Below are 54,991 nucleotides of genomic sequence, written 5' to 3'. Positions count from 1 at the left end.
AATTGGTTTTCCCTTGCAGGGAAATCATTTCCATAAAATCAAACGGGTTTGCAGAATTATAGATTTTTGTATAGCCCAGTTCAGTTAACCATCTGTCGGCTACAAATTCTATATACTGGCTCATTAATTTGGCGTTCATACCAATTAAAGCCACTGGTAAAGCATCGGTAATGAACATTTTTTCAATCTCTACTGCATCCTTGATAATGGTATGTACCTGCTCCTGGCTCAGTTTATTTTTCAACATACTATATAATAAACAGGCAAACTCACAGTGAGATCCTTCATCTCTCGAGATCAATTCGTTACTAAAAGTTAATCCTGGCATCAGTCCGCGCTTCTTAAGCCAGAAAATAGAACAGAAACTACCGCTAAAGAAAATACCCTCCACTGCGGCAAAGGCAACCAAACGCTCAGCAAAAGAACCATTCTCTATCCATCTTAAAGCCCATTCTGCTTTTCTTTTTACAGCCGGAACCGTTTCTATGGCATGGAATAAACGATCTTTTTCTTCCGGATCTTTAACATAAGTATCAATTAACAGTGCATAGGTTTCTGAATGGATGTTTTCCATCATGATTTGAAATCCGTAATAACAACGGGCTTCAGGTATCTGTACCTCACTCATAAAGTTAACAGCAAGGTTCTCATTTACGATACCATCACTAGCAGCAAAAAATGCTAAAATGTGAGAAATGAAATGACGTTCACCACTGTTCAGATTCTCCCAATGTTTAAGATCATCAGACAAGTCGATCTCTTCGGCTGTCCAAAAACTTGCTTCAGCTTTTTTATACATTTCCCAAATTGCCGGATACTTTATGGGTAATAAAACAAAGCGGTCTTTATTTTCTCTTAGTAGTAACTCATCTTGCTCCATATGTATAAATTTTTTAACGTTTAGAAATAGCAATTTTCAGCAAGCGTGCATGAAATGTATTTCATGATCACTTTACATTTACCTTATCGCAGCTTTATAGTGCATCGAAGCGGGCACATTCAACCAGATTTAAAAAGTTTAAATTGTTAACCTTTGTAACCTGTTAATGCCTAAATATTTATAAAATAAACGGGATGCTTTCTATTAAAGAACTCTGCTTAACAAATATAAAACTTACCTTACTGAATAACTTTTAAAGTTGTTAACATGACTCTGGCTGAGTGTTGATTTTAGCTCTTTTTAGAGTGAAGACCTGCGCAAAAAAATACTAATTAATTAATTTTAAGTGCTTAGCATTTTTTTTATGGTGTTAATAATTTTGAAAGGGCAGTTTCAGCATGTTATTTTGTCACATAAGAGATCTCTACTCTGGCATAACCTAAATTGAAAATACCGAGGGCTTTAGCTGCTGCTCTTGAAATATCTAAAGCGAATTTTTTACTGAAAGGGCCGCGGTCATTAACGCGTACTACTACCGTCTTACCATTATGTAAGTTTTTCACTTTTATGATGGTTCCAAATGGCAAGGTTCGATGTGCTGCGGTAAATTTAGAAGATCTGTACCGTTCTCCGCTTGTAGTTTTTCTACCTTCAAATTTTTTAGCATAATAAGTAGTAAAAATAGTTTGAACTACTGTATCAGGCTGTTTTGTTTGTATCTCTTGGGCATAAGTACCAAAGCTAAACAAACAAAATAAAAGTATTAACCTCATAACATGATATTGGGTAAACGAACAAATATACAAAAAAGGAGATTTGTATCTATATTTCTACTTTTTCTGTTGAGGGATAAGCAATGTGAAAAAGGTACAACCCGCATGCCGGAACAGATTGCCCAGCATTACTTCTGCTCTTACTTTCTACAATTTTCTTAACCTCATCAACTCCAATATCTCCTTTGCCTACCATAATTAAAGTTCCTACAATCGCCCTTACCATATTACGTAAAAAACGATCTGCCTTTACTGTAAAAACCAGCCCTCCATCTGTTTCCTCAAATTTTGCATGCATTAATTTGCAGTTGTTTGTAAATGTTTGCGTTTTACTTTTACTGAAACAGGAGAAATCTGTATAATCCATCAAAGCAGCAGCGGCTTCGTTCATCATGTGCAAATCTAAGGGCCACTTATACAGCCAGGATCTATTAACCTTGAAAGGATCTTTATTAAAATGGATATAATATTTATAGGTTCTTGAAACTGCATCAAAACGTGAATTGGCATCTAAGTCAACCTCAAAAATATTTCTAACTGCAATACTGAAAGGCAATAAAGCATTAATACCTGTAATTGCAGCCTGAGATTTAAACTCAGAGATTTCTTTCAGGTCAAAATGTGCAAAAAATTGTGTCGCGTGTACCCCTGTATCTGTCCGTCCGCAGCCTACGGTATTAACCTCCTGCCTAAAAAATGTACTTAAAGCTTTATCTAAACAAAATTGTACGGTAATTGCGTTAGGCTGTATTTGCCAGCCATGAAAATCAGTTCCATCATAACTGATCTCTATAAAAAACCTTTTGAGTAACACCCTGCAAAGTTAAAAGTTATTTACCTAAAAACATTTTTACACGTTAAGCTTGTTAATCAAACAGCTTATTTTGATTACTTTTGAAGAAAAAAGAAACTTTATGATACAAAGAATACAGTCTGTATGGCTTCTTATGGCCGCTATCACATTAGCATGTTTATGTTTTGCACCTCTCTTTACAGCAATAACTACTGATGCAACTTATATCGTAATGGTTAAGAGTATAGATAAACACTGGGGCAATACAACTGAAAGTACAACTAATGTTCTATTATTGACCAGCACCGCATTAGCTGCATTAATTAATCTTGTAAATATCTTTAATTATAGAAACCGTACCTTGCAAAAAAGAATTATTTTTCTGAATATTCTTTTAATTATTGTTCTTTCTTTTTGGTTTTCGCAATTAACCAAGCAGATTCCGGGTACTTTAACCAGTATTGATCTGGGCATCGGCATAGGGTTACCTTTAGTTTCCATTATCTTTAATTTCTTGGCTATCAGGGGTATTAACCACGACGAAAAACTGATCAGATCTGCTGACAGGTTAAGATAATAAATCTATAAAAAAGGAGGCCTTATTGTATATAAGGCCTCCTTTTTATTTCAATAAGATTTTACTTCATTAAATACCATAGAACTGCCAAAACTATAACAGTAACATATAATACGGCTTTCATATATTTTCTTTCATTCGTAGTATCAGTTCTAAACCTATACTTACGTTTATAATCGCTTGGTAACATAAAAACGGCTTTTTTCTAAAGATGCTAATTTTTTATAATTTCCATAACTATTCATGGTGATAAGGCTCATTTTTTAAAATAGTGAACGCCCGATACAACTGCTCTATAAAAAACAATCTTACCATTTGATGCGAGAAGGTCATATCAGACAATGAAAGACTTCCATTTGCCCGTTGGTAAATACTTTGATCAAAACCATAAGGTCCGCCAATGATAAAAACCAGATGCTGAATACTGCCAACCATTTGTTTATTTAAGTAATCGGCAAATTTTACAGAGGTATATTTTTTCCCTTTCTCATCCAATAACATTACCGTATCACTATTATTTAGTTGTTTTAAGATAAGTTCTGCTTCCTTTGTTTTTTGTTGGGCTTGCGTTAGATTTTTAGTATTCTTAATATCAGGAATAATAAACAATGAAAAGTTAATATAATGCTTTAACCGGTTTAAATATTTCTCCATACCTTCAATCAGGTATTTATCTTCTGTCTTGCCAATTGCTATTAAAGTGATTTTCATTAAAATTAATTACAAGTAACAATAAGCTCTTTTAAAAATCAAATTGCAGTTATTGTTTATCTTTATCCTAAAACAATTCAAATATATAATGTTTAAAACGCAGTCTGAAGTATTAGCCTATTATAAAGAACAGATTAATCGGTGTACACAGCAAATCTCCTTATTTAAAAAACAAATTAACAGACATTCTGTAGCACGTTTAGTTGCAATGGGTATAGAAGTACTTTTCTTTGTATTTCTGCTAAGCTCAAAAAATAATACGACTACTGTATTTTGGAGTGTAATGTTATTGTTTCCCGTTATCGGGTTTATCGTAATTGTAAAAAAACAGAATAGATTAATTAGCCAGGAAGAATATGAACAACACCTTAAATGGATTTTTGAGAACGAAGTTGATGTTCTAACTGCTCAAAGTAACGGTTATGGAAATGGGCAGGATTACAATAGTGAACATCATTCATACAGTTCAGATCTTGATATTTTTGGGCCAGGCTCATTATACCAGCTCATTAACCGTTGTGCTACCCAAAAAGGCAAAGACGAGTTAGCCAGAAGTCTGGATACAGAAAAAAACAAAAGCCAGATTGCAGAAAGGCAGGAAGCCATAGCCGAAATGTATGGTATTATTAAAAATACATTTGAATTCAGAGCAAAATTAAAAGAACATGATGGCAATAAAATCAAACTGATCAAGCAAAAACTCAATCATTCATTACAAGACCAATTACAATTTACTAAAAATATTTACCTACGCACTTATGTAAAAATCATCCCTTATCTTTCATTCGGCATTTTAATTATTGCCATCATATTTGGAGGCAAGTTCTGGTCTTTGCTAAGTCTTATCGCCATTTTAAATGCTTCGCTCATTTTCGGCTTTATGAAAAAAATCAATCAGGTTTATTTTGGTTTCAGTGGTAGTTCAGGTCTCATTAGTAATTATGCCGATGTAATTAGCTGGACGGAAGAAAAAGAATGGCAAAGCCCATATCTGGCACGATATCTCTCAAGAAAAAACAAACTAAGTATACAAATCAAAGATTTATCAAAGATCATACAGGCTTTTGATGCCCGTTTAAATATGGTAATGATTATCCTCCTGAACTACTTTTTCCTCTGGGATATAAAGTGCTGCATTGATTTACAAAAATGGTGTAACAAAGCCTCAGATAATGTTGTTGATGGACTCGAATCAATTAGCCATTGCGAAGAGATCATTGCTTTCGCTACCTTACATTTTAACCATCCCGAATGGACCTCTCCAAAAATCGAAGATGATTTTGTTTTTAAGACTGAAGCTATAGGCCATCCTCTAATTGCACCTAAAAAATGTATTAAAAATAACTACGAATTTAAAACGCAGCCCACTGTTGATATTATTACCGGTTCAAATATGGCTGGCAAAAGTACTTTTCTAAGAACAATAGGCATCAATATGATCTTAGCTTATGCGGGTGCAAATGTATGCGCAAATAAAATGCAGATCAGCATATTTAAAATATTAACCTATATGCGGATAAAAGACAATTTAAATGAGAACACTTCTACTTTTAAAGCAGAGCTTGACCGTTTAAAAATGATTTTAGCTAACGTAATAGCACATCACAATGCTTTAGTATTGATAGATGAAATGTTAAGAGGAACCAACAGCAAAGACAAATTTTCAGGTTCAAAAGTGTTTATTGAAAAAATGATTACGCTTAAAACCCCTACTCTTTTTGCTACCCACGACCTGCAGCTTTCTGAACTTGAAGATCAATATACACAATCTATACGCAATTATCATTTTGATATTCAGATTTCACATGATGAAATGGAATTTGATTATTTAATTAAAAATGGACCATGTAAAACCTTTAATGCTGCTGTATTGTTAAAACAGATCGGGTTAGATTTAAGTTAACTTTTGAAAATTTCATAAATAATTAACATCACATTAACTTAGTTATGGCAATTTGTCGGTCTAAGAATACATATGCATTCATCAGATTTTGGTCCGGATTTTATATGGGGCATAGCAACCGCTGCCACGCAAATTGAAGGCGCTGCCAACAGTTACGGTAAAGGATTATCCATTTGGGATACTTTTGCAGGAAAATTAGGCAAAATCAAAAATGGAGGAAATCCAAAAATTGCCTGTGATTTTTACCATAAATATTCTGAAGATCTGGCTCTTGTCAAATTATTGGGGTTTAAAGCATTCCGATTTTCAATAGCTTGGTCGCGTATATTGCCTTTAGGAAGAGGAAAAATCAATAAAGAAGGTTTAAAATTTTATCATGAGGTAATTGATGCCTGTCTTGCTTTAGACCTTACACCCTATATTACACTTTACCATTGGGATTTGCCAGAAGCACTTTCGAAAGAAGGAGGCTGGACCGTTTATTCCATAAATGAAGCTTTTAACGAGTTTGTAAGGCTTTGTGCTGTAGAATATGGCTACAAAGTAAAAAACTGGATTGTACTAAATGAACCTTTCGGTTATACTTCTTTAGGTTATATGCTGGGCGTGCATGCACCTGGATTAACTGGCCTCGAAAATTTTTTAAACGCGGTTAAACACACGGCAATTGCACAGGCAGAAGGAGGCAGAATCTTACGTTCAGAAATTATCAATGCAAATATTGGTACTACTTTTTCTTGCTCTAAAATAATTCCTTATACAGATAAACAGGCAGATATCATGGCTGCAGAACGGGTAAACTGTCTAATGAACAGGCTTTTTATCGAGCCAGCTTTGGGTTTGGATTTTCCTACAGCAAACTGGGATATCCTCGAAAAGTTTGCCATTAGTAATTCTATTTGGCGCTACAAAGAAAAAATGACTTTCGATTTTGATTTTATTGGTTTACAAAATTATTTCCCTTTGGTGATTAAGTACAATACGTTTGTTCCTATTGTTAATGCTTGGGAAGTAAAAGCCAAAAGCAGGCACAAACCTCATACTGCCATGGGTTGGGAAATTAACGCTGAAAGCTTTTATGATATCATTATGCAGTTTGCTTCTTATCCTGCAATAAAAAATATTATGATTACAGAAAATGGAGCTGCTTTTAATGACAAAATGATAAATAGTACAATTAATGATCAGGAACGAATCGATTATTTTAAAGCCTATTTAGCAGCTTTGTTAAAAGCAAAAAAAAACGGAGCTCCGGTAACGGGCTATTTTGCCTGGACACTTATTGATAACTTTGAATGGGCTGAAGGATATAAGGCCAAATTCGGGTTGGTTCACAATGATTTTAGAACTCAAAAAAGGACTATAAAAAACTCTGGGTACTGGTGGCAGGTTTTTTTGAAAAAGTAAAATAAAACGCTATTTTAGAACTTATGGGAGCAGATAAAATAGTCATATATAAAAATTACGAAAACCCGATCGAAGCGCAGATAACACTTACCCGTTTAAGAGATGCAGGTTTTGAGTGCTTTCTTTCAGGAGAAAATACCGCCTGGTTACGTCCGATGTTAGACAGTTCAATAAGCGGTATACAATTGCATGTATTCGAAAAGGATATACCTGAGATTAGCAGATTTTTACAGGAAGATCTCCCTTTAGAGGAGTAAATAAAAAAGGAGGCATTTTGCCTCCTTTTTTATGAAAGGATTGTTTTCTTAAAAACCAAAACCTAATGCAATACCGGTCCTGATACCTATCCCGTCAATTCCGGCTTTAAGTTCAGGCTCCGAACCACTTTTTATTTTATAATCTCCACTGTTATAAGATGGCCCGAAGAATAAATCTAAAGTAAAACCGCTACCATATACCCACTGACGGCCAATAAGCGCACCACCACCTATAGAACTGTAGGTACCCTCATCATTACCGCTTTTTACCTTATAATTTTGATACCTTAAATATGGCGCCGCATATACTCCGCTAATTGCTTTTTGTTTAAAATAAAATCTGTATTCAGGTGTAATAGCCAAGCCGGTAAACTTGACATCATCCAATTTTAAGCCTGTGTAGGCAACACCTAATTGTATAGAACTGTTGTCATCTACTTTTCTTTCATAAAAAACAGAGCCTACACCTATAAGAGCACTTAAAGGATTGATTTTAATGGTGTTTTTAGCATCTTGTGCTTTAGCGTTTGTTAACATCAATAGAGACAACGCTATTAATAATAGTTTCTTCATATAATTTTATAATTTCTGGTTAACTGGCAAAAATACTGATATTTCTAATCAACACAACAAAAAAGAGTATAAGGTGCTTTAAAATCAATAATAAGATCAATACAAAATAAAAAATCCCTCTTAGTTTAAACCAAGAGGGATTATATAGAAAAATTATTTTTTATTTTCCTGCTTTAGCAGCGGCTTCTCTTCTGATGATGTTTAAAGCCCCACCTGCTTTAAACCATTCTATTTGCTGATCATTATAACTATGATTTACTGCAATTGTATCTTCTGAACCATCAGCATGGTGCAAGACCACGCTTAAAGGTTTATTAGGCGCGAATTCTGTTAAACCAATAATGTCAATAATATCATCTTCTTTGATTTTATTATAATCGTCTTTATCAGCAAAGGTTAATGCTAACATACCTTGTTTTTTAAGGTTAGTTTCGTGAATACGGGCAAAAGATTTTACCAATACCGCACGCACACCTAAATGACGAGGCTCCATAGCTGCATGCTCACGAGATGATCCTTCTCCATAATTCTCATCACCCACCACAATAGAACCGATACCCGCAGCTTTATAAGCACGCTGTGTAGCCGGAACTGCACCATATTCTCCTGTTAGCTGGTTTTTAACGCTGTCTGTTTTATCATTAAAGAAGTTTACAGCACCAATCAACATATTATTGGAGATATTATCTAAGTGACCACGGAATTTTAACCAAGGACCGGCCATTGAAATATGGTCGGTAGTACATTTACCTTTAGCTTTGATTAATAATTTTAAACCTTTAAGGTCTGTGCCTTCCCACGGCGCAAACGGATCTAATAATTGTAAACGGTGCGAAGTTGGAGAAACCAGCACTTCTACTTTAGAGCCATCTTCTGCCGGCGCCTGATAACCTGCATCTTCTACAGCATATCCCTTTACCGGTAGTTCATCTCCAACTGGTGGATCTAATTTTACCTGCTCGCCTTTATCGTTAGTCAAAGTATCTGTAATGGGGTTAAAACCTAAATCACCAGCGATTGCCAAAGCTGCCACCAATTCAGGTGAAGTTACAAAAGCGTAAGTATTAGGATTGCCATCTGCACGTTTAGCAAAGTTACGGTTAAATGAATGTACAATTGTATTCTTCTCTTGCTTCTCAGCTCCTACGCGGTCCCACATACCGATACAAGGACCACATGCATTGGTAAAAATAGTCGCATCTAAATCCTCAAAAGTTTCTAATAATCCATCTCTGTTTGCCGTATAGCGTACTTGTTCTGAACCTGGGTTAATACCAAATTCTGCTTTTTTACCTAAGCCTTTAGCTATAGCCTGTTTAGCTACAGATGCCGCACGTGATAAGTCTTCATAAGATGAATTGGTACATGAGCCAATTAAACCCCATTCTACTTTAGATGGCCATCCGTTAGCTGCTGCAACTTCTTTCATTTTAGAAATAGGTGTAGCCAAATCAGGTGTAAACGGACCGTTCAAATAAGGTTCCAATTCATCAAGATTAATTTCTATAACCTGGTCAAAATATTGCTCCGGATTTGCGTAAACTTCAGGATCTCCTGTTAAGTGGTCTTTAATTGCATTTGCAGCATCAGCTACATCTGCACGATTGGTAGCACGAAGGTAACGTTCCATACTATCATCAAATCCAAAAGTTGATGTAGTAGCACCAATCTCTGCCCCCATGTTACAGATTGTTCCTTTACCTGTACAGCTCAGATTTTTTGCACCCTCACCAAAATATTCTACAATAGAACCAGTACCACCTTTTACAGTCAGAATACCTGCTACTTTTAAAATCACATCTTTAGCTGAGGTCCACCCATTTAATTTACCGGTTAATTTAACTCCAATCAGTTTAGGGAATTTAAGTTCCCAAGGCAAGCCAGCCATTACATCGCATGCATCTGCACCCCCAACACCAATAGCAACCATACCTAAACCTCCTGCGTTTACCGTATGACTATCTGTACCTATCATCATTCCGCCAGGGAACGCATAATTTTCTAGAACTACCTGGTGTATGATACCTGCTCCTGGTTTCCAGAAGCCAATTCCGTATTTATTAGATACCGATGATAAAAAATCAAATACTTCGGCACTCTCCGTTTTTGCTCTTGGCAAATCAATATCAGCACCTTCTTTTGCAGTAATCAAGTGATCGCAATGAACAGTAGAAGGAACTGCTACCTTAGGTCTACCAGCTTGCATGAATTGTAATAGAGCCATTTGCGCAGTTGCATCCTGCATGGCTACTCTGTCTGGGGCAAAATCTACATAATCCGTTCCTCTTACAAACGCCTTAGTAGCATTTCCGTCCCATAAGTGAGCATATAAAATTTTCTCTGCAAGTGTTAAAGGTTTACCAACTACATTACGAGCCGCATCTACACGACTGCTAAAGTTTGCATAAACCTTTTTAATCATTTCTATATCAAATGCCATTGATCGTCTTTTATTAAAAGGTTATAAAATCTTATTTCCGAGCGAATTTACAAAAAAAATAGGGCTATGAAGATAATCTTAATCTCATTATATTATTTGGAATAATTCCAAACAACTCTGATAAACGCCCTATAAACAAAATAAAGAGCTTATTCTATTTATCATTACCTGTATTAAATTGTACAAAATCGAACACTTTAGTACAAAAACGAACAGCAATGTTTATAACGGATAACATTTACATATGGTTTGAGACTTAATTAACTTTTTGGCATAGCAATAGCTCAAAAAGCAATGTTATAACGTTTCAAATTGATATCCTTTATTGATGAGTGTTTCAATAGCTTTAGGCAGCGCATATTCTAACCTGTCCCAGGCTTTCAAACTATCATGAAAAACAATGATGGATCCGTTTCTAACATTTTTAACAACGTTCTGGTAGCATTTTTCTGGTGATAGAGAAAGATCAAAATCGCCACTTAGCACATCCCACATTATGATATGGAGTTTGGGCATTTGTGATTTAAGTTGAGCTATTTGAGATTTTCTGATCCTGCCATATGGCGGACGAAATAAATTGGTTTGGGTAAACTCCTGACATTTTAAAAAATTTTCCAGGTAAACTTGGTCATCTGTTTTCCATCCTTTTAAATGATTAAAAGTATGATTACCAACAGCATGCCCTTCTAATTTTAAACGTTCATAAACATGCGGGTGCTTACTAATATTATCACCAATACAGAAAAAAGTTGCCTTAATGTTAAACCTTTTTAAGGTATTTAATACAAAATCTGTAACATTTGGTATAGGGCCATCGTCAAATGTTAAGTAGATTGTTTTTTTAGTGGTATCTTTATTCCAGACTAAACTCGAATAGTACCATTTTAAAAAGAAAGGTGGCCTGACTAAGTACATGGCATAAAAGTAAAAATTTTAGTGCTGTGCTTTAAAAATTTATGAAAACCCGAAGGTTTTATTTTACATGGTACAACAGTAATTTATGAAAAAAAACAAAAAATTTATTTATCTGACGCAATTATGTTTATTAACCGGTATGCCTTTATTTGGCTTTATCGGACAATCTAAAGCGCAGGAAGTTATTACCATTCAGCAGGCTATTGACAGTACATTAAAAAACAATTTACAGATCAAACAAGCACAGTTTAATTATGCATTAAGCGATGAAAATTTAAAACAATCCAAAAATGCCTTACTGCCTACCTTAAATGCCAATAGCGGCTTTAACAAAAACTTTGGTAGAAGTATTGACCCTTCAACAAACCAGTACATCAGTCAACAGTTTAACTCAATAAATGGAAATTTGTCTGCCGGTTTAGATTTATTTTCAGGATGGCAAAAATTAAACCAGATTAAACAGAACAAGCTGTTATTAGACGTAGATAAAACGAATGTAGATAAAGTCAAAAATGATTTAATTCTTCAGGTTGTTACAGCTTATATGCAGGTTTTATACAACAAGGACCTACTAAAAGTAGCCAAAGATCAGCTTGATGTAGCTAAACAACAATTAAACCAGCAACAGCAATTACTTGAAGTTGGAAACAAAACTTTAGCAGACATCTCTCAGGCAAAATCTCAGGTTGCAACCTCGGAGCTTAATGTTACAAATGCAGAGAACAATTTGAACATATCTTTTCTTTCATTAACTCAATTAATGGAAAAACCCGCAAGTTATACATTCGAAGTCCAGGCACCGTTAGTTGATCAGTTAGCGGTTTTAAATACTTATTCTGCAAATGAGGTATATAATACTGCCGCAAGTAATTTCCCTGATGTGAAATTAGCTTCTTTTAGAACCCTTGCAGCAGCCAAAGCAATTGATATTGCCAAAGGCTCATACTTCCCTCGTTTATCAATGGGAGGGGGTTTAGGAAGTAATTATTCAAGCAGTTTTACAACTCAGAGTTTCTCATCTCAAATCAAAGACAACTTTGGCCAATATGTAGGTCTTAGCCTTTCTGTCCCTATTTTCAATGGTTTTAACGCCCGATCAAGCGTTAGAAAAGCAAGAATAAGCTATGAAAATACACGTATACAAGAACAATTAACTAAAAACAATTTAAATAAAATAATCCATCAGGCTGTTGCAGATTTAAAAGCGGCCGAAAGTCGTTTTGCATCAACAAAGAATGCATTTGATGCGCAAAAAGACGCATTTTATGTAATAGATCAACGCTATCAGGTAGGTTTGGTAAATTCTTTAGACTACAGCACAGCATTAACCAATAAAAATAAAGCCGAAACCGATATGATACAGGCTAAATACGATTTATTGTTTAAGGCTAAGGTTATCGATTATTATTTAGGCAAACAAATAGTATTTTAACGAAACAAAATATCCATATCATTTAACATGAAATTAAAGCACATTTTGATAGCAATTGGCGCCGTACTGGTGTTATTAATTGTACTTAAAGTAACGGGTGTAATAGGCAAAGAGCAGCTTGAAAAGGTTACCGTTGATAAAGTAACAGAAAACAAAATTACTGAAACTGTTACGGCCAGCGGTAAAATACAACCTGAAACAGAAGTAAAATTAAGTTCCGAAGTATCGGGCGAGGTGATTGAGCTTTTGGTAAAAGAAGGCGATGTGGTTAAAAAAGGCCAGTTGCTCTGTAAAGTGCGCCCTGATGTATTACAATCTGGTTACGAAAGAGCAGTTGCTTCATATAATGCCCAAAAAGCCAGCGTAGCATCTGCAGAACAGCAGTTAATACAGGCTCAGGCGAATTATGACAATGCCAATGCTACCTATAAACGTAATGTAGAATTATATAATAGAAAAGTGATATCAGCTTCAGAATTTGATGCTGCAAAGGCTGCCTATTTAACCTCAAAATCATCTCTGGCCAGTGCTAAAGAAAATGTTGTAGGCACTAAATTTGGATTAGAGCAATCGGGAGCAAACGTTAAGGAAGCAGGGGCCAATTTAGCTAAAACCACTATTTACGCTCCTGTTAATGGTGTGGTTTCAAAGTTATCTATTGAACTTGGCGATCGTATATTAGGAACCGCACAAATGGCCGGAACTGAAATTATGCGTATTTCCAACCTGAGTAATATGGAAGCGAATGTAGATGTTAATGAAAATGATATTAATCGTGTAAGCATTGGCGACAGTGCTACTGTTGAGATTGATGCTTTCAGCGATAAAAAATTCAGAGGTGTAGTAACCGAAATTGCGAGCTCATCAAATGCAGTTGGTTCTGCCACAACATCTGTTGATCAAGTTACCAATTTCTCTGTAAAAGTTAGGCTTTCAGCAGATTCATATGAAAAAGTAAAAGGTGGGGCCAAAGACCTTCCCTCTCCTTTCAGACCGGGTTTGTCTGCTACTGTCGACATCGAGACTGAAAGTGTAAAAGGTTTAGCTGTCCCTATTCAGGCTGTATTTACAGGTAATGATAAATCTGAAACAAATTCTTCTTCTGGTAATAACAACAATTCTAATAACGAGAAGCAGAAAAGCAGACTAACTGATAAGAAAGTAAAACAATATGTATATCTTTTTGATGCCAAAACCAGTACTGTAAAAAAACAGGAAGTAGCTACCGGCATACAAAACGATCAGTTTATTATTGTTAAATCTGGTTTAAAAGCAAATCAGGAAATTGTATCAGGTCCTTACTCAGCTATTCAGAATAAATTAAAAGATGGGGCTAAAGTAGAAAAAACAACAAAAGACAAACTGTTTACTTCAGACAATAAAAAGTAATCTTACTTTATCTTAAATATTTAATTAATTTTGAAAAGGTTTAAATTAGCTGTTAACAAATGGTTAATTTAAACCTTTTCGCTTTTTTAAAGTTGTAATAAACAGCTTGCTTTAACCAGGCAAAGAAACAATCTGGTTAAAAGAATTAATTAAAAACATGACTAGCAAAATAGCCGTTATAGGTGGTGGCAGTTGGGCAACCGCAATTATAAAAATGCTTTCGGATAATATTTCATCAAAAGAAATTTTTTGGTGGATGCGTGACACCGAGGCAATAGCTTATATTAAAAATTTTAAGCATAATCCCAAATACTTAAGCGCAGTAGAAATCAATATTCCTTCTTCAAATGTTTCAGTTGATTTAAATTTTGTAGTTGATCATGCAGACTATATTATTCTTAATGTTCCGGCCGCTTTTTTAAAGAGTACTCTTTCTGGGTTAAGCCGAGAACAGTTAAAGGGCAAAAAAATCATTTCTGCTATTAAAGGAATGGTACCTGAATATAATCAGATCGTTGCTACTTTTTTAAACGAAAACTTTGATGTTCCGTATCATAATATCCTAGTAATTAGCGGGCCATGTCATGCAGAAGAAGTAGCCCTTGAAAAACTATCTTATCTTACCATTGCAGGAACAGACAAAAAACTTGCTGCTGTTTTCTCCGACTTTTTAAGCAATCGTTATATAAAAACGATTACATCTGATGACATATTCGGAACAGAATATGCAGCAGTACTCAAAAATATTTATGCAGTTGCCAGTGGCATTTGTCATGGTTTAGGTTATGGAGATAATTTTCAGGCCGTTTTAATTTCTAATGCCATCAGAGAGATTAAAGATTTTGTAGATGCAGTGCACCCTATTGAGAGAGATATCAAGGAATCTGCTTATTTGGGAGATCTGCTGGTAACAGCTTATTCGCAATTTAGCAGAAACCGTACTTTTGGCAATATGATTGGTAAAGGCTATACAGTTAAGTCTGCACAACTGGAAATGAATATGATTGCAGAAGGTTTTTATGCCACAAATAGCATGTACCAGATCAACAAAAATTTCGGGGTAAATATGCCTATACTCAGCGCCGTATACCGTATCCTTTACGAAAAAGAAACGCCTCAACAAAGCATAAAGCTTTTAACTGAAAAATTAAGCTAAATTGCCTGCAAACTTTTTGTTTTATAGCTTGTTATATAGGTTAAATTAAGGTTTCAACTCTAAAATCTAAGCCTATGAAAAGAAAATATTTAATGAGCGTAGCAGCCGCTCTTATTATTTGTAGCGTTTCTTCTGCCTCTTATGCGCAAGAAAAAAAACAAGAAAAGAAAAAGACAGAGGTAGGTAAGGCCTTACAAAAAACAGGTAATGCAATTGAAAAAGGTGCCACAGCCGTAGGTAACAAAACTGCTGAAGTAGCTGTAAAAGGAACAGCAAAAGTAGCAGATAAAGTATGGGATGGCAAAATGGCCCCTGATGGAAGTGATGTTTACATAGACAGTAAAAACAGAAAATATTATGTAAACAAAAAAGGTGCTAAAATTTATTTAAAATCAAGCCAGATTAAAAACAGACCTAAAAAAGATAATAATTAAAAGGAAATAAAAAAGCGAAGTTAAACTTCGCTTTTTTATTTATGATCTTCTTTTTCTGTCGTTACTGCCTTCCCTCCTGCCACTTCTCTCTTCACGTTTACGACCTGAGAAATCTCTGAAGCCAGATCCGCTGCTACCGCCTTCACGTCTGCCCCCACTGCGTCTGTCGTTTCTTCTTTCGCCTCCACCTTCTCTTCTGCGTTCAGATCCAAAACCTCCTCCGCCTCTTCTACGGTCTCCATTACCTCTGCTTGTACTTGGCTCTCCACTTACTTCAATCCTTACTTCTCTGCCATTATAGCTAACATCTTTAAAGTTGGTGAACAAGGTATCTACCTGGCTATTTTCTACTTCAACAAAAGAAAATACGCCTTTCAAGTCTATCTTACCAATGGTTTTACCACTAATTTTACCATTATTGCACACAAAGCCCAATAAATCTCCTCTGGTAAAGTCATCTACAGACCCAACGTTGATAAATAAACGGGTATAACCTCCGTTATTTTCAAAAGTTCTTGATCCGCGACTGCTTCTTTCAAATTTTTCATCTTCTCTGATATTTAAATCAGGAGCATTCTGATAATACTCTAAAAAGCGGTTAAATTCAAGCGAAGCAAATTTCTTGATTACTTCTTCTTTGGTCAAATCAGTAAATTCATCGTTGATACGAGACATGTATTTATCGATTTGCTCTTCGTTCACCTCTACATTATGTACACGATGTATCAATCCAAACAATTGCTTTTCACAAACATCAAAACCAGTTGGTAATTCAGCTTTGGTAAACTTTTTACCGATAATCTTTTCAATTTGTCTGATTTTACCAATTTCTTTTGAATTGATGATACAGATTGAAGTACCTGTTTTTCCTGCACGGGCAGTACGACCGCTTCTGTGGGTGTAACTCTCTATCTCATCAGGCAGTGCAAAGTTTATTACGTGCGTTACGTCATTAACATCAATACCTCTCGCTGCTACGTCTGTTGCGATTAAAAGCTGCATACTGCGCTCACGGAAACGTTTCATTACTTTATCCCGCTGTTGTTGAGACAAATCACCATGTAAAGCATCAGCATTATAACCGTCTTTAATTAAATGTTCGGCAACATCCTGCGTATCCATTTTGGTTTTACAAAAAACCACTCCAAAAATATCAGGATTATAATCAACAATACGTTTCAAAGCAGCATATTTATCCCGTGCTCTTACCACATAATATTCATGTTCAATATTGGCATTACCTGTATTCTTGGTACCCATAGTTAACTCCGTAGGGTTTTCCATGTAATTTTTGGCAATTCTGCGTACCTCAGGTGGCATAGTTGCAGAGAATAACCAAGTTTTTTTATCATCTGGTGTTGTTGATAAAATGCTGTTGATGTCTTCCTGGAAACCCATGTTTAACATCTCGTCAGCTTCATCTAATACCACATAATTCACGTTAGAAAAATCAATAGCTTTTCTATCAATGATATCTAACATACGTCCTGGAGTAGCAACTACAATCTGCACTCCGTTTCTGATTTCACGTAATTGCTGTACAATACTGGCTCCGCCGTATACTGCAACCACATGCGCATTGGCTAGGTTTTTAGAGAAATTTCTAATATCGTTAGCTATCTGCAAGCAAAGTTCACGCGTAGGGCATAAAATTAATGCCTGCGGTTTATTAACTTTAAAATCGATTAATTCTAACAGCGGCAATCCAAAAGCGGCTGTTTTTCCTGTTCCTGTTTGGGCCAAACCAACAAAATCGTTACTACCCTCTAACAGCACAGGAATGGCTTGTTCCTGAATCGGCGTTGGGTTTTCGAAACCTAACGCTTTAACGGCATTAACGACATCATCACTTATCCCCAATTTACTAAATGGGTTCGTCATTCTATTTTTTTGAAATTAAGGGGCAAAGGTACGGTTATTTTTCCACATTTTAGGTATAACCCGTAAATAAAACCAAGATATATTTTATTGATTATGAATTATTTAGTAAACATCCTCCCCAAAACCCCACACAATCTATTTAAATCTATTTTTTATAAAAACAAAAAACCCTTCAGGATATTTCCTGAAGGGCCTCTCATGTATAGTTAAACTGAATTACTCAGCAACAACCTCAAAAGGTACTTTAACTTTAACTTCTTTGTGTAAGTTTAAGTTAGCTACATATTCGCCTAGAGTTTTAGGCTCGGTTTCGAAAGTAATGCGACGACGATCTACTTCAAAACCTTTAGCTTTTAAAGCATCAGAAATCATAATAGTGTTTACTGCACCAAAAATCTTTCCTGTCTCACCAGCTTTAGCACCAATAGTTAATTTAATATCAGCTAATTGTGTAGCTATAGCTTCAGCATCTTTCTTCACTTTCTCTTGTTTGAAAGCTGCTTGTTTCAGGTTTTCTGCTAATACTTTTTTTGCAGATGGAGTTGCTAAAATAGCAAAACCTTGCGGGATTAAATAGTTACGACCATAACCAGGCTTTACCGTAACGATATCATCTTTCTCACCTAGTGATTTGATATCTTGTTTTAAAATAACTTCCATTGCTCAATTCCTATTTTAATTGGTCTGTAACAAAAGGTAATAAACCGATATGACGAGCACGTTTTACAGCTTGAGCCACTTTACGTTGGAACTTTAAAGAAGTACCCGTTAAGCGACGAGGTAAAATTTTACCTTGCTCATTCACAAACTTTAATAAGAAGTTTGCGTCTTTGTAATCAATATATTTGATACCGTTCTTTTTAAAACGGCAATATTTTTTTCTGTTATCGTCCACTTTTGGAGCAGTAACATATTGAATTTGTTCTTTTGCCATTATGCTGTAGCCTCCTCTTTCTTAGGTTTTTTGTTAAAGGCCCCACTACGTTTTTTCTCGTTGTAGGCAACCGCATGACGATCTAATTTTACAGTTAAGAAACGTAAAACACGTTCATCGCGTTTTAATTCTAGCTCTAACTTGCTTATTAATTCACCTTCGGTTTTGTATTCGGTAAGGTGAAAATATCCGTTAACCTTTTTGTCAATCGGATATGCTAATTTTCTCAAACCCCAATTATCTTCTGCGATAATTTCGGCTCCGCCATCAGTAAGAATGCTTTTAAATTTAGCAAGTGCTTCTTTTGCAGCATCTTCTGATAACAATGGGGTAAGAACGATAACAGTTTCGTACTGATTCATTGTTGTTATTTAATTGATTTTTAATTTATTATCCGCCATTTAAAACGGGTTGCAAATTTAGATAATAATTTTCTATTTAACAAGCACTTAAAGAAGTTTAGCACAAAAGAAGTTTTAAATCTGAAGCCACAACAAAGGAAAAACACTTGCTAAAACAAGTTTTAGAGAAAATAAATTGAGCAAATAATCTTGGTTAAACTATAAAGATAAGTTAGAAAACCTCCTACAAATTTCGAAAATTCAGCTATTTTTTTCATTCTGAGCGCTCTTGTTTTAAAGCGGCAAAGGTAGAAATATATTTGGTTCATAAAACTATTTGTTATATCTGATTGCTGTTAAAGTGAAAAACATTTCTCCTGACGCAAAAAGACAGGTTTACGCAAAAAATTTTTCCACAGATTCTTGTTATTTTTAGCTTACCACTAAATTTTCCTTATTTTCGTGCCTGATGGAAAATTTTATTGTTTCGGCTAGAAAATACAGACCAGCTACATTTGAAACCGTAGTTGGCCAACAGCATATTACTGGAACGCTAAAAAATGCCATTAAAAACAATCAACTGGCGCAGGCTTTTTTATTTTGCGGTCCTCGTGGAGTGGGGAAAACTACTTGCGCAAGGATTTTAGCCAAAACCATAAACTGTACCAATTTAACTTCTGAACAGGAAGCCTGTGGCACCTGCGAATCATGTGTTTCTTTTCAAAGCGGACATTCTTTTAATTTCCATGAACTGGATGCGGCTTCTAATAACTCGGTTGACGATATCAGGAGTTTGATAGAACAGGTACGCATACCGCCCCAGGCTGGTAAGTTTAAAACTTACATCATAGATGAGGTACATATGCTTTCTGCAAGTGCATTTAATGCTTTTCTAAAAACTTTGGAAGAACCGCCTTCCTATGCTATTTTTATTTTAGCTACTACCGAAAAACACAAGATACTTCCTACTATCTTATCTCGTTGCCAGATATTTGATTTTAACCGCATTCAGGTTGATGATATTTCAGGACATCTGGCTAAGATTGCGGGTCGTGAAAACATCAGTTTTGATAATGATGGTTTACATATCATTGCACAAAAAGCTGATGGAGGCTTACGTGATGCCCTCTCTATGTTTGATCAGATTGTAAGTTATACTAACCGCAACGTTACCTACAAATCTGTTATCGATAACCTTAATATTTTAGATTACGACTATTATTTCAAACTGACAGATTACCTTATCAAAGGCGATGTAAGCAATACCTTACTGCTGTTCAACGAGATTCTAAATAATGGTTTTGACGGAAATAATTTCATTAACGGATTAGCCAGCCATTTTAGAAACCTATTGGTAGCCAAAGACAAGCAGACCATCAGCCTGTTGGAAGTTAGCGAAACCATCAAACAAAATTACCTTGCACAAAGCAACAGCATTGAGCTGGGTTTTGTGTTAACAGCACTTAATTTGGCCAACCAATGCGATCTGAACTATAAAAACAGCAAAAATCAGCGTTTACAGGTGGAGCTTGCGCTCATCAAAATGTGCCACATTCCTTCGGTCATACAATTAGCGAATACCATTAAAGCAACTGACGAAGATCAGGATAAAAAAAAAACTTTAATTAAATCGTCGGAACCTGTTGTACATGATCTTATCACTAACACCAAACAGATAACCCCAAATCATACTGAGCAGCCCGAGCCTAAAAAAAATACAGATAATACCTCTGTCGAAAAAAGCAAAACACAGGATTTATCCAACCATATCTCTTTAAACAAAACTGTACCTGTTGAAGAGAGAGAAAAGCCTGAACCTGTGAATTATCTTTCGTCTATAGATATCAGTCACATACCCGTAAGCAATTCTATTAAGCTTAGCACAAGCACAAATACCAAAGCCACCGCATTAGTTCCTTCTTTAACAGATTTAGACCGAGCAATAAATGGACAAGAAGTAAATGAACCTCAGTATATATACGGAACAGATCGCGAACACTTTACGGAAGAGCAGTTTTATTTTTACTGGGAGCAACTGAGTATTAAGGCTAAAAATGAAGATAAGATTAACCTCTTCACTTTATTAAGCTCAAATAAGCCTTTAATTGAGGGTACCGAAATCACCATATTGGTAGAAAATCTTGCTTTGGAAAGCACTTTTCACAATGAAAAAATTGATTTATTAAACTTTCTAAGGGCCAACCTAAAAAATTTCGATCTGCAAATCCAAGCCAAAAGGATTGCAAGCAAGCAAAGCAACAGGATTTATACTAATAAAGATAAGTACAATTACATGGTCGAAAAAAATCCGCAGCTTGAAGAATTGCGCCGCAGATTTAACTTAGACCTCTTGCCTTAAGGCTATTTCTATGGGGTATCTTTTTTAGGATAACCTTCTTCATCCAGGTCATCTCTCAGGTCTTCATCTGTTCGGCCTAAAATTTTATCTTCCATATTTAAATTTACACTTTCGCCTGTTTCATCTATATGCATGGCATTCTCTTCCAGCTCATCATGTATTAAAGCATTATTATCATCATATTCATCCCCTACATAAGGATTGGCTTCATCGTAGCTTGAATCGTCATTTACCGCTCCTGTTGAAACCGTATCATAATCTAAGGGATGTCGATATGTATCATCAGTACTTTCAGTATCGTACTCAAAACTTTGCTTCTCTTCATTAAAAGCCAGATTATCTATATCCTGCGATGCGCGAAGCTCATCATGCAATTTATCTTTTGCGCCTTTGTTTGTTTTGTTCTCCATATTTCTACTCTTTCGTTTAAAACGACTTAAAGTATTCTTTTGTTTTCAAAAGATTTTAATACCGTAAGGCCGAAAGTGTACAGAGTTGGCGCAGATGATAAAATCGTTTATGAACGCCTCAACAAGCCCTTTAACTTTTCGGTATTTGTATTTATTTCCATAAATGTGCTTCTTATGGGTTTTATTAGCTTAAGACTTATTTCATTAAAAAGAAGCTATAAAAATACAAAAGTCCAGCCATTTAGAATAACCGGACTTTGACTAACGATTTAACTTCTATTAGAAATTAGCTAAAGCATTATTCAAGGTTTTGCTTGGCCGCATTGCTTGGCTAGCCAAGGCATTATTAGGATTATAATAACCTCCAATATCTTGTGGTCTTCCTTGTGCACCTATTAATTCATCATTAATTTTAGCTTCATTTGCACCGAGAGAATTAGCTAAAGTTGAGAATTTATCTGCTAATTCCTGATCTTTAGTTTGCGCAGCTAAAGCTTCTGCCCAATATAAAGCCAAATAATAATGAGAACCACGGTTATCAATCTGTCCTACTTTACGTGCCGGAGATTTATCGTTAGCCAGGAATTTTTCAGTAGCTACATCTAAGGCTTCGGCCAATACCTGAGCTTTAGGATTATTTTGCGTTTGTGCTAAATGTTCTAACGATGCTCCTAAAGCCAAGAACTCGCCCAATGAATCCCAACGCAAATAGCCTTCCTGCAAGAATTGCTCAATATGTTTAGGTGCAGACCCCCCTGCTCCGGTTTCAAACAATCCGCCACCATTCATTAAAGGAACAATAGATAACATTTTCGCCGAAGTGCCTAATTCTAAAATAGGGAATAAATCTGTTAAGTAATCACGCAACACATTACCGGTAACAGAAATAGTATCTTCACCTTTTCTGATTCTTTCTAATGAAAATTTACAAGCTTCTATTGGTGAAAGAATACGAATATCTAAATCTTTAGTATCAAAATCAGGCAAATATTTATTAACTTTTTTAATGATCTCTCTGTCATGCGCTCTATTTTCGTCTAACCAGAACACAGCTGGAGTATTTGATAAACGAGCTCTGTTAACAGCCAGTTTTACCCAGTCTTGAATTGGGGCATCTTTGGTCTGGCACATACGGAAAATATCTCCTGCCTCAACAAGTTGCTCCATTAATACATTTCCATTAGCATCTGTTACACGGATAACGCCATTGGTAACTGCCTGGAAAGTTTTATCATGTGACCCATATTCTTCAGCCTTTTGCGCCATTAAACCAACATTAGGCACAGAGCCCATTGTACGTGGATCTAAAGCTCCGTTAGCTTTGCAATCATCAATTACCGCAGTATAAACACCCGCATAACAACGGTCTGGTATAATAGCAATGGTATCTTGTTGTTTACCTTCCGCATTCCACATTTGACCCGAGGTACGGATCATAGCGGGCATAGATGCATCTACAATCACATCAGAAGGAACGTGTAAATTGGTAATTCCTTTATCAGAGTTTACCATAGCCAAAGCTGGTCCATTTGCAATTGCTGCTTCAATAGCCGATTTTACCTCAGCTTCTTGCGGTGTGCCTGCAATTTTCGCATAAACCTCGCCTAAGCCATTATTTTTATTAATCCCTAAAGATTTAAATAACTCTCCATATTTCGCAAAGACATCCGCAAAGTATACCTCTACAATAGCCCCGAAAATAATTGGGTCCGAAACTTTCATCATGGTAGCTTTAAGGTGAGCTGATAATAAAACACCCTCTGCTTTAGCTTCTTCTTTGGTTTTAGCAACAAAAGCCTTTAAGGCTGCCAAATTCATTACAGAAGAATCAATCACTTCTCCTGCCTCAAGATTTGCCAAACCTTTAAGTTCGGTAACTGTACCATTTGCTGCAACAAATTCTATTTTAAATTGGGTAGCGTTTTCAATAGTCAGAGATTTTTCTGAGCCGTAAAAATCACCTTTATCCATAGAAGCTACTTTTGTTTTTGATTGCGCAGACCAAGCTCCCATTGAATGTGGATTTGCTTTTGCATAATTCTTAACCGCTTTGGGCGCCCTACGATCTGAATTTCCTTCACGTAAAACCGGGTTAACAGCCGAACCTAAAACTTTCGCATATTTTGCTTTGATTGCTTTTTCTTCCTCGGTCTGAGCTTCATCCGGATAAGCCGGCAAGGCAAAACCCTGCGTCTGCAACTCGGCAATTGCAGCTTTTAACTGAGGTATTGAAGCCGAAATATTAGGAAGTTTAATAATATTAGCTTCTGGAGTAGTGGCTAAATTACCAAGCTCTGTTAAAGCATCTCCAATTTTCTGACTGTTATTTAAAAACTCAGGAAAGTTAGCTAAAATTCTCCCGGCCAGAGAAATATCCCTAAGTTCCACCTCTATACCGGCCGACGCTGTAAAAGCCTGTATAATAGGTAATAAAGAATAGGTAGCCAGCATTGGAGCTTCGTCTGTTTTAGTATAGAAAATTTTTGATGAATTTGACATTTCTTATTTATGATATTAAACATTAAAGAATTAGCGCTAAACTTTTAGCAGCTCATATTAAAACTCGCTAAAGATAAAATAAAGCAATTAAATTTAGGGCATATTCGTATCATAATTACAGTAAAATTAATCCAATCCTAATGCAACCTAAACACTAAATGTTTTTTTTGGCACAAAGCTTGTCAACTTATGGGAGTAAAAAAAAAATTGCCGAAATACTTAAAAAATTAACCGTTTAATAGCTCATTTACCACATTTCTTTACTAACTTAAACCCTGAAAATTTTAGCTTATGAGTAGCAACAAAGAAAATTTTACCCAAAAAATAAAAGCTTCTTATGCACCTTCCGGTGAGTTCATTTACCTAGGCGCAGGTATCCTTGACGGTGAAGTAATTGCCGAGGCAGAAATTAACCTACCCCTGCGCATGATGAACCGCCATGGATTAGTTGCCGGAGCAACCGGAACCGGAAAGACCCGTACTTTACAACTTTTAGCAGAGCAACTCTCTGATGCAGGCGTACCTGTTTTTATGTTGGATGTGAAAGGAGATTTATCGGGCTTAAATCAGGAAGGCTCTTCTAATCCTAAGCTTGAAGATCGTGCTACACAATTGAACAAACCTTTTACACCTAGCAGTTATCCCGTTGAGCTCTACTCTCTAAGTGGCAAACTTGGCGCACAGATGCGGGCAACGGTAACAGAGTTTGGCCCAATCTTATTGGCTAAAATTCTCGAGTTAAATGATACGCAAACAGGTGTGTTGGCTGTTATTTTCAAATATGCAGACGACAATCAAATGCCTGTTGTTGATTTAGGCGACCTTAAAAAACTACTTTCATATTTATCTGAAGGTGATGGAGCTGCCGAAATAAAAGCCAGTTATGGTTCTATATCGCCTGCTACGGCCAGTACGATTTTACGCAAAATCGTAGCGATTGAACAACAGGGACTGGGCACTATGTTTGGCGAGAAGTCTTTTGATATAGATGATTTATTTAATAAGGTTGATGGCAAAGGGCTGATCAGTCTGTTAAACATATCAGATGTTCAGAACCAGCCTGTTCTCTACTCAACTTTTTTATTAAGTCTTTTAGCTGAAATCTTCCAGTCGATGCCTGAAGTAGGCGATCTGGACAAACCTAAACTGGTATTTTTCTTTGATGAAGCTCATTTGTTATTTAACGGTGCTTCAAAAGCATTTTTAGATCAAGTAAACACTATTATCCGATTGATCAGATCTAAAGGTATTGGTGTATTTTTCTGCACCCAATCACCTATCGATGTTCCTGAAAGTGTTCTAGCTCAACTCGGTAATCGTGTACAGCATGCTTTACGTGCCTTTACACCAAATGATGTTGATGCGCTTAAAAAAACCGTTAATACCTATCCACATTCAGAATTCTATCAAATAGATAAAGTATTAACTTCTTTGGGTACAGGTCAGGCATTAATTACGGTATTGAACGAAAAAGGTGCACCTACCGAGGTTTCTGCGACTATGCTGGCTTCACCTAAATCTATAATGGGTCCTATGACAAATGCAGATTGTGAAAAGCTTTTCACAGCCAGCCCACTTTATAAAAAATATCAGGAAAAAATAGATCCGGTAAGTGCTTTTGAAATTTTAACAGATAAAATCAATCAAAAACAAGCAGAAGAAAATCAAATCAAAGCCCAACAAGAAGAGGCAAAACGTGAAGAACAGGAAAACAAACGTAAACCGGGCGAAAAAACATTTATCGAACAAGTCATGAATTCTACAATGACACGTCAGATAGGGCGTGAAATTGTGAGAGGAATATTTGGTATGCTTACCGGTAAAAAACCAAGAGGCTAGTTATCTTTATAAATAAACTAATTAACGAATTTTAAATTATTATATCTTTTAATGAAACCCACCTTATTAATTTTAGCTGCAGGAATGGCCAGCAGGTATGGCAGCATGAAACAAATTGATGGCTTTGGCCCTAACAATGAAACCATTATAGATTATTCTATTTACGATGCCATCAAAGCGGGCTTTGGTAAAGTTATATTCATTATTAAAGAAGAATTTGCAGATAGCTTTAAAGAACGTTTTAATGTTAAACTTAACGGGAAAATAGAAGTTGATTATGTTTTCCAGAACTTTGATCTGAAGCAATTCGGTATTAATGAAGAAATCTATAGAGAAAAACCATGGGGAACAGCCCATGCTATACTTTCAGCAAGAAATGTAATCAAAGAGCCTTTTTGTGTAATTAATGCAGATGATTTTTATGGTTATGATTCATTTAAGAAAATGATGACTTTCTTAACCACAGAAGCAAACGATGAAAATTATGCTATAATTGGTTATCAGTTAGGTAAAACCCTATCTGAATACGGATCAGTATCGAGAGGCGTATGTGAGGTAGACCAGGCCCAAAACCTGACCAATATTACAGAACGTACAAAGATTTACAAAAAAGATGATGCAATCGTTTTTGAAGAAAATGAAACCGAAACCCCTCTTTCTTTTGACACACCTGTATCTATGAATTTCTGGGGTTTTACACCTGCCGTTTTTAAAACAACAGAAGAGCTGTTTAAAACCTTTGCCGTCGAAAACAAAGACAGACCTAAGGCTGAATTTTTTATTCCTTTAATCGGTGAAAACCTTATCAAAACCAATGTAGCCAAATTTAAAGTAATCCCAACCAGTAGCCAGTGGTTTGGTGTTACTTATAAAGAAGACAAACCTTTGGTACAGGAAAGTATCAATAAACTAATTAGTAATGGCGAATACCCTACCAGTTTATGGAGTTAGAAATTGCTGAAAATATTTTAAAAGAATACGGATTTTCTACAGCTGATGTACAAATCCATCAAATAGGTTCTGGACACATCAACAGAACCTATTTACTTAGTACCCCTGATCAAAAATATATCCTTCAGCATATCAATACTGAAGTTTTTAAACAACCCGAAGCCATAGCGCACAATATCAGTATCGTTGCCCGATATCTACATAGGCATTATCCCGAATATCTTTTCCCTTCTTCTATAAAAACAACAAAAGGTGGGGAAATGGTTCAATATGAAAATGAATACTGGCGTTTAATGCCTTATGTACCTCAAACTGTAGCTTTAGATACATTAAGTGACCCTAAACAGGCTTACGAAGCAGCAAAGCAATTTGGCAAGCTAAGCAGGTTACTTAATCATTTTGATAGCAGCCAGCTTCAGCTTACCATACCTGGGTTTCATGATCTCGAATTAAGATATGCACAGTTCACGCAGGCTTTGGACCTTGCTTCCACCTCTTTGAAACAAAGCTGTGAGGATGAAATTGAACAAGCTGTTGGTCATCATTATATTTTAGATTATTTCAAGTCATATCAGAACAATCCCGATTTTCAAGACAGGGTTATGCATCACGATACCAAGATCAGCAATGTTTTACTTGATGCACAAACATTTAATGGTGTATGCGTAATAGATCTGGATACATTGATGCCGGGTAAATTTATTTCTGACTTGGGAGATATGATGCGGACTTACCTGTGTGCCTTTTCTGAGAATGAAACAGATCTCGATAAGATTAATATCAGACTACCTTATTTCTCTGCTATGATAGAAGGCTATTTATCAGAAATGAAGAATATTTTAACACCTGTAGAGAAAGAGCTAATCTTATTTAGCGGTAAATACATTATCTATATGCAGGCGATTAGATTTTTAACTGATTATTTAAACGGAAGCATTTACTATCCGGTAAAATATGTTACGCAAAACTTAGACAGGGCAAAAAATCAATTCAGGCTTTTATACGAGTTAAACATTAACGAAAAAGAATTACAAGATATTATAGAGAGTTATTTAATATAGATACAAAATGTCGCAAGCCGGTAACGAATTAAAAAAGGAATTCCAGATCGAAAGAATGATCTTATTCACAGATGCTGTTTTTGCCATCGCCATTACCCTTTTAATTATAGAGATTAAATCACCCGAGGTCCATAAAGGTATGACAACCGCCCAAATGGCAGATCAATTATTGATGCTGACCCCTAAATTTATTGGGTTTTTCATCAGCTTTTTTGTCATTGCCATCTATTGGCGTTCTCATCATCGCCTTTTTTCTTTTGTAAAAGATTACGATGATAAACTAATCTGGCAAAATTTTGCTTTTCTATTTTCAATTATCTTAATGCCATTTAGCTCTGCATATTACAGCGATAATACAAGTTATAGCTTACCTTTTTGGTTTTATTCGTTCAATATAGCTTTAACGGGCCTTTTAAATTACCGAATGCTGGCTTATATCATTAAACACAAAGGAAGAATTTCGAATGGGTTTGATGACATTAAGGCTCGACAATTGGCTCGTTCAAGAACCCTCATTGTACCTGTAATTTTTCTTTTAGGTGCTCTTATTGATATGATATTACCTAGAGAGAATGGATTAAATATGTTGAGCAGGTTCACTCCGGCCCTGATATGGCCGGCAATTTTTATGTTGAACCGTTACTTTGGCAAAGCAAACCATTTAGAATACCATGAAAAACCTAAAGCAAGGCACAGAAAATAGAAAAAGATTATAATCAACTAAATAAAATAAAAAAGCCCCAGTGGATATCATTGGGGCTTTTTTTATAAGAAACAGTTATGATTACTTCTTATCATCATCTTTAACTTCTTCAAAATCTACGTCAGTTACACTATCACCGCCTCCTTGTTGAGGTTCTGCTTGCGAAGCATCACCCTGAGGTTGCTGAGCATCTTGTCCTGCTTTGTACATTTCTTCAGAAGCTGCATTCCATGCGTTTTGTAATTCAGTTTGGGCAGCTTCGATATCTGCAAAATTACGGGCAGCATGCGCATCTTTTAATTTTTTCAAACCTTCTTCAATCGGCGCTTTTTTATCGGCAGATAATTTATCTCCAAACTCTTTCAATTGTTTTTCAGTAGAGAAAATCAATGCATCAGCACTGTTTATTTTATCTGCTTCTTCTTTAGCTTTAGCATCTGCTTCTGCATTTGCCTCAGCTTCTTGCTTCATTTTTTGAATTTCGGCATCAGTTAAACCGGAAGAAGCTTCGATACGGATTTTTTGTTCTTTGCCAGTAGCTTTATCTTTTGCACTTACATGTAAAATACCGTTAGCATCGATATCAAAAGCCACTTCAATTTGAGGCACACCACGAGGTGCTGGTGGAATACCATCTAACATGAAACGTCCAATTGTACGGTTTTGAGCTGCCATCGGACGCTCACCTTGTAAAATATGGATCTCTACAGAAGGTTGGTTATCAGCCGCAGTAGAGAAAGTTTCTGTTTTTTTAGTTGGGATAGTTGTATTAGCCTCAATTAATTTAGTCATTACACCACCCATAGTTTCAATACCTAATGAAAGTGGGGTAACATCTAACAATAACACATCTTTAACATCTCCTGTTAATACGCCACCCTGGATAGCTGCACCAATAGCAACAACCTCATCAGGGTTTACACCTTTAGAAGGTTCTTTTCCAAAGAAATTTTTAACCGCTTCTTGTATAGCAGGAATACGGGTAGAACCACCTACTAAAATGATTTCGTCAATATCACCAACTGATAAGCCTGCATTTTTCAATGCTGATTTACAAGGTTCTATAGTACGTTTAACTAAATCAGATACCAATTGCTCAAATTTAGCTCTGCTTAAAGTTCTAACCAAGTGTTTTGGACCGCTGGCATCAGCAGTGATGTAAGGCAAATTAATTTCTGTAGAGGTTGTGCTTGAAAGCTCAATTTTAGCTTTTTCAGCAGCTTCTTTTAAACGTTGTAACGCCATAGGATCTTTATGTAAATCCATGCCGTTCTCGTTTTTAAATTCTTCTGCCAACCACTCGATAATTACATGGTCAAAGTCGTCACCACCTAAGTGGGTATCACCATCAGTTGATTTCACTTCGAAAACGCCATCGCCTAATTCCAATACAGATACGTCATGTGTACCACCGCCGCAATCAAACACTACAATTTTCATGTCCTTGTGGGCTTTATCTAAGCCGTAAGCCAAAGCTGCTGCTGTAGGTTCATTAATGATACGCTTTACTTGTAAACCTGCAATCTCTCCAGCCTCTTTAGTAGCCTGACGTTGTGCATCATTAAAATATGCAGGAACGGTAATTACAGCCTCTGTTACTTCCTGACCTAAGAAATCTTCAGCGGTTTTCTTCATTTTCTGTAAAATCATTGCCGAAATTTCCTGAGGCGTATATTTACGATCATCAATTTCAACACGAGGAGTATTATTATCTCCTTTTACAACTTTATAAGGAACACGAGAAATTTCTTTCTCAACTTCAGCATAGCTGCTGCCCATAAATCGCTTGATAGAATATATAGTTTTAGTTGGGTTTGTAATTGCCTGGCGTTTTGCAGGCTCCCCAACTTTACGTTCGCCATTTTCTGCAAAAGCAACAATAGATGGCGTTGTACGTTTACCTTCTGCATTAGCAATAACAACAGGCTCGTTACCCTCCATTACTGCAACACAAGAGTTTGTTGTACCTAAGTCAATACCAATTATTTTTCCCATATGATTTTTAATATTTTTTACTTTTTATTGATTGTTACACAAGTTTAACAAGCAATGTGCCAATTGGGTTTTGGCAGATTTTCGGTCAAAAACCCTGTTAAAATGTAAAATTTGACTTATTAACAAATGACAGCTTGGCAGAGATTAAGAGAGCGGTAGAAACTATAGCTGGTGTAAAAATAAAAAAACAATTAATTACCTTTAAAAGTGATGAATCTTAAATTACTGTTACTTTTCTTGAATATGTGGGCATCTCTAACGATTATTAAAAGCGAAAAGCTTCAAGAAGCCTATATCTTTTGCAAGAAAAACCAATTAGATACAGCCATTTGCATCATGGTAGATATGAGCATTCCCTCGGGGAAGAACAGATTATTTGTTTACGACTTTAAACAAAAGAAGGTTATCATTTCGGGCTTATGCGCACATGGAGTTGGCGGTGGTAGTACTGCTACAAAACCAGTTTTTAGTAACGAAGTAGGTAGTAATTGCACGTCTTTAGGGAAGTATAAGGTAAATAACAGATCTTATAGTAACTGGGTATTAACATTCACTATAAAATGTATGGTTTGGAAAAAACGAATAGTAATGCTTTTAAACGAATAATTGTACTGCATTCTTACACTCCGGTTCCAAACTATGAAATCTATCCACAAACTTTATTCGGTCAAAGCGCAGGTTGTCCGGTCATATCGGATGATACCATGTCCAAAATAGACAAACTACTTATTAGAAAAAGAAAAGCCGTCCTACTTTGGATATATAACTAAAGCCCCAGTAAACGTTCTAAATGATGATAACCTATACCAAAATAAGCCTTTGTTGCTTTAATCTTTTGCAAGGTCTCATCTTTAGTTTTGACATCTTGGTTTTTATTCTTAATTCCTACTACCAATACATTTTTAGGCGTATGCACGTCTGATACAAACTCAAAAACCTTTGTTCTATAACCAAAGTATTCGAGAATTAAAGCACGTAAACCATCAGTAACCATTTCAGACTGCCTTTCCAAAAATATACCATGCTTAGTTAGAAAGTTTAACTCATTTTTTGCCTTACCCTTTTCCATTTCTCTACGTATTTGCCTGTGGCAGCAAGGGGCAACTACAATCAGATCGGCACTGGCTTTTATCCCTTTATAAATAGCATCATCAGTAGCCGTATCGCAAGCATGCAGAGCAATCAGTAAATTTATATCAGAACTATGATAGCTTTCAATAGTCCCCTGTACAAAAGAAAGTTGGTTAAAGCCCGCATTAATAGCAATATCATTACATAAATCAACCATATCCTTTCTAAACTCTACTCCAGTTACCTTAGTCTTTTGTTGATGTTTCAATAAATAATCATATAATGCAAAGGTTAAATAACCTTTCCCTGAGCCCATATCTACTACGTTTTTAATTGCTCCGATTGGTAATTCCTTAATCAAGGTACTTAATATCTCAATGTACTGATTAATCTGTCTATACTTGTCTTGCGCATTTTTAAAAACACTACCCTCCTTGTCTGTAAGTCCTAAAGCTTGTAAGTAGCTGCTTTTTCTTTCAATAATCCGCTTCTTTTCTTTATCATGTGATAAGCAAGAAGTAAGAGCTCTGTCTAGAACCTTATTTCTAATCTTAAAAAGATACTTGTTATTGTATTCACCTATGATTTCTTCCTGTAAAGTAAATATGGTAGCTATTCTGAAACCATTTTGCAAATAATCGGCTATTAAATGTACACTTTCATTCAGGTCATAATTCTTAACGATATCTTTTGTTTTATAACGATAAGTAAAAGACAGTTTCTCCGTTTTCTTAATTAAAACTGGTTTAACATAGATATTTTTAAGATTATCTTCTGTGCCTTTATAATTCCCTAATGATAATTTAACAAAATGCTTATTAGCCAAAGCTTGCGCAAGCTGTTCTATAAATGATATTAAATTAGAATCGTTTACCATATTAACTACAAAATTGGTCATTCACTTTTTTAAAAGCAAAAGCCCCTTAGTAAAACTAAAGGGCTTTGTTGTATAAAAATTTTTCTACTAATATTTGAAAAACTATTTTGCTTCTTCCTCAGTAGAGTCAGCTGCAGGAGCTTCTTCAACAACAGGAGTTTCTTCAACTTTTGCTTCGGCAACAGGGGCGTCAGCTTTTTTTGCTGAAGATTTACTTCTACCTCTACGTGTAGTTTTCTTCTCTTCTACTGAAACATTTTTACCGTAAACTTCGTTATAATCAACAAGTTCGATTAAGGCCATCTCAGCGTTATCACCTAAACGATTGTTTAACTTGATGATACGGGTATAACCACCTGGGCGGTTAGCTACTTTAGCTGCTACGTCACGGAACAATTCTGTTACGACCTCTTTATCTTGTAAGTAAGCAAAAACTGTACGGCGTGAGTGAGTAGTATCGTTTTTAGATTTTGTAATAATCGGCTCTACATAAACACGTAAAGCTTTAGCTTTAGCTAATGTAGTAGTAATTCTTTTGTGTTTAATTAACGAAGAAGCCATGTTTGCTAACATCGCTTTTCTGTGCGATGCAGTTCTGCCTAAATGGTTAACTTTTTTTCCGTGTCTCATTTTTTAATTTTTAAAGTGCATACCGTCTCTTTGAACTTAATCTGAGGGAATTATGCACAGTGAATATTTAATTTATTCTTTTTGGTTATTGAACTTCGAACTTATCGACTTTCAACTTCCGACTAATTACTCTTCGTCTAACTTATACTTAGAAAGGTTCATTCCAAACGATAATTGTTTAGATTTTACCAATTCCTGAATTTCAGTTAAAGATTTCTTACCAAAGTTTCTGAATTTTAACATATCAGCAACATCATAAGAAACAAGATCAGCTAAAGTACGGATATCAGCTGCTTTTAAGCAGTTTAATGCGCGCACAGAAAGATCTAGATCAACTAATTCTGTTTTCAGGATTTTACGCATATGTAAGATTTCCTCATCAACTTCTTTAGTTTCTTCTTTAGCCTGAGATTCTAACACTAAATTCTCATCAGAAAATAGCATAAAGTGTTGGATCAAAATTTTAGCTGCCTCTTTTAAAGCTTCTTCAGGATGAATAGAACCGTCTGTAGAAATATCTAAAATTAATTTCTCGTAGTCCGTTTTTTGTTCAACACGATAGTTTTCAATCGTATATTTAACGTTCTTCATTGGTGTGAAGATCGAATCGATAGCGATTACACCAACTACAGAATCATTAACTTTATTTTCTTCTGCAGGAACATAACCACGTCCTTTATTGATAGTTAATTCTACCTCTAAAGTAACTGATTTTTCCATATTGCAAATCACTAATTCAGGATTTAAAACCTCAAAATTATTTGAGAATTTAGTGATATCACCGGCCAAAAACTGCTCCTGACCATTAATCACGATAAACACTTTTTCTGAATCACCTGATTCACCTACTTTTTTAAAACGAACTTGTTTTAAGTTAAGGATAATCTCCGTTAAATCTTCAACTACACCTTTGATTGTAGAAAACTCATGTGAAACGCCTGAAAAACGAATGCTTGTAATAGCAAAACCTTCTAATGAAGAAAGTAAAATTCTTCTTAGGGCATTACCAATTGTTACACCGAAACCGGGCTCTAAAGGACGAAATTCAAATTGACCATCGAAATCAGTTGATTTCTGCATGATTACCTTATCTGGTTTCTGAAATGCTAAAATTGCCATTTATAATGTTTTTAGATCGTTTATTAATGTTGTGTAACTAAAAAAGTTAAAGCCTTTACAGGCTTTAACCAATATGATTACTTAGAGTACAACTCTACTATAAGGTTTTCCTTAATGTTTTCTGGTATCTCATCACGGTTAGGATAATTTAAAAATTTACCGCTTAACTCGCTAGCGTTCCACTCTAACCAAGAGTGTTTGTTGATTGCTTTACCAGCTACTGAGTTTGTAATTGCTTCTAATGATTTAGATTTTTCACGAACTGCAATCACATCTCCAGATTTTAATTGATATGATGGGATGTTTACAACTTCACCGTTAACTGTAATGTGCTTATGGCTAACTAACTGACGAGCACCAGAACGGCTAGGTGCAATACCTAATCTGTAAACAGTGTTGTCTAAACGTGCTTCCAATAATTTCAACAAGTTATCACCTGTGATACCTTGACGAGCTGAAGCTCTTGTAAATAAGTTACGGAACTGTTTTTCTAATACCCCATAAGTGTATTTTACTTTCTGTTTTTCCTGTAACTGAATAGCATATTCAGATTGTTTTCCTCTTCTTTTAGAGGCACCATGTTGGCCTGGAGGATAATTTTTTCTTTCTAATACTTTGTCAGGGCCAAAAATAGGCTCTCTGAATTTACGGGCGATTTTGGACTTTGGTCCGGTATATCTTGCCATTTGTTGTTGATTTTAAAGTATCAACCCGACCGCATCGGGCGACTCTTAGCTTTAAAAAATTAATTGATTAAACTCTTCTCTTTTTAGGAGGACGACATCCGTTGTGAGGAAGTGGGGTAATATCTTTAATAGATGTTACTTCTAATCCTGCAACTTGTAAAGTTCTGATAGCAGACTCACGACCTGAACCAGGACCTTTTACAAATACTTCAACTTTACGTAAACCTAAATCATAAGCTACTTTACCACAATCCTGAGCAGCTTGTCCGGCAGCATAAGGTGTATTCTTTTTAGAACCTTTAAAACCCATTTTACCTGCAGAAGACCATGAAATGGTTTGCCCATTGTTATTAGTTAAAGTAACAATGATGTTGTTGAACGTAGCATTAATATGTGCCTGACCAACAGGTTCAATATTAACAATACGTTTTTTTGTAACTTTTTTACTCTTAGCCATTTTGTTTTAACGATTTATGACTTACGAACTTGAACTAACTCAGTAATCCGCTACCGTAAATCTGTAATCTAATGATTATTTAGATGCTTTTTTCTTGTTAGCAACTGTTTTTCTCTTTCCTTTACGTGTACGAGAGTTGTTTTTAGTACGCTGACCACGAGAAGGCAAACCTTTTCTGTGACGTAAACCTCTGTAACAGCCAATATCCATTAAACGTTTAATGTTTAATTGTACTTCTGAACGTAAAGCACCTTCAACTTTGATAGTGTCATTAATGATAGTACGGATAGCGGCCAACTCATCATCAGACCATTCCTGTACTTTTTTATCAAGGCTGATACCTGCCTGAGTTAATATACTTTGAGCAGTTGATCTACCTATACCATAAATATAGGTTAATCCAATCTCGCCTCTTTTGTTTCTTGGTAAATCAATACCTGAAATCCTTGCCATATTTATAAATTGTTTTTAAATGAACGACCGAACGGCGGGCCACCGTTGTACGGAATTTCGTTCCAAATGTTTTAATTATCCCTGACGTTGCTTGTATTTAGGGTTTTTCTTGTTAATTACGTAAAGTTTTCCTTTACGACGAATAACCTTGCAATCAGCGCTACGTTTTTTAATTGATGACCTAACTTTCATTTTATTTGTATCTATAAGTGATTCTTCCCTTCGTTAAATCGTAAGGAGACATCTCTAATTTAACTTTATCACCAGGTAAAATTTTGATGTAGTGCATTCTCATTTTACCCGAAATGTGCGCAATAATTTCATGCCCATTTTCAAGTTCTACCCTGAACATGGCATTAGATAATGCTTCTTTTATTACTCCGTCTTGTTCAATTGAGGCTTGTTTAGCCATATAATCTTGATTTTTACTTAATTAGCTTCTACACAACAAGGCTGCAAAATTAAGTAAAAATTTTTATTTTTTTACTTTTTTTCTTTTAAAACTTCTTCAATCAGAGAAAAAGTTGATAAAACATCTGCCTTGCCTTTTTTTACTGCCACTGTATGCTCAAAATGAGCAGAGGGGCGGTTATCTTTAGAGGTTACAGTCCAACCATCAGACCAAAATTTAACTGCTGCAGTACCGGCATTGATCATTGGCTCAATGGCAATCACCATTCCTTCTTCCAATTTAATCCCACTACCTCTGCGGCCATAATTTGGCACTTCCGGTTTTTCGTGCAGTTTTACTCCCACACCATGCCCTACTAATTCTCTTACTACACCAAAACCATGTTGTTCCGCATGATATTGCACAGCAAATCCTATATCTCCAATTCGCATACCAACCACAGCTTTCTCAATGGCTAATGCCAAACACTCTTGTGTTACTTTACATAACTTTTGCTTTTCTTCATTAATTTCTCCGATTGCAAAAGTGTACGCAGAATCACCGTAATAATTATTTTTAATTACTCCACAATCAACAGATATCAGATCTCCCTCTTTAATTACATAATCATTTGGAAAACCATGTACTACCTGCTCATTAGGTGAAATACATAAAGAGTTGGGAAAACCACCATAATTTAAGAAAGCTGGCACGGCGCCATGATCTTGTATGAACTCATATGCCAGCTTATCTAATGATAATGTTGTTATTCCTGGTTTAATTACTTTAGCTACTTCTGCCAAAGTTTTTGAAACCAGAAGCGAACTTTCTCTAATTAATTCAATCTCTTCCTGAGACTTGTAATGAATTTTAGACATTCTTGATTTATAATGCAGCGCCTGTGGTTCCGGTAGCGGCAGGGATTCCTGCGCGACCAGTTACACGACCTGTTTTCATTAAACCATCATAGTGGCGCATTAACAGATAACTTTCTATTTGCTGTAAAGTATCTAAAACAACACCTACTAAAATCAATAACGAAGTCCCTCCAAAGAAATGTGCAAACTCTTGCTGAACACCTACTTTAATAGCTAAAGAAGGTAATATTGCAATAATTGCAAGGAATAATGCTCCTGGGAAAGTAATTTTAGAAATTACCTCATCAATGAAATTCGAAGTGGCCAACCCTGGTTTAATACCTGGAATAAAGCCTCCATTTTTCTTCATATCATCAGACATTTGCATTGGGTTAACTGTTATAGCAGTATAAAAAAATGTAAATGCTATAATTAAAAATGCGAATGTTAAATTATATGTCAATGAAGTAATATCTACATATTGGTGTAACCAACTATCTTGTAGCTTAGGAAATACACCTATTAATGCACTTGGAACAAACATTAAAGCTTGAGCAAAAATAATCGGCATTACACCAGCAGCATTCACTTTTAAAGGAATATATTGCCTTACGCCACCAACTTGTCTGTTACCTACTACCCTTTTTGCATATTGTACAGGAACTTTACGCACACCCTGAACAATCAAAATAGTAAACATAATTACAGCATATAATGCTACAATCTCCAATACTAATCTGATCAGACCTCCATCATTACCGGCAAACACAGAGTTAACCTCTTGTTGAATTGCCAATGGTAAACGGGCAATAATACCCACCATAATAATTAATGATGTTCCATTTCCTATACCCTTATCTGTAATTTTCTCACCTAACCACATTACAAATAATGTTCCTGCGGTTAATACAAAAGCAGATATGATATAAAAAGTAGCGTGATCTATAACGATTGCGTTTTGCGGAACCTGTGTTTTTACATAACCAATTGCCTGAACAATTGTAATAGCTACTGTTAAATAACGTGTATACTGTGTTAATTTCTTTCTACCACTCTCACCTTCTTTTTGCATTTTTTGAAAAGAAGGAACTGCAATACCCAACAACTGAACCACGATAGATGCAGAAATATAAGGCATAACACCCAATGCTACAATTGATGCTTTTGAAAATGCACCACCTGCAAACATATCTAACAGGCCTAAAAGACCAGATTTTTCAGTATGTGCTAATTGATTTGGATCTACCCCTGGTAGTACTACCTGACAAACCACACGATAGATGATAAGAATCGAAAGCGTAAATAAAATACGCTTCTTCAACTCTTCTATTTTCCAAATATTACTTAAAGTAGTAAATAGCTTCTTCATTTAATTTATTACAGTTTTACGATTGAGCCTCCGGCAGCTTCAATAGCTTTTTGTGCACTTGCAGAAAAAGCATGAGCCGTTACATTTAATTTTGCTTTAACTTCACCTCGACCTAAGATTTTCACTAAATCGTTTTTAGAAGCTAAACCATGCTGTTGCAATGTAGCAAAATCAATTGTATTTAAGCTAAATTTTTCTGCTAAACCTTGTAATACATCTAAATTGATACCAACGTATTCAACACGGTTAATAGGTTTAAAACCAACTTTAGGTACACGACGTTGTAAAGGCATTTGACCACCCTCAAAACCTACTTTTGTAGTTGTACCAGAACGTGAGCCAGCACCTTTATGTCCACGGGTTGAAGTGCCACCACGACCAGAACCTTGACCACGACCTATTCTTTTGTTAGTTTTAACAGAACCTTTTGCAGGTTTTAAATTACTTAAGTTCATTTTCAAAAAATTGTGTTGTCCCTTCGCTCTCACTAATCAGGAAACAACGTTAAACAAATAAAAATCTGTTTACCTTAAAGAAGGTAAACAGATCTTATAATAATTAAATAGATTCAATAGCTACTAAGTGATTAACTTTTCTTACCATCCCAATAATGGCAGCATTAGCCTCAACCTCTACACTTTGGTTTAATTTAGTTAAACCTAAAGCTTTCATGGTTCTTTTTTGGCGTTCGCTTCTATCGATCACGCTTTTTATTTGGGTAATTTTAATTTTAGCCATGATATTATCCGTTAAAAACTTTGTTTAAATCCACACCACGGTTTTGAGCTACTGTATAAGCATCACGCATTTTAGTTAATGCATCAACAGTTGCTTTTACCACGTTATGTGGGTTTGATGAACCTTTTGATTTTGCCAATACGTTATGGATACCGGCACTCTCTAATACGGCACGCATGGCACCACCGGCAATTACTCCGGTACCTACTGCTGCTGGTTTTACTAAAACAAAACCTCCAGAGAACTTACCGATTTGCTCATGAGGCACGGTACCATTTAAAATTGGAACTTTTACTAAGTTCTTTTTGGCATCATCCACGCCTTTAGCAATTGCTTCGGTAACCTCTTTAGCTTTGCCTAAACCATAACCTACAACGCCGTTCTCATCTCCTACAACTACGATAGCTGAAAAGCTGAAAGTACGACCTCCTTTGGTTACTTTAGCAACACGCTGTATGCTAACTAAACGATCTTTTAACTCAATTTCGCTAGTTTTTACTCTTTTTATATTGATAGTTGACATTATCTCTTATTTAATGATTAAAACACTAGACCACCTTCGCGGGCACCTTCTGCCAACGATTTAACACGTCCATGGTACAAGTAACCATTTCTGTCGAAAACAACTTCTTTAACACCAGCAGCAATTGCTTTCTCAGCAACTAACTTACCTACTGCTACAGATTGTTCGATTTTGGTTCCTTTAGCACTGAAATCTTTAGATAAAGATGATGCCGAAGCTATTGTGTTACCAGTTTCATCGTTAATAATTTGAGCATAAATACCTTTATTGCTTCTATAAACTGATAAACGTGGACGGTTTTCAGAACCAGTAAGTCTTTTTCTGATACCTTTTTTAATACGCTCTCTGCGCGATAATTTTTTTCCTGCCATTTTAATTATTTTTTAGAAGCTGATTTACCTGCTTTTCTTCTTAACACTTCACCAACAAACTTGATACCTTTACCTTTGTAAGGTTCTGGTGCACGTAACGAACGGATTTTTGCTGCTACCTGACCTAATAATTGTTTGTCGATACCCTCTAACACGATTTTAGGCGTTTGACCTTTTTCAGATGTTGTAGTTACTTTGATTTCTTGAGGTAACTGGAACACATAATGGTGAGAATAACCTAATACTAAATCTAAGGTTTGACCTTGATTTGAAGCACGGTAACCAACACCTACTAATTCTTGTTCGATTTTGTAACCACTGGTTACACCAACAACCATGTTATTGATTAAAGAACGATAAAGACCATGTAGGGCTTTGTGTCTTTTCTGATCTGATGGACGAACTACTGTTAAAACACCTTCTTCTTGAGAAATAGTGATATCGCCTTCTAAAACTTGGCTTAACTCTCCTTTAGGACCTTTTACTGTAACTACGTTATCTTTTGATAAAGTAACTGTAACACCTGCAGGTACGTTAATTGGGTTTTTTCCTATTCTTGACATTGTACTGATCTCCTTTAATTAATAAACGTGACACAATACCTCACCGCCAATGTTTAATTTGGCTGCTTCTTTATCAGTCATTACACCTTTAGAAGTAGATAAGATTGCGATACCTAAACCATTTAATACTCTCGGCATATTTTCTACCCCAGCATATTGTCTTAAACCTGGTTTACTGATACGGGTTAAAGTACGGATTGCTGGAACTTTAGTGATAGCGTTATATTTTAACGCAATTTTAATTACACCTTGAGCTGTAGTGTCTTCAAACTTGTAGTTTGCAATGTAACCTTTGTCAAAAAGAACCTTAGTGATTTCTTTTTTAAGGTTAGAAGCGGGAACTTCTACGATTCTGTGATTTGCTTTAATAGCATTTCTCAATCTTGTAAGATAGTCCGCTATTGGATCTGTATTCATTATAATTGAGTTGTGATAGTGGTATCCGTACGCGTCACCCGACTTCTGGACCTGCTATCGGTTAATATTCTGTTTTGCTGCTATATGTCAATGAGCCATAAGCTGTAAGGGCTGCAAAAATACAACTTACAACTTATAACTCAAAAACTTATATTATTTTAATGATAATTACCAGCTAGCTTTTCTAACTCCTGGTATCTTACCTTCTAAAGCCATTTCACGAAATGTTACCCTTGAGATACCAAAAGTACGCATATAACCGCGAGGACGACCTGTTAACTTACAACGGTTGTGTAAACGTACAGCCGAAGAGTTTTTAGGTAATTTATCTAATGCTTCATAATCGCCGGCCGCTTTTAACGCTGCACGTTTCTCAGCATATTTAGCCACCAATTTTTGGCGTTTAATTTCGCGAGCTTTTACTCCTTCTTTTGCCATTATTGTTCTGCTTTTTGATTTTTAAATGGTAATCCAAATTGTTTTAAAAGTTCCAATGCCTCAACATCGTTAGTAGCTGAAGTTACAAAAGTAATATCCATACCTAAAATCTTGTTGATTTTATCGATGTTGATCTCAGGGAAAATGATTTGCTCAGTGATACCTAAAGTATAGTTACCCTTTCCATCAAAGCCTTTATCATTGATACCTTTAAAATCACGGATACGAGGCAAAGCTACAGCAATTAATCTATCTAAGAACTCATACATGTTGTTATCACGTAAAGTTACACGTACACCAATTGGCATACCTTTACGTAATTTAAAGTTTGAGATATCTTTTTTAGATTTTGCAGGTACAGCTTGTTGTCCCGCTATAGTTGATAACTCTGCGATAGCGCTATCAATAACTTTTTTATCAGCTACTGAAAAACGACCTACACCTTGGTTGATAGAGATTTTTTTCAACTTAGGCACTTGCATGGCAGATTTGTAGTTGAACTTTTCTTTAAGAGCGCCTACAATCTCCTCTTTATATTTGCTTTTTAATCTTGGTACGTATGCCATTATTTAATTTCCTCCCCTGAAATTTTAGCAACTCTAACTAATTTTCCGTCGGCATTTAATTTACGGCCAACACGAGTAGTTTTACCAGATTTTGGATCAACCAACTGAACGTTTGAAATATGAAGAGCAGCTTCTTTTTTAATTATACCACCGTTAGGTGCAGCAGCACTTGGCTTAGTGTGTTTTGATACAAGGTTTACACCTTCTACCACCACTCTGCTTTTAGATACAAGTACTTCTTGTACTTTACCTTGTTGTCCTTTAGAATCTCCTGCAATAACTTTTACAAGGTCTCCTTTACGGATCTTTAATTTTGCCGGTTTGTTAACTTTGTTTCCCATTTTATAATACCTCCGGTGCTAATGATACAATTTTCATGAATTGTTTTTCACGCAGTTCTCTTGCTACCGGGCCAAAGATACGTGTGCCACGAGGCTCATCTTGGTTGTTTAACAACACGGCTGCATTGTCGTCAAAACGAATATATGAACCATCTTTACGACGGATTTCTTTTTTCGTTCTTACTACAACTGCTTTAGAAACAGTTCCTTTTTTAATGTTACCAGAAGGCAATGCGCTTTTTACGGTTACAACAACTTTGTCACCAATCGAAGCATATCTTTTGCCGGTTCCACCAAGTACACGGATAACCAATACTTGTTTTGCGCCGCTATTATCGGCTACGTTTAATCTTGATTCCTGTTGTACCATCTTATTTAGCTCTTTCTAAAATTTGTACTAATCTCCAGTTCTTGTTTTTACTCAGCGGACGAGTTTCCATGATCAATACTGTATCACCGATACCGCATTCGTTTTTCTCGTCATGAGCCATAAATTTGGTAGTTTTCTTAACGAACTTACCATAAATCGGGTGTTTCACTTTACGCTCTACCGCTACAACAACAGATTTGTCCATCTTATTGCTTACCACCAACCCGGTTCTTGTTTTTCTTAATTGTCTTTCCATTTCGACTCTAAAGTTATTTAGTTTCAGTAGCTGACTGAGCTTTTTTAACGCTAGTCAATTCAGTGTTTAATCGAGCTATTTCCTTTCTGATCGCTTTAATACGACTAGGATTTTCAATAGCCGAAATTGTATGTGCAAATTTTAACTTTGTTAAGTTTTGCTTTTCTTCTGCAATCTTAGCTACTAGTTCTTCTTGAGAAAGCCCTTTGATTTCTGAGTTTTTCATTTTATTAAATTTTATGTTAGGTCTAGCGGTTATAATAACAAGTTACTTACAACATTGATCCTAATCCTTATTTTATGCTTCTACGTAATCTCTACGTACTACAAATTTTGTTTGAACAGGTAATTTCTGAGCAGCAAGTCTTAATGCTTCTTTAGCAATTGCCAACGGCACGCCTTCTGCTTCAAAAATGATACGTCCGGGTCTAACTACGGCAACCCAATATTCTGGAGCACCTTTACCTTTACCCATACGTACTTCAGCAGGTTTTTTAGTTACCGGTTTATCCGGGAAAATTCTAATCCAAACCTGACCTTCACGTTTCATATAACGAGTTACTGCAATACGGGCAGCCTCTATTTGGCGACTTGTAATCCAAGTTGCTTCTAAAGACTTAATCCCGAAAGACCCGAATGATAATTCTGAACCACGAGTGGCCAGACCTTTCATTCTGCCTTTTTGCATCTTTCTGAACTTGGTTCTTTTTGGCTGTAACATCTTATTTTATTATTATCGTTGAACGACTGTTAATTATTTACGTGGACCTCTGTTGTTTCCACCTTTATTATCTCTTCCATGACGACCACCACCACGCTTATCGTTTCTTCTGTCGCCACCTCTGTTGTCTCTGCCACCATCGCGGCCACCGAAGTTACCTTCTGGTCTACCACCTTTGCCTGGAGCATTGTTGGCAGCACCGATATTTGGAGAAAGATCGCGTTTACCGTAAACCTCACCTTTACATATCCAAACTTTAATACCTATTTTACCATAGGTTGTTAAAGCTTCTGCTAAAGCGTAGTCGATATCAGCACGGAAAGTATGCAAAGGAATTCTTCCTTCTTTATACTGTTCTGTACGAGCCATCTCTGCACCACCTAAACGGCCAGAAGTCATGATTTTGATACCTTCTGCTCCCATTCTCATGGTTGATGCGATAGACGATTTCATTGCTCTACGGAAAGAAATCCTAGCTTCTAATTGTTTTGCAACACCTTCTGCTACTAACTGCGCATCAAGTTCAGGACGTTTAATTTCGAAGATATTGATCTGAACTTCTTTTTTAGTCAGTTTCTTTAACTCTTCTTTAATTTTATCAACCTCTTGACCCGCTTTACCGATTACGATTCCCGGACGTGCTGTATGAATAGTAACTGTGATGCGTTTTAAAGTACGCTCAATTACTACCTTAGAAACACCGCCCTTTGCAATACGTGCTGAAAGGTATTTTCTTATTTTTTCGTCCTCAACTAATTTGTCAGCATAGTTGTTGCCTCCGAACCAGTTAGAATCCCAACCTCTGATGATTCCTAACCTGTTACCTATTGGATGTGCTTTTTGTCCCATTTCTGTTAATTAGTTTGAGTTTCAACGTTTTTACTATCTACTACCAAGGTCACGTGATTAGAACGTTTACGAATTCTGTAACCACGACCTTGTGGAGCTGGTCTTAGTCTTTTTAACTGGCGACCACCGCCTACCATTACCGATTTAACGAATAATTGGCTTTCCTCAGGGCGAGAACCTGCATTTTTTTGTTCCCAGTTATTGATAGCAGATAATAAAAGTTTTTCAACTCTGATTGCTGCCTCTTTATTGGTATATTTTAAAATATGTAATGCTTTCTCAACACGCTCACCTCTGATCAGATCTACAACCAAACGCATCTTACGAGGCGAGGTTGGACAATTGTTCAATTTTGCTACTGCTTCCATCTCTTAATTATTTTTTCTTTTCAGAGTGACCTCTAAATGTTCTGGTTGGAGCGAACTCCCCTAATTTATGGCCAACCATGTTTTCTGTTACGTATACTGGTATAAATTTATTGCCGTTATGCACTGCAAATGTGTGACCTACGAAATCTGGTGAAATCATCGATCTACGAGACCAAGTTTTGATTACAGTCCTTTTGCCTGAATCATTCATAGAGTTTACTTTTTTCTCTACGTTATGGTCAATATAAGGTCCTTTTTTAATTGAACGAGCCATTATTTCTTCCTTTTCTCTATGATGAAACGATTTGAATATTTTGTAAGCGAACGGGTTTTGTAGCCTTTAGCTAATACACCGTTTCTTGAACGAGGGTGACCTCCTGAAGCGCGGCCTTCACCACCACCCATTGGGTGATCAACAGGGTTCATCGCTACCGGACGTGTACGAGGACGACGACCGATCCAACGGCTACGACCTGCTTTACCTAATACCTCATTTGCATGATCTGAGTTAGAAACAGCACCAATAGTAGCTAAGCAAGTAACTAAGATTAATCTGGTTTCACCCGATGGCATTTTAATCGTTGCATATTTTCCATCTCTGGCTGCTAATTGCGCATAAGAACCTGCGCTGCGAGCTAACTGAGCCCCTTTTCCTGGATGGATTTCCAAGTTGTGGATAATAGATCCCAATGGAATGTTAGCTAATCTCAAAGTGTTACCTACTTCTGGAGTAGCTTTATCACCCGAAATAACTGTTTGTCCTACCTGTAATCCTTCAGGAGCAATAATGTAACGTTTCTCACCATCAGCATAATGCAATAATGCGATGCGTGCTGTACGGTTTGGATCATATTCAACAGTAGCAACTGTTGCAGGAATATCAAACTTATCACGTTTAAAATCAATTAAACGGAAAGATTTTTTGTGACCACCGCCAATGTAGCGCATAGTCATTTTACCTGTATTGTTACGACCTCCCGATTTTTTAGAAGATACAACCAATGATTTTTCGGGCTTGGTTGCTGTAATCTCCGTAAAGCTTGCGCCTACTCTGAAACGAGTACCCGGAGTAACTGGTTTAAATTTTCTTAAGCCCATAGTTATTATTATATTCTATTTAAATTAAATATTTGCGTAATAATCTATTGTTTCGCCCTCTTTAAGAGTTACAATAGCTTTTTTGTATTTAGGGCTACGACCGCTAACTAGACCACTTTTAGTGTTTCTGGTTTTAGTCTTACCAACAACAACCATTGTGTTTAATGATACAATGTTAACACCGTACATTTGCTCAATAGCTTGTTTAATCTGCAACTTATTTGCCTTAGGGTTTACCTTGAAGGTAAAACGATTAGTCTTTTCGGTTAATAAAGATGCTTTCTCGGTTAATATTGGTTTTTGTAAGATTTCCATATTACTTAGCGAATGCTTCCTCCAAAGTTTTAAGCGAACTAGCAGTTACTAAAAGTTTACCAGCGTTTAATACATCATAAGTATTTAAATCACCAGCGGTAGTTACTTTAGCTTTCTGAATGTTTCTGCTTGATAAATAGATATTATTATTTTGTGCAGGTAGAACTAATAACGTTTTCTCTCCAGTTAAATTTAATGCGTTAACTAAATTGATATAGTTTTTAGTTTTAATAGTATCAAAAGTAAAATCTTCTAAAACCACGATGTTGTTATCCTGAGCTTTATACGCTAAGGCAGATTTACGTGCTAATGATTTTAATTTTTTGTTTAATTTGAAACTATAGTCTCTTGGCTGCGGACCAAAAACACGACCACCGCCATTAAATAATGGAGATTTAATGCTTCCGGCACGGGCACCACCTGTACCTTTTTGTTTATATAATTTACGGGTAGAACCCGCAATCTCATTACGTTGTTTAGATTTGTGAGTTCCTTGACGTTGGTTAGCCAGGTATTGTTTCACATCTAAATAAATCGCATGGTCGTTTGGTGTTACACCAAAAACCGACTCAGGAAGTTGCACCTTGGCACCTGTCTCTTTTCCTGAAATATTTACTACTTTAACTTCCATCTGCTTACTTATCTAAGATTACGTAAGATCCTTTAGCTCCTGGTACGGAACCACTAACTACTAATAGGTTTTGCTCAGCATAAACTTTCAAAATCTGTAAGTTCTGAATTTTTACGCGGTCTCCACCTGTTCTACCAGCCATGCGCATTCCTTTGAATACACGTGAAGGCCAAGATGAAGCTCCTAATGAACCCGGCGCACGCATTCTGTTGTGCTGGCCATGAGTCTGACCACCAACTCCGCCAAAACCATGACGTTTTACCACACCCTGAAAACCCTTACCTTTTGAAGTCCCAACTACGTCTACGTAGTCGCCCTCATTAAAGATACTTACCGTAATGGTATCACCAAGATTTAAAGCATCTTCAAAGCCTTTAAACTCCACCAACTTACGCTTTGGAGTTGTGCTTGCTTTAGCAAAGTGACCTTTCAATGGTTGGTTTGTGTTTTTTTCTTTGGCATCATCATAACCCAACTGAATTGATGAATAACCATCGTTTTCTTCGGTTTTAACTTGTGTAACTACACAAGGCCCAGCTTCGATAACTGTACAAGGAATATTTCTTCCTTCTGCATCGAAAATACTGGTCATTCCTACTTTTTTTCCAATAATTCCTGACATTTTCTTAATTAAATTAACACCCATCGAAGCAGTAGGGCTTCGTTCAAGGTGGATATACAATCCCGCTAAGGGACCGCAAAATTAGAAAATAAATATTAATTTTCAAACAGTTAGCTAAAATTTTTTAAAAATATTTTAGCCTTTTTGAAGGGAGGTTGAGTCTGAGATTTTAATGAGCAAATCCGCCACTTAAACTCATCGCGATGATTAACAATACGATGATACATATAAGCACATAAAGGTAATCTTTTTCTATAAAAAAACTAACAGCAGCCATAACTATTCTGGCAATTGGTGTAAATATGAGCATAAGCAGGCCTAGCTGTATAATAGTAATGCCTTCTAATGCATGGAGATTAGTAAAAATAGACTTAATATCCTTGAGATGTACTTTTGCATAGTCAAATGTATGGTACTCTACGGACTTTCCTGCATTTCCCAATAAGTAAATAACAGCCCCTATTAAAACAGTTGCCATAGATAAAACAACACCTATTCTGAGCAGGTTTCCAATAATGGCCTGAATATCTTTATCCGTAACTTTATTCATATTAGCTTCCAAAACCTCCGGTTAATCCTTTATATATCATTTGTATGGCCAGTAGGGTAACAACTATAGCAAAAACCATTTTGAGTTTGGTTGTATTTGCATTAACCAAAACCTTTGCTCCTACAGTGGCTCCGCATAATACGCCTAAACAAACAGGCATTGCGATTGTAGGATCTATTTGTCCTCGATGTAGATAAACAATAGCACTTGCAGCGGCAGTTACTCCCATCATAAAATTACTGGTGGTGGTTGATACTTTAAAAGGCAAGCGCATAATATTATCCATAGCTACTACTTTTAGCGCTCCGCTTCCTATGCCTAATAAACCGGATAGCGTACCTGCAAAAAGCATCATAAAAAAACCTCCCCCCACATTTCTTACTGCATAAGGGGTTTCGATTCCCTGATTTGGATATGAACTATTTAATTTAAAAAACTTAGCTAAGTCACTACTATAATCCTGGTTAGCATGATCTACTTTTTTCCTTAAAGTCATAGCCGATGAAAAGATTAAAATCAGTCCAAAGATAACAGCCACGTATGAAGCATTCAAATAAACCGCTATTACAGCTCCCAATATAGCGCCTACCGTTGTTGCTATTTCTAACAACATACCTATACGCATATTGGTTAGACCTTCTTTTACATATGCCGCCGCTGAACCGGTAGAAGTTGCAATTACCGATATAATGGAGGCGCCTATAGCATAATGTATATCCACTCCCAAACCTAAAGTAAGCAAGGGTATAATGATTACCCCACCTCCCAACCCGGTTAAAGAACCTAAAAAACCAGCCAAGAACGAGCCGAGCAAAACTATGATGGTAAATAACAATGCGGTCATAAATCAAATATACAATTATGGTTTCTAGCTATTTTAAAAATCAGCAAAATAACAAAGTTCTTATTTAAAATATACTAAAATAAGCTTCGTTTTGTTTAAAAATAGTGACATAATATTTCGTAGTTTATAAAAAACGCCTATATTGAGCAAGCTTTATTTAAGGTTGCCTGATTTTACAGGCTTCAATTGCTGGCTGATACAATTGTTTAACCGAGAATCATTAAGTATGAAGACCAAGAATTTCTTAGCTATCTTTTTAGTAATATTTACCCTATCAGGTATTCAAGCCAAAGCCCAAACTAACCCCGCTCCTGTTCAAACTAAACCTACGGCAGCAGCTCCCGTTAAAAGAAGTTACAGTTTAAAAAATGATACTATTTTAAATAAAGATAACTCTCTTAACGGGCAATACCAGTTTATGCTTTCAAGATCTATGGGTACGGCAGATGGTTACAGAATGATTAACCCTAACAGGTTAACTACACTTTGGAAAAATGTTACAGACAGTATAAGAAAAGAGAAAGAAGAAAATAAAAGACTAAAATTAAAAATTACCGACAGCGAAAAAACCATTAGTTATTTAAAAACCGAAATATCGGGCAAAGATGCTTCTCTGAACGAAAACGTTGACAAGATAAACGAAATAAAATTTTTAGGGTTATCTTTTAATAAGAATAGTTACAACGTTTTCGTATGGAGTATTATAGGCATATTGATTCTGGCCTTGGTCATCATAATAACCCGCTCTGGAAAAAACATTACTGAAGCCAAACACCGCACGCAACTCTATAATGAAATAACCGAAGAATACCAGAACTTTAAAAGCAAGGCAAATGAAAAAGAACGTAAGCTCGCCCGCGAATTGCAAGATGAACGCAATAAACTTGACGAGCTGTTAAATCGTAAATAATTATTATTTTAATTCGTTCATTAAAACCTCTGCAACTTTTCTGGCTTTCTGTTTTAAATAAGGCCTTGGCGTATTATCACCTACTTCATAGGTTAATGCCTCAGCATTTAAAACTCTGCCCAACCAAGCTTTTGAAACATTGCCCCCGTTACCAGAAGGTTTTACTTCGGTTTTCTTTACACCTTCAAAGTCATGCAATCCCTTTATCCAGTTATTGACTAATCCGGGTTTGTTGGTATCATTCCTATCCTCATTAGTATAAAGGACATCATTATAAGTAGAATGAAAATCAAGGGCAAAATAAACCTTTGCATTTTGTTGTTTTACTTTATTTAATAAATATTCTCTAACAGCCCTTGTTTCTGGTTGTTTAAAATCTGTCCAGTCTCTGTTTAGGTCAACTCCAGCAAAACTGTGACGCCAGTTCCCTTCATCTACACCATCCGGGTTAATCATTGGGATAATAACAAGCTCATAATTCTTCAAAAAATTGCGGGCTTCTTCCGTATTGCCAGTTAAGGTCTCAACAAATTCAACCATTGCCATATAACCAGAAACTTCAGGCGGATGTTGTCTGCTTAAGACCACTATAACCTTTTTGCCATCACTTTTGGTTGTATTTAGAGCAATAATAGGTTTTCCACCTACACTATACCCTATTACTTGCTTATTTAAAGATCTTTCTGCTACAAACTTATCCATCCATTGATAAGATTGGGCAGCAGAAATAATCTCCTGAGCCGCTATAGTCAATGTATCTGTTGAAAGTTGTACTTTAAAATTAGCTTGTTTTTTGTCGGGACTTAATTTAACATGAGTAATGTTTTTCCAATCCACATAGTTTGTGGTAATCTTTGGTTCGTACCTGTGTTTATCTTCAGGATATTTTAAATTGATATAAACATTTTTATGTGGGGTACCCCAAACTTTAAAAGCGAACCATGGGCTAGGATTTATTGGTCTGTTTTCAGATTTGATCGTAATTGAATAAGTACTGTCATTCTCTTTTTCCAGCTGATTAATACGAGCAGAAGGAAAATTATTACTAAAAAAGACCCCTTGATCTTTAAATGCAAAAACTTGTTTTTGTTGGCGTTCTATTTTAATAGCGGACTCATCAATTTTAGCTGTTTTAACCTGAACCGTTTGCCTTTTTATGGCACAGGATGAAATTACAAGGGGAAAGAGCGTGAGATAGAAAAAAATGTGCTTGGTCTTCATTGCTTTCTGCTTAAGTTTCTTAGTTTTTCCTGTTTATTTGAGTTTCTAAAGAACAGGAATAATTAAGCCGTTAATATATAAAACCTTTTGTTTTCCTGTTGTAACAATTTAACTTCTGAATAAAACCAAAGGCTTATTCAATAAAAAAGGGTATCAAAATTATTTTGATACCCTTTTCGAATATTTTAAAAATCATTAAACTTTGATTTCTACTTCTACTCCACTTGGTAATTCAAGTTTCATTAAAGCATCAACAGTTTTTGAGTTTGAGCTATAAATATCTAAAAGACGTTTATAAGCACACAATTGAAACTGCTCACGAGCTTTTTTGTTTACGTGTGGCGAACGCAATACAGTAAAGATTTTCTTTTCTGTTGGCAATGGAATAGGTCCGCTAACAACTGCTCCTGTAGGTTTTACAGTTTTTACGATTTTCTCAGCAGATTTATCTACCAAGTTGTAATCGTAAGATTTTAATTTAATTCTAATTCTTTGGCTCATCGTATTTATTTAATTAATGTCGAAAGTTAGAGCTATTAATAACTAACGACGGATTTATCTTTAAAGGTTAAGATGTAAGGTTTAGGATTAAAACCTGTCACCTTACACCTTTACATTATACCTTAATTAGTCTTCGATAGACTTAATTTTTCCTTTTGATTTAGCTATAACTTCATCTTGAACATTACGAGGCGCTTCAGCATAGTGATCAAATTCCATTGTAGAAGTTGCACGACCTGAAGTAATTGTACGTAACTGAGTTACATAACCAAACATTTCTGATAGAGGAACGATTGCTTTGATTACCTGTGCGCCATTACGTGTATCTAAACCTTGCATTTGACCACGACGACGGTTCAAGTCACCCATTACATCACCCATGTTTTCTTCTGGAGTTAATACTTCTACCTTCATGATAGGCTCCATTAATACAGGGCGACATTTTGGTAATGCTTCACGGTAAGCCATCTTACCTGCTAATTCGAAAGATAATGCGTCAGAGTCAACTGCGTGGAATGATCCATCAATTAAGCGAACTTTCATGCCTGATAACGGATAACCAGCAAGTACACCATTATTCATTGAAGCTTCAAAACCTTTCTGAACTGAAGGGATGTATTCTTTTGGAATAGCACCACCCACAATTTCATTAACAAATTGAAGAGGATTTTTAGTAATATCCCAATCTTCGTCAACAGGAGAAATCACAACTTTGATATCAGCAAACTTACCACGACCACCTGATTGCTTTTTATAAACTTCACGGTGTTCAGTAGAACCGTTGATAGATTCTTTGTAAGCTACTTGTGGAGCTCCTTGGTTAACTTCTACTTTAAACTCACGTTTTAAACGGTCGATCAAAATATCTAAGTGAAGCTCACCCATACCTGAAATTACTGTTTGACCAGTATCTTCGTCAGTTTTAACTACGAAAGTAGGATCTTCTTCAGCTAATTTACCTAAAGCGATACCTAATTTATCTACGTCGGCCTGAGTTTTAGGCTCAATCGCTAAACCGATTACCGGCTCAGGGAATGTCATAGACTCAAGAACAATCGGATGTTTTTCATCACAAAGGGTATCTCCAGTTTTAATATCTTTAAAACCAACTACAGCACCAATATCACCAGCCTCAATAAAAGGAATAGGATTTTGCTTGTTAGCATGCATTTGGAAGATACGAGATATACGCTCTTTATTACCAGAACGGGTATTTAATACGTAAGACCCAGCTTCTAATTTACCTGAATAAGCACGGATAAAACATAAACGACCTACAAATGGGTCAGTAGCAATTTTAAATCCTAATGCTGCAAATGGCTCTTTTACATCTGGCTTACGAGAAATCTCCTCACCTGTATCAGGGTTAGTACCTTTTACAGCTTCCTGATCTAATGGCGAAGGCAATAATTCCATTACTAAATCCAACATAGTTTGTACACCTTTGTTTTTGAAAGATGAACCACAAACCATAGGAACAATAGAATTATCTAATACCGCTTTACGTAAAGCGTCTAAAATTTCACGCTCAGTTAATGAATTAGGATCATCAAAGAATTTCTCCATTAATGACTCATCATAACCTGCAACAGCTTCTAATAATTTTTCACGGTATTCAGCAACTTCATCAAGCATATCATCAGGAATTGGCACCTCTGTAAAGGTCATACCTTTATCATGCTCATTCCAAACAATACCACGGTTGTTGATTAAATCAACCACACCTTTGAAACTGTCTTCAGATCCGATAGGTAATTGTAAAGCTACTGCTTCAGAACCTAACATATCTTTAACTTGCTTAACTACTTTTAAGAAGTCAGCACCTGAGCGGTCCATCTTATTAACGAAACCAATACGAGGCACTTTGTAGTTATCAGCTAATCTCCAGTTCGTTTCAGATTGAGGCTCAACACCATCAACAGCCGAAAATAAGAATACTAATCCGTCTAAAACACGTAAAGAACGGTTTACCTCTACAGTAAAGTCAACGTGTCCGGGCGTATCAATAACATTAACATTATATTTATTACCACGGTAGTTCCAGAAAACGGTAGTAGCAGCCGAAGTAATGGTTATACCACGCTCAGCTTCCTGTACCATCCAGTCCATAGTAGAAGCACCCTCGTGTACCTCTCCTAATTTGTGGTTAACTCCAGCATAATAAAGAATACGCTCAGTAGTAGTAGTTTTACCAGCATCGATGTGTGCAGCGATACCAATATTTCTTGTAAATTTTAAATCTCTTGACATCTTGTTTTATTAATGAATGAATGAGAAAATGAGTGAATGAGTGAAAGCTTAACGCATTCAAAACTCAATCATTCAATCATTCAAAATTCAATCATCTATTTAGAATCTGAAGTGTGAGAACGCTTTATTAGCCTCAGCCATTTTATGCGTGTCTTCTTTTTTCTTAACTGCTGCACCTTCACCTTTAGCTGCCGATACCATCTCTGCTGCTAATTTTTCTTTCATGGTTTTTTCTCCACGCTTACGAGCGTAAGTAATTAACCATTTCATACCCAATGCCATTTTACGATCTGGTCTAACCTCAGTAGGAACCTGGAAGTTTGCTCCACCTACACGACGAGATTTAACCTCTACCGAAGGACTGATATTGGCTAATGCACGTTTGAAAACTTCTAAACCATTTTCGCCAGCTTTTTTCTCTGCAATTTCAACTGCATCATAGAAAATAGTGTAAGCGATAGATTTTTTTCCATCGTACATCATGTTATTTACAAATCTTGTTACCTGAACATCGTTAAATTTAGGATCAGGAAGAATGATTCTCTTTTTTGGTTTTGCTTTTCTCATTTCTATTGTCCTCCTAAATTATTTCTTTTTACCTTTTGCTGGTGCTGCAGCTGCCTGTCCTGGTTTAGGGCGCTTAGTACCATATTTACTACGACGTTGGTTACGACCTGCTACGCCAGATGTATCTAATGCACCACGGATGATGTGGTAACGTACACCTGGTAAGTCTTTAACACGACCACCACGGATTAACACGATTGAGTGCTCCTGTAAGTTGTGACCTTCTCCTGGAATATAGGCATTCACCTCTTTACCATTGGTTAAACGTACACGGGCTACTTTACGCATTGCTGAGTTTGGTTTTTTAGGGGTAGTAGTATATACACGTGTACATACACCTCTTCGCTGTGGACATGAGTCCAACGCTGGCGACTTACTCTTGTCAACCAGAGCTACTCTACCTTTTCTAACTAATTGTTGAATAGTAGGCATTTACCT

67 protein-coding genes (1 of these 67 cut by a window edge) are annotated in these 54,991 nt (G+C 36.1%); 16 read left to right on the top strand and 51 right to left on the bottom strand.

Translation table 11 applies throughout. The features are described from left to right. From ACLHG9_RS05230 to truA, 3 genes are all read right to left on the bottom strand, one after another. Positions 1 to 880, bottom strand: partial view of a ribonucleoside-diphosphate reductase small subunit gene (locus tag ACLHG9_RS05230; protein ID WP_410220450.1) — the 5' portion only. It extends 95 nt beyond the left edge of the window; the window shows 880 of its 975 coding nt (coding positions 1–880); the start codon lies at positions 878 to 880; the stop codon falls past the left edge of the window. A gap of 401 nt (positions 881 to 1,281) precedes the next feature. Beyond that, positions 1,282 to 1,653, bottom strand: a complete 372-nt coding sequence (locus ACLHG9_RS05225; protein WP_410220449.1) for a septal ring lytic transglycosylase RlpA family protein — start codon at positions 1,651 to 1,653, stop codon at positions 1,282 to 1,284. 49 nt (positions 1,654 to 1,702) lie between these two features. Beyond that, a complete protein-coding gene (gene truA / locus ACLHG9_RS05220) occupies positions 1,703 to 2,467 on the bottom strand; it encodes a tRNA pseudouridine(38-40) synthase TruA (RefSeq protein ID WP_410220448.1) in 765 nt (254 codons plus the stop codon). A gap of 100 nt (positions 2,468 to 2,567) precedes the next feature. On the opposite strand from truA, the gene ACLHG9_RS05215 reads away from it, so the two are divergent. Further along, a complete protein-coding gene (locus ACLHG9_RS05215; protein ID WP_410220447.1) occupies positions 2,568 to 3,023 on the top strand; it encodes a DUF4293 domain-containing protein in 456 nt (151 codons plus the stop codon). A 237-nt stretch (positions 3,024 to 3,260) separates the two neighbouring features. Here ACLHG9_RS05215 and rlmH read toward each other — a convergent pair whose 3' ends face one another. Further along, complete coding sequence (gene rlmH / locus ACLHG9_RS05210) at positions 3,261 to 3,734, bottom strand: 23S rRNA (pseudouridine(1915)-N(3))-methyltransferase RlmH (protein WP_410220446.1); 474 nt, start codon at positions 3,732 to 3,734, stop codon at positions 3,261 to 3,263. An 88-nt stretch (positions 3,735 to 3,822) separates the two neighbouring features. On the opposite strand from rlmH, the gene ACLHG9_RS05205 reads away from it, so the two are divergent. The 3 genes from ACLHG9_RS05205 (at position 3,823) to ACLHG9_RS05195 (ending at position 7,301) form a co-directional block, all read left to right on the top strand. Beyond that, positions 3,823 to 5,637, top strand: coding sequence for a MutS-related protein (locus ACLHG9_RS05205; RefSeq protein ID WP_410220445.1), 1,815 nt, complete (start codon positions 3,823 to 3,825; stop codon positions 5,635 to 5,637). Positions 5,638 to 5,709: 72 nt separating this feature from the next. After that, a complete protein-coding gene (locus ACLHG9_RS05200) occupies positions 5,710 to 7,044 on the top strand; it encodes a GH1 family beta-glucosidase (RefSeq protein ID WP_410220444.1) in 1,335 nt (444 codons plus the stop codon). Between the two features lie 23 nt (positions 7,045 to 7,067). Continuing rightward, positions 7,068 to 7,301 carry a hypothetical protein gene (locus ACLHG9_RS05195; RefSeq protein ID WP_410220443.1) on the top strand — a complete coding sequence of 78 codons (234 nt, stop codon included), beginning with the start codon at positions 7,068 to 7,070 and terminating at the stop codon, positions 7,299 to 7,301. A 48-nt stretch (positions 7,302 to 7,349) separates the two neighbouring features. Here ACLHG9_RS05195 and ACLHG9_RS05190 read toward each other — a convergent pair whose 3' ends face one another. From ACLHG9_RS05190 to ACLHG9_RS05180, 3 genes are all read right to left on the bottom strand, one after another. Continuing rightward, positions 7,350 to 7,874 (bottom strand): DUF3575 domain-containing protein, encoded by a 525-nt coding sequence (locus ACLHG9_RS05190; protein WP_410220442.1) that lies wholly within the window; start codon positions 7,872 to 7,874, stop codon positions 7,350 to 7,352. Positions 7,875 to 8,034: 160 nt separating this feature from the next. Further along, on the bottom strand, positions 8,035 to 10,314 hold the full coding sequence (locus ACLHG9_RS05185; RefSeq protein WP_410220441.1) for an aconitate hydratase: 2,280 nt from the start codon (positions 10,312 to 10,314) through the stop codon (positions 8,035 to 8,037). A gap of 297 nt (positions 10,315 to 10,611) precedes the next feature. Continuing rightward, positions 10,612 to 11,229 carry a polysaccharide deacetylase family protein gene (locus ACLHG9_RS05180; RefSeq protein ID WP_410220440.1) on the bottom strand — a complete coding sequence of 206 codons (618 nt, stop codon included), beginning with the start codon at positions 11,227 to 11,229 and terminating at the stop codon, positions 10,612 to 10,614. Between the two features lie 85 nt (positions 11,230 to 11,314). On the opposite strand from ACLHG9_RS05180, the gene ACLHG9_RS05175 reads away from it, so the two are divergent. The 4 genes from ACLHG9_RS05175 (at position 11,315) to ACLHG9_RS05160 (ending at position 15,640) form a co-directional block, all read left to right on the top strand. Next, positions 11,315 to 12,661 carry a TolC family protein gene (locus ACLHG9_RS05175; RefSeq protein ID WP_410220439.1) on the top strand — a complete coding sequence of 449 codons (1,347 nt, stop codon included), beginning with the start codon at positions 11,315 to 11,317 and terminating at the stop codon, positions 12,659 to 12,661. Between the two features lie 27 nt (positions 12,662 to 12,688). Further along, positions 12,689 to 14,050 (top strand): efflux RND transporter periplasmic adaptor subunit, encoded by a 1,362-nt coding sequence (locus tag ACLHG9_RS05170; protein WP_410220438.1) that lies wholly within the window; start codon positions 12,689 to 12,691, stop codon positions 14,048 to 14,050. 157 nt (positions 14,051 to 14,207) lie between these two features. Continuing rightward, complete coding sequence (locus tag ACLHG9_RS05165; RefSeq protein ID WP_410220437.1) at positions 14,208 to 15,206, top strand: NAD(P)H-dependent glycerol-3-phosphate dehydrogenase; 999 nt, start codon at positions 14,208 to 14,210, stop codon at positions 15,204 to 15,206. Positions 15,207 to 15,280: 74 nt separating this feature from the next. Then, positions 15,281 to 15,640 (top strand): hypothetical protein, encoded by a 360-nt coding sequence (locus ACLHG9_RS05160; protein WP_410220436.1) that lies wholly within the window; start codon positions 15,281 to 15,283, stop codon positions 15,638 to 15,640. A gap of 39 nt (positions 15,641 to 15,679) precedes the next feature. Here the strand turns inward: ACLHG9_RS05160 and ACLHG9_RS05155 are convergent, their stop codons facing one another. The 4 genes from ACLHG9_RS05155 to rpsF form a co-directional block, all read right to left on the bottom strand. Continuing rightward, the gene (locus ACLHG9_RS05155) at positions 15,680 to 17,521 is read right to left on the bottom strand and encodes a DEAD/DEAH box helicase (protein ID WP_410220435.1); all 1,842 of its coding nucleotides are present in this window, start codon (positions 17,519 to 17,521) and stop codon (positions 15,680 to 15,682) included. Between the two features lie 216 nt (positions 17,522 to 17,737). Next, positions 17,738 to 18,181 carry a 50S ribosomal protein L9 gene (gene rplI, locus ACLHG9_RS05150; protein ID WP_410220434.1) on the bottom strand — a complete coding sequence of 148 codons (444 nt, stop codon included), beginning with the start codon at positions 18,179 to 18,181 and terminating at the stop codon, positions 17,738 to 17,740. A 10-nt stretch (positions 18,182 to 18,191) separates the two neighbouring features. Next, entirely contained in the window at positions 18,192 to 18,455 is a 264-nt protein-coding gene (gene rpsR, locus ACLHG9_RS05145) for a 30S ribosomal protein S18 (protein WP_243360632.1), read from the bottom strand. Next, positions 18,455 to 18,817: a 30S ribosomal protein S6 gene (rpsF, locus tag ACLHG9_RS05140; protein ID WP_410220433.1), complete on the bottom strand. Its 363-nt coding sequence runs from the start codon at positions 18,815 to 18,817 to the stop codon at positions 18,455 to 18,457. Before rpsF ends, rpsR begins: the two co-directional genes overlap by 1 nt. Positions 18,818 to 19,265: 448 nt before the next feature. On the opposite strand from rpsF, the gene ACLHG9_RS05135 reads away from it, so the two are divergent. Next, positions 19,266 to 21,155 (top strand): DNA polymerase III subunit gamma/tau, encoded by a 1,890-nt coding sequence (locus ACLHG9_RS05135; RefSeq protein WP_410220432.1) that lies wholly within the window; start codon positions 19,266 to 19,268, stop codon positions 21,153 to 21,155. A gap of 8 nt (positions 21,156 to 21,163) precedes the next feature. Here ACLHG9_RS05135 and ACLHG9_RS05130 read toward each other — a convergent pair whose 3' ends face one another. Together ACLHG9_RS05130 and ACLHG9_RS05125 are read right to left on the bottom strand one after the other, a co-directional pair. Then, on the bottom strand, positions 21,164 to 21,565 hold the full coding sequence (locus ACLHG9_RS05130) for a hypothetical protein (protein WP_410220431.1): 402 nt from the start codon (positions 21,563 to 21,565) through the stop codon (positions 21,164 to 21,166). A gap of 279 nt (positions 21,566 to 21,844) precedes the next feature. Further along, complete coding sequence (locus ACLHG9_RS05125) at positions 21,845 to 24,064, bottom strand: NADP-dependent isocitrate dehydrogenase (RefSeq protein WP_410220430.1); 2,220 nt, start codon at positions 24,062 to 24,064, stop codon at positions 21,845 to 21,847. Between the two features lie 291 nt (positions 24,065 to 24,355). Between ACLHG9_RS05125 and ACLHG9_RS05120 the strand changes: the two genes are divergently transcribed. From ACLHG9_RS05120 to ACLHG9_RS05105, 4 genes are read left to right on the top strand one after another with little or no spacing between them, the layout of a single operon-like run. Then, positions 24,356 to 25,903 (top strand): helicase HerA-like domain-containing protein, encoded by a 1,548-nt coding sequence (locus ACLHG9_RS05120; RefSeq protein ID WP_410220429.1) that lies wholly within the window; start codon positions 24,356 to 24,358, stop codon positions 25,901 to 25,903. Positions 25,904 to 25,954: 51 nt separating this feature from the next. Further along, positions 25,955 to 26,854 (top strand): NDP-sugar synthase, encoded by a 900-nt coding sequence (locus ACLHG9_RS05115; RefSeq protein WP_410220428.1) that lies wholly within the window; start codon positions 25,955 to 25,957, stop codon positions 26,852 to 26,854. After that, positions 26,845 to 27,915 carry a phosphotransferase enzyme family protein gene (locus ACLHG9_RS05110; protein WP_410220427.1) on the top strand — a complete coding sequence of 357 codons (1,071 nt, stop codon included), beginning with the start codon at positions 26,845 to 26,847 and terminating at the stop codon, positions 27,913 to 27,915. Before ACLHG9_RS05115 ends, ACLHG9_RS05110 begins: the two co-directional genes overlap by 10 nt. Before the next feature lie 7 nt (positions 27,916 to 27,922). Next, positions 27,923 to 28,618 (top strand): TMEM175 family protein, encoded by a 696-nt coding sequence (locus ACLHG9_RS05105; protein ID WP_410220426.1) that lies wholly within the window; start codon positions 27,923 to 27,925, stop codon positions 28,616 to 28,618. 81 nt (positions 28,619 to 28,699) lie between these two features. Here the strand turns inward: ACLHG9_RS05105 and dnaK are convergent, their stop codons facing one another. After that, entirely contained in the window at positions 28,700 to 30,613 is a 1,914-nt protein-coding gene (gene dnaK, locus ACLHG9_RS05100) for a molecular chaperone DnaK (protein WP_410220425.1), read from the bottom strand. Positions 30,614 to 30,856: 243 nt separating this feature from the next. Between dnaK and ACLHG9_RS05095 the strand changes: the two genes are divergently transcribed. Both ACLHG9_RS05095 and ACLHG9_RS05090 read left to right on the top strand, forming a co-directional pair. Then, positions 30,857 to 31,219, top strand: coding sequence for a murein L,D-transpeptidase catalytic domain-containing protein (locus ACLHG9_RS05095; RefSeq protein WP_410220424.1), 363 nt, complete (start codon positions 30,857 to 30,859; stop codon positions 31,217 to 31,219). Continuing rightward, entirely contained in the window at positions 31,174 to 31,383 is a 210-nt protein-coding gene (locus ACLHG9_RS05090) for a murein L,D-transpeptidase catalytic domain-containing protein (protein WP_410220423.1), read from the top strand. The genes ACLHG9_RS05095 and ACLHG9_RS05090 overlap by 46 nt, the downstream gene beginning before the upstream one ends. Here the strand turns inward: ACLHG9_RS05090 and ACLHG9_RS05085 are convergent. From ACLHG9_RS05085 to ACLHG9_RS04930, 32 genes are all read right to left on the bottom strand, one after another. After that, positions 31,380 to 32,582 carry a class I SAM-dependent methyltransferase gene (locus tag ACLHG9_RS05085; RefSeq protein ID WP_410220422.1) on the bottom strand — a complete coding sequence of 401 codons (1,203 nt, stop codon included), beginning with the start codon at positions 32,580 to 32,582 and terminating at the stop codon, positions 31,380 to 31,382. The two genes, ACLHG9_RS05090 and ACLHG9_RS05085, sit on opposite strands and share 4 nt — an antisense overlap. Before the next feature lie 81 nt (positions 32,583 to 32,663). Further along, positions 32,664 to 33,191, bottom strand: coding sequence for a 50S ribosomal protein L17 (gene rplQ, locus ACLHG9_RS05080; protein WP_410220421.1), 528 nt, complete (start codon positions 33,189 to 33,191; stop codon positions 32,664 to 32,666). Positions 33,192 to 33,317: 126 nt separating this feature from the next. Then, complete coding sequence (locus ACLHG9_RS05075) at positions 33,318 to 34,310, bottom strand: DNA-directed RNA polymerase subunit alpha (protein WP_410220420.1); 993 nt, start codon at positions 34,308 to 34,310, stop codon at positions 33,318 to 33,320. Between the two features lie 77 nt (positions 34,311 to 34,387). Further along, on the bottom strand, positions 34,388 to 34,996 hold the full coding sequence (gene rpsD / locus ACLHG9_RS05070) for a 30S ribosomal protein S4 (RefSeq protein WP_410220419.1): 609 nt from the start codon (positions 34,994 to 34,996) through the stop codon (positions 34,388 to 34,390). 67 nt (positions 34,997 to 35,063) lie between these two features. After that, positions 35,064 to 35,453: a 30S ribosomal protein S11 gene (gene rpsK, locus ACLHG9_RS05065; protein WP_243360598.1), complete on the bottom strand. Its 390-nt coding sequence runs from the start codon at positions 35,451 to 35,453 to the stop codon at positions 35,064 to 35,066. 75 nt (positions 35,454 to 35,528) lie between these two features. Further along, positions 35,529 to 35,906: a 30S ribosomal protein S13 gene (gene rpsM, locus ACLHG9_RS05060; protein WP_243360595.1), complete on the bottom strand. Its 378-nt coding sequence runs from the start codon at positions 35,904 to 35,906 to the stop codon at positions 35,529 to 35,531. A 75-nt stretch (positions 35,907 to 35,981) separates the two neighbouring features. Further along, positions 35,982 to 36,098, bottom strand: a complete 117-nt coding sequence (gene rpmJ / locus ACLHG9_RS05055) for a 50S ribosomal protein L36 (protein WP_107214554.1) — start codon at positions 36,096 to 36,098, stop codon at positions 35,982 to 35,984. A 1-nt stretch (position 36,099) separates the two neighbouring features. After that, positions 36,100 to 36,318 carry a translation initiation factor IF-1 gene (infA, locus tag ACLHG9_RS05050; RefSeq protein WP_079643278.1) on the bottom strand — a complete coding sequence of 73 codons (219 nt, stop codon included), beginning with the start codon at positions 36,316 to 36,318 and terminating at the stop codon, positions 36,100 to 36,102. 71 nt (positions 36,319 to 36,389) lie between these two features. After that, positions 36,390 to 37,175: a type I methionyl aminopeptidase gene (gene map, locus ACLHG9_RS05045; RefSeq protein WP_410220418.1), complete on the bottom strand. Its 786-nt coding sequence runs from the start codon at positions 37,173 to 37,175 to the stop codon at positions 36,390 to 36,392. Between the two features lie 7 nt (positions 37,176 to 37,182). Next, positions 37,183 to 38,523, bottom strand: a complete 1,341-nt coding sequence (gene secY, locus ACLHG9_RS05040; RefSeq protein ID WP_410220417.1) for a preprotein translocase subunit SecY — start codon at positions 38,521 to 38,523, stop codon at positions 37,183 to 37,185. Between the two features lie 8 nt (positions 38,524 to 38,531). After that, complete coding sequence (rplO, locus tag ACLHG9_RS05035) at positions 38,532 to 38,978, bottom strand: 50S ribosomal protein L15 (protein ID WP_410220416.1); 447 nt, start codon at positions 38,976 to 38,978, stop codon at positions 38,532 to 38,534. Between the two features lie 103 nt (positions 38,979 to 39,081). Further along, the gene (gene rpmD, locus ACLHG9_RS05030; RefSeq protein WP_243360588.1) at positions 39,082 to 39,261 is read right to left on the bottom strand and encodes a 50S ribosomal protein L30; all 180 of its coding nucleotides are present in this window, start codon (positions 39,259 to 39,261) and stop codon (positions 39,082 to 39,084) included. Positions 39,262 to 39,265: 4 nt separating this feature from the next. Further along, positions 39,266 to 39,784: a 30S ribosomal protein S5 gene (gene rpsE / locus ACLHG9_RS05025; RefSeq protein WP_410220415.1), complete on the bottom strand. Its 519-nt coding sequence runs from the start codon at positions 39,782 to 39,784 to the stop codon at positions 39,266 to 39,268. Between the two features lie 17 nt (positions 39,785 to 39,801). After that, the gene (gene rplR, locus ACLHG9_RS05020; RefSeq protein WP_243360584.1) at positions 39,802 to 40,155 is read right to left on the bottom strand and encodes a 50S ribosomal protein L18; all 354 of its coding nucleotides are present in this window, start codon (positions 40,153 to 40,155) and stop codon (positions 39,802 to 39,804) included. 5 nt (positions 40,156 to 40,160) lie between these two features. Next, positions 40,161 to 40,718, bottom strand: coding sequence for a 50S ribosomal protein L6 (rplF, locus tag ACLHG9_RS05015; RefSeq protein WP_410220414.1), 558 nt, complete (start codon positions 40,716 to 40,718; stop codon positions 40,161 to 40,163). Between the two features lie 18 nt (positions 40,719 to 40,736). Continuing rightward, positions 40,737 to 41,138 (bottom strand): 30S ribosomal protein S8, encoded by a 402-nt coding sequence (rpsH, locus tag ACLHG9_RS05010; RefSeq protein ID WP_243361176.1) that lies wholly within the window; start codon positions 41,136 to 41,138, stop codon positions 40,737 to 40,739. Positions 41,139 to 41,303: 165 nt separating this feature from the next. Next, the gene (gene rpsN, locus ACLHG9_RS05005) at positions 41,304 to 41,573 is read right to left on the bottom strand and encodes a 30S ribosomal protein S14 (protein ID WP_243360580.1); all 270 of its coding nucleotides are present in this window, start codon (positions 41,571 to 41,573) and stop codon (positions 41,304 to 41,306) included. After that, a complete protein-coding gene (gene rplE / locus ACLHG9_RS05000; protein ID WP_410220413.1) occupies positions 41,573 to 42,139 on the bottom strand; it encodes a 50S ribosomal protein L5 in 567 nt (188 codons plus the stop codon). Before rplE ends, rpsN begins: the two co-directional genes overlap by 1 nt. Beyond that, entirely contained in the window at positions 42,139 to 42,480 is a 342-nt protein-coding gene (gene rplX / locus ACLHG9_RS04995) for a 50S ribosomal protein L24 (protein ID WP_243360576.1), read from the bottom strand. The genes rplE and rplX overlap by 1 nt, the downstream gene beginning before the upstream one ends. A gap of 1 nt (position 42,481) precedes the next feature. Further along, the gene (gene rplN / locus ACLHG9_RS04990) at positions 42,482 to 42,850 is read right to left on the bottom strand and encodes a 50S ribosomal protein L14 (RefSeq protein ID WP_199132375.1); all 369 of its coding nucleotides are present in this window, start codon (positions 42,848 to 42,850) and stop codon (positions 42,482 to 42,484) included. A gap of 1 nt (position 42,851) precedes the next feature. Next, positions 42,852 to 43,106 carry a 30S ribosomal protein S17 gene (rpsQ, locus tag ACLHG9_RS04985; RefSeq protein ID WP_113638059.1) on the bottom strand — a complete coding sequence of 85 codons (255 nt, stop codon included), beginning with the start codon at positions 43,104 to 43,106 and terminating at the stop codon, positions 42,852 to 42,854. A gap of 13 nt (positions 43,107 to 43,119) precedes the next feature. Next, a complete protein-coding gene (gene rpmC, locus ACLHG9_RS04980) occupies positions 43,120 to 43,332 on the bottom strand; it encodes a 50S ribosomal protein L29 (RefSeq protein ID WP_243360575.1) in 213 nt (70 codons plus the stop codon). Positions 43,333 to 43,404: 72 nt separating this feature from the next. After that, the gene (gene rplP, locus ACLHG9_RS04975) at positions 43,405 to 43,827 is read right to left on the bottom strand and encodes a 50S ribosomal protein L16 (protein ID WP_243360573.1); all 423 of its coding nucleotides are present in this window, start codon (positions 43,825 to 43,827) and stop codon (positions 43,405 to 43,407) included. Between the two features lie 33 nt (positions 43,828 to 43,860). Next, entirely contained in the window at positions 43,861 to 44,676 is an 816-nt protein-coding gene (gene rpsC / locus ACLHG9_RS04970) for a 30S ribosomal protein S3 (protein WP_243360572.1), read from the bottom strand. Between the two features lie 5 nt (positions 44,677 to 44,681). Next, a complete protein-coding gene (gene rplV / locus ACLHG9_RS04965) occupies positions 44,682 to 45,044 on the bottom strand; it encodes a 50S ribosomal protein L22 (RefSeq protein WP_243360570.1) in 363 nt (120 codons plus the stop codon). A gap of 7 nt (positions 45,045 to 45,051) precedes the next feature. Then, positions 45,052 to 45,318, bottom strand: coding sequence for a 30S ribosomal protein S19 (rpsS, locus tag ACLHG9_RS04960; RefSeq protein WP_097132819.1), 267 nt, complete (start codon positions 45,316 to 45,318; stop codon positions 45,052 to 45,054). Continuing rightward, positions 45,318 to 46,142 (bottom strand): 50S ribosomal protein L2, encoded by an 825-nt coding sequence (rplB, locus tag ACLHG9_RS04955; RefSeq protein ID WP_410220412.1) that lies wholly within the window; start codon positions 46,140 to 46,142, stop codon positions 45,318 to 45,320. Before rplB ends, rpsS begins: the two co-directional genes overlap by 1 nt. Positions 46,143 to 46,166: 24 nt before the next feature. Continuing rightward, positions 46,167 to 46,457 carry a 50S ribosomal protein L23 gene (gene rplW / locus ACLHG9_RS04950; RefSeq protein WP_410220411.1) on the bottom strand — a complete coding sequence of 97 codons (291 nt, stop codon included), beginning with the start codon at positions 46,455 to 46,457 and terminating at the stop codon, positions 46,167 to 46,169. A 1-nt stretch (position 46,458) separates the two neighbouring features. Then, the gene (gene rplD / locus ACLHG9_RS04945; RefSeq protein WP_243360565.1) at positions 46,459 to 47,088 is read right to left on the bottom strand and encodes a 50S ribosomal protein L4; all 630 of its coding nucleotides are present in this window, start codon (positions 47,086 to 47,088) and stop codon (positions 46,459 to 46,461) included. A gap of 4 nt (positions 47,089 to 47,092) precedes the next feature. Further along, a complete protein-coding gene (rplC, locus tag ACLHG9_RS04940; protein ID WP_410220410.1) occupies positions 47,093 to 47,710 on the bottom strand; it encodes a 50S ribosomal protein L3 in 618 nt (205 codons plus the stop codon). A gap of 169 nt (positions 47,711 to 47,879) precedes the next feature. After that, on the bottom strand, positions 47,880 to 48,260 hold the full coding sequence (locus tag ACLHG9_RS04935) for a DUF1634 domain-containing protein (RefSeq protein ID WP_410220409.1): 381 nt from the start codon (positions 48,258 to 48,260) through the stop codon (positions 47,880 to 47,882). Position 48,261: 1 nt separating this feature from the next. Further along, positions 48,262 to 49,104 carry a sulfite exporter TauE/SafE family protein gene (locus tag ACLHG9_RS04930; protein WP_410220408.1) on the bottom strand — a complete coding sequence of 281 codons (843 nt, stop codon included), beginning with the start codon at positions 49,102 to 49,104 and terminating at the stop codon, positions 48,262 to 48,264. Between the two features lie 226 nt (positions 49,105 to 49,330). On the opposite strand from ACLHG9_RS04930, the gene ACLHG9_RS04925 reads away from it, so the two are divergent. Continuing rightward, complete coding sequence (locus ACLHG9_RS04925) at positions 49,331 to 50,014, top strand: hypothetical protein (RefSeq protein WP_410220407.1); 684 nt, start codon at positions 49,331 to 49,333, stop codon at positions 50,012 to 50,014. Between the two features lie 3 nt (positions 50,015 to 50,017). Here ACLHG9_RS04925 and ACLHG9_RS04920 read toward each other — a convergent pair whose 3' ends face one another. From ACLHG9_RS04920 to rpsL, 5 genes are all read right to left on the bottom strand, one after another. Continuing rightward, positions 50,018 to 51,235 (bottom strand): M14 family metallopeptidase, encoded by a 1,218-nt coding sequence (locus ACLHG9_RS04920; RefSeq protein WP_410220406.1) that lies wholly within the window; start codon positions 51,233 to 51,235, stop codon positions 50,018 to 50,020. Positions 51,236 to 51,430: 195 nt separating this feature from the next. Then, complete coding sequence (rpsJ, locus tag ACLHG9_RS04915; protein WP_008244591.1) at positions 51,431 to 51,736, bottom strand: 30S ribosomal protein S10; 306 nt, start codon at positions 51,734 to 51,736, stop codon at positions 51,431 to 51,433. Positions 51,737 to 51,862: 126 nt separating this feature from the next. After that, positions 51,863 to 53,986, bottom strand: a complete 2,124-nt coding sequence (gene fusA, locus ACLHG9_RS04910; RefSeq protein WP_410220405.1) for an elongation factor G — start codon at positions 53,984 to 53,986, stop codon at positions 51,863 to 51,865. Positions 53,987 to 54,085: 99 nt separating this feature from the next. Then, positions 54,086 to 54,553, bottom strand: a complete 468-nt coding sequence (gene rpsG / locus ACLHG9_RS04905) for a 30S ribosomal protein S7 (protein WP_410220404.1) — start codon at positions 54,551 to 54,553, stop codon at positions 54,086 to 54,088. An 18-nt stretch (positions 54,554 to 54,571) separates the two neighbouring features. Beyond that, a complete protein-coding gene (gene rpsL / locus ACLHG9_RS04900; protein WP_002993550.1) occupies positions 54,572 to 54,985 on the bottom strand; it encodes a 30S ribosomal protein S12 in 414 nt (137 codons plus the stop codon). Positions 54,986 to 54,991 lie beyond the last annotated feature (6 nt).

The sequence above is a fragment of the Pedobacter sp. genome, from assembly GCF_046462515.1.
Taxonomy (GTDB): Bacteria; Bacteroidota; Bacteroidia; order Sphingobacteriales; family Sphingobacteriaceae; genus Pedobacter.
The sequence above is the reverse complement of the archived record's forward strand: the minus strand, read 5'-3'. Positions and strand labels throughout refer to the sequence as shown.

What these genes read in the sequence shown, in the direction of transcription:
- ACLHG9_RS05225 (WP_410220449.1), bottom strand. Translation starts at nt 1,653, where the DNA reads ATGAGGTTAATACTTTTATTTTGTTTGTTTAGCTTTGGTACTTATGCC.
- ACLHG9_RS05215 (WP_410220447.1), top strand. Translation starts at nt 2,568, where the DNA reads ATGATACAAAGAATACAGTCTGTATGGCTTCTTATGGCCGCTATCACA.
- rlmH (WP_410220446.1), bottom strand. Translation starts at nt 3,734, where the DNA reads ATGAAAATCACTTTAATAGCAATTGGCAAGACAGAAGATAAATACCTG.
- ACLHG9_RS05205 (WP_410220445.1), top strand. Translation starts at nt 3,823, where the DNA reads ATGTTTAAAACGCAGTCTGAAGTATTAGCCTATTATAAAGAACAGATT.
- ACLHG9_RS05200 (WP_410220444.1), top strand. Translation starts at nt 5,710, where the DNA reads ATGCATTCATCAGATTTTGGTCCGGATTTTATATGGGGCATAGCAACC.
- ACLHG9_RS05195 (WP_410220443.1), top strand. Translation starts at nt 7,068, where the DNA reads ATGGGAGCAGATAAAATAGTCATATATAAAAATTACGAAAACCCGATC.
- ACLHG9_RS05190 (WP_410220442.1), bottom strand. Translation starts at nt 7,874, where the DNA reads ATGAAGAAACTATTATTAATAGCGTTGTCTCTATTGATGTTAACAAAC.
- ACLHG9_RS05185 (WP_410220441.1), bottom strand. Translation starts at nt 10,314, where the DNA reads ATGGCATTTGATATAGAAATGATTAAAAAGGTTTATGCAAACTTTAGC.
- ACLHG9_RS05180 (WP_410220440.1), bottom strand. Translation starts at nt 11,229, where the DNA reads ATGTACTTAGTCAGGCCACCTTTCTTTTTAAAATGGTACTATTCGAGT.
- ACLHG9_RS05175 (WP_410220439.1), top strand. Translation starts at nt 11,315, where the DNA reads ATGAAAAAAAACAAAAAATTTATTTATCTGACGCAATTATGTTTATTA.
- ACLHG9_RS05170 (WP_410220438.1), top strand. Translation starts at nt 12,689, where the DNA reads ATGAAATTAAAGCACATTTTGATAGCAATTGGCGCCGTACTGGTGTTA.
- ACLHG9_RS05165 (WP_410220437.1), top strand. Translation starts at nt 14,208, where the DNA reads ATGACTAGCAAAATAGCCGTTATAGGTGGTGGCAGTTGGGCAACCGCA.
- ACLHG9_RS05160 (WP_410220436.1), top strand. Translation starts at nt 15,281, where the DNA reads ATGAAAAGAAAATATTTAATGAGCGTAGCAGCCGCTCTTATTATTTGT.
- ACLHG9_RS05155 (WP_410220435.1), bottom strand. Translation starts at nt 17,521, where the DNA reads ATGACGAACCCATTTAGTAAATTGGGGATAAGTGATGATGTCGTTAAT.
- rplI (WP_410220434.1), bottom strand. Translation starts at nt 18,181, where the DNA reads ATGGAAGTTATTTTAAAACAAGATATCAAATCACTAGGTGAGAAAGAT.
- rpsR (WP_243360632.1), bottom strand. Translation starts at nt 18,455, where the DNA reads ATGGCAAAAGAACAAATTCAATATGTTACTGCTCCAAAAGTGGACGAT.
- rpsF (WP_410220433.1), bottom strand. Translation starts at nt 18,817, where the DNA reads ATGAATCAGTACGAAACTGTTATCGTTCTTACCCCATTGTTATCAGAA.
- ACLHG9_RS05135 (WP_410220432.1), top strand. Translation starts at nt 19,266, where the DNA reads ATGGAAAATTTTATTGTTTCGGCTAGAAAATACAGACCAGCTACATTT.
- ACLHG9_RS05130 (WP_410220431.1), bottom strand. Translation starts at nt 21,565, where the DNA reads ATGGAGAACAAAACAAACAAAGGCGCAAAAGATAAATTGCATGATGAG.
- ACLHG9_RS05125 (WP_410220430.1), bottom strand. Translation starts at nt 24,064, where the DNA reads ATGTCAAATTCATCAAAAATTTTCTATACTAAAACAGACGAAGCTCCA.
- ACLHG9_RS05120 (WP_410220429.1), top strand. Translation starts at nt 24,356, where the DNA reads ATGAGTAGCAACAAAGAAAATTTTACCCAAAAAATAAAAGCTTCTTAT.
- ACLHG9_RS05115 (WP_410220428.1), top strand. Translation starts at nt 25,955, where the DNA reads ATGAAACCCACCTTATTAATTTTAGCTGCAGGAATGGCCAGCAGGTAT.
- ACLHG9_RS05110 (WP_410220427.1), top strand. Translation starts at nt 26,845, where the DNA reads ATGGAGTTAGAAATTGCTGAAAATATTTTAAAAGAATACGGATTTTCT.
- ACLHG9_RS05105 (WP_410220426.1), top strand. Translation starts at nt 27,923, where the DNA reads ATGTCGCAAGCCGGTAACGAATTAAAAAAGGAATTCCAGATCGAAAGA.
- dnaK (WP_410220425.1), bottom strand. Translation starts at nt 30,613, where the DNA reads ATGGGAAAAATAATTGGTATTGACTTAGGTACAACAAACTCTTGTGTT.
- ACLHG9_RS05095 (WP_410220424.1), top strand. Translation starts at nt 30,857, where the DNA reads ATGTGGGCATCTCTAACGATTATTAAAAGCGAAAAGCTTCAAGAAGCC.
- ACLHG9_RS05090 (WP_410220423.1), top strand. Translation starts at nt 31,174, where the DNA reads ATGTATGGTTTGGAAAAAACGAATAGTAATGCTTTTAAACGAATAATT.
- ACLHG9_RS05085 (WP_410220422.1), bottom strand. Translation starts at nt 32,582, where the DNA reads ATGACCAATTTTGTAGTTAATATGGTAAACGATTCTAATTTAATATCA.
- rplQ (WP_410220421.1), bottom strand. Translation starts at nt 33,191, where the DNA reads ATGAGACACGGAAAAAAAGTTAACCATTTAGGCAGAACTGCATCGCAC.
- ACLHG9_RS05075 (WP_410220420.1), bottom strand. Translation starts at nt 34,310, where the DNA reads ATGGCAATTTTAGCATTTCAGAAACCAGATAAGGTAATCATGCAGAAA.
- rpsD (WP_410220419.1), bottom strand. Translation starts at nt 34,996, where the DNA reads ATGGCAAGATATACCGGACCAAAGTCCAAAATCGCCCGTAAATTCAGA.
- rpsK (WP_243360598.1), bottom strand. Translation starts at nt 35,453, where the DNA reads ATGGCTAAGAGTAAAAAAGTTACAAAAAAACGTATTGTTAATATTGAA.
- rpsM (WP_243360595.1), bottom strand. Translation starts at nt 35,906, where the DNA reads ATGGCAAGGATTTCAGGTATTGATTTACCAAGAAACAAAAGAGGCGAG.
- rpmJ (WP_107214554.1), bottom strand. Translation starts at nt 36,098, where the DNA reads ATGAAAGTTAGGTCATCAATTAAAAAACGTAGCGCTGATTGCAAGGTT.
- infA (WP_079643278.1), bottom strand. Translation starts at nt 36,318, where the DNA reads ATGGCTAAACAAGCCTCAATTGAACAAGACGGAGTAATAAAAGAAGCA.
- map (WP_410220418.1), bottom strand. Translation starts at nt 37,175, where the DNA reads ATGTCTAAAATTCATTACAAGTCTCAGGAAGAGATTGAATTAATTAGA.
- secY (WP_410220417.1), bottom strand. Translation starts at nt 38,523, where the DNA reads ATGAAGAAGCTATTTACTACTTTAAGTAATATTTGGAAAATAGAAGAG.
- rplO (WP_410220416.1), bottom strand. Translation starts at nt 38,978, where the DNA reads ATGAACTTAAGTAATTTAAAACCTGCAAAAGGTTCTGTTAAAACTAAC.
- rpmD (WP_243360588.1), bottom strand. Translation starts at nt 39,261, where the DNA reads ATGGCTAAAATTAAAATTACCCAAATAAAAAGCGTGATCGATAGAAGC.
- rpsE (WP_410220415.1), bottom strand. Translation starts at nt 39,784, where the DNA reads ATGTCAACTATCAATATAAAAAGAGTAAAAACTAGCGAAATTGAGTTA.
- rplR (WP_243360584.1), bottom strand. Translation starts at nt 40,155, where the DNA reads ATGGCAGGAAAAAAATTATCGCGCAGAGAGCGTATTAAAAAAGGTATC.
- rplF (WP_410220414.1), bottom strand. Translation starts at nt 40,718, where the DNA reads ATGTCAAGAATAGGAAAAAACCCAATTAACGTACCTGCAGGTGTTACA.
- rpsN (WP_243360580.1), bottom strand. Translation starts at nt 41,573, where the DNA reads ATGGCAAAAGAAGGAGTAAAAGCTCGCGAAATTAAACGCCAAAAATTG.
- rplE (WP_410220413.1), bottom strand. Translation starts at nt 42,139, where the DNA reads ATGGCATACGTACCAAGATTAAAAAGCAAATATAAAGAGGAGATTGTA.
- rplX (WP_243360576.1), bottom strand. Translation starts at nt 42,480, where the DNA reads ATGGGAAACAAAGTTAACAAACCGGCAAAATTAAAGATCCGTAAAGGA.
- rplN (WP_199132375.1), bottom strand. Translation starts at nt 42,850, where the DNA reads ATGGTACAACAGGAATCAAGATTAAACGTAGCCGATAATAGCGGCGCA.
- rpsQ (WP_113638059.1), bottom strand. Translation starts at nt 43,106, where the DNA reads ATGGAAAGACAATTAAGAAAAACAAGAACCGGGTTGGTGGTAAGCAAT.
- rpmC (WP_243360575.1), bottom strand. Translation starts at nt 43,332, where the DNA reads ATGAAAAACTCAGAAATCAAAGGGCTTTCTCAAGAAGAACTAGTAGCT.
- rplP (WP_243360573.1), bottom strand. Translation starts at nt 43,827, where the DNA reads ATGTTACAGCCAAAAAGAACCAAGTTCAGAAAGATGCAAAAAGGCAGA.
- rpsC (WP_243360572.1), bottom strand. Translation starts at nt 44,676, where the DNA reads ATGGGACAAAAAGCACATCCAATAGGTAACAGGTTAGGAATCATCAGA.
- rplV (WP_243360570.1), bottom strand. Translation starts at nt 45,044, where the DNA reads ATGGAAGCAGTAGCAAAATTGAACAATTGTCCAACCTCGCCTCGTAAG.
- rpsS (WP_097132819.1), bottom strand. Translation starts at nt 45,318, where the DNA reads ATGGCTCGTTCAATTAAAAAAGGACCTTATATTGACCATAACGTAGAG.
- rplB (WP_410220412.1), bottom strand. Translation starts at nt 46,142, where the DNA reads ATGGGCTTAAGAAAATTTAAACCAGTTACTCCGGGTACTCGTTTCAGA.
- rplW (WP_410220411.1), bottom strand. Translation starts at nt 46,457, where the DNA reads ATGGAAATCTTACAAAAACCAATATTAACCGAGAAAGCATCTTTATTA.
- rplD (WP_243360565.1), bottom strand. Translation starts at nt 47,088, where the DNA reads ATGGAAGTTAAAGTAGTAAATATTTCAGGAAAAGAGACAGGTGCCAAG.
- rplC (WP_410220410.1), bottom strand. Translation starts at nt 47,710, where the DNA reads ATGTCAGGAATTATTGGAAAAAAAGTAGGAATGACCAGTATTTTCGAT.
- ACLHG9_RS04935 (WP_410220409.1), bottom strand. Translation starts at nt 48,260, where the DNA reads ATGAATAAAGTTACGGATAAAGATATTCAGGCCATTATTGGAAACCTG.
- ACLHG9_RS04930 (WP_410220408.1), bottom strand. Translation starts at nt 49,104, where the DNA reads ATGACCGCATTGTTATTTACCATCATAGTTTTGCTCGGCTCGTTCTTG.
- ACLHG9_RS04925 (WP_410220407.1), top strand. Translation starts at nt 49,331, where the DNA reads ATGAAGACCAAGAATTTCTTAGCTATCTTTTTAGTAATATTTACCCTA.
- ACLHG9_RS04920 (WP_410220406.1), bottom strand. Translation starts at nt 51,235, where the DNA reads ATGAAGACCAAGCACATTTTTTTCTATCTCACGCTCTTTCCCCTTGTA.
- rpsJ (WP_008244591.1), bottom strand. Translation starts at nt 51,736, where the DNA reads ATGAGCCAAAGAATTAGAATTAAATTAAAATCTTACGATTACAACTTG.
- fusA (WP_410220405.1), bottom strand. Translation starts at nt 53,986, where the DNA reads ATGTCAAGAGATTTAAAATTTACAAGAAATATTGGTATCGCTGCACAC.
- rpsG (WP_410220404.1), bottom strand. Translation starts at nt 54,553, where the DNA reads ATGAGAAAAGCAAAACCAAAAAAGAGAATCATTCTTCCTGATCCTAAA.
- rpsL (WP_002993550.1), bottom strand. Translation starts at nt 54,985, where the DNA reads ATGCCTACTATTCAACAATTAGTTAGAAAAGGTAGAGTAGCTCTGGTT.